The sequence below is a fragment of the Streptomyces antarcticus genome (genome assembly GCF_026627255.1).
GTDB classification, from domain to species: Bacteria; Actinomycetota; Actinomycetes; order Streptomycetales; family Streptomycetaceae; genus Streptomyces; species Streptomyces antarcticus.
This window is the reverse complement of sequence record NZ_JAPNLM010000001.1, coordinates 517,774-573,518: the sequence shown is the minus strand read 5'-3', so window position 1 is coordinate 573,518 and position 55,745 is coordinate 517,774. Positions and strand designations below refer to the sequence as shown.

The 55,745-nt window shown below is 72.6% G+C and carries 53 protein-coding genes, 2 tRNA genes and 1 riboswitch (2 of these 56 only partly in view); of the genes, 34 read left to right on the top strand and 21 right to left on the bottom strand.

Translation table 11 applies throughout. The features are described from left to right. The 4 genes from OTB16_RS02615 to nudC form a co-directional block, all read left to right on the top strand. Positions 1-38, top strand: the end of a protein-coding gene (locus OTB16_RS02615; RefSeq protein WP_267718082.1) for an ATP-dependent helicase. The gene continues 3,424 nt to the left of window position 1, outside the view; the window shows 38 of its 3,462 coding nt (coding positions 3,425-3,462); the start codon falls outside the window, past its left edge; its stop codon occupies positions 36-38. 79 nt (positions 39-117) lie between these two features. After that, positions 118-3,594 carry a UvrD-helicase domain-containing protein gene (locus OTB16_RS02610; RefSeq protein WP_267718080.1) on the top strand — a complete coding sequence of 1,159 codons (3,477 nt, stop codon included), beginning with the start codon at positions 118-120 and terminating at the stop codon, positions 3,592-3,594. Between the two features lie 10 nt (positions 3,595-3,604). Further along, the gene (locus OTB16_RS02605) at positions 3,605-5,011 is read left to right on the top strand and encodes a dipeptidase (protein WP_267718078.1); all 1,407 of its coding nucleotides are present in this window, start codon (positions 3,605-3,607) and stop codon (positions 5,009-5,011) included. A 70-nt stretch (positions 5,012-5,081) separates the two neighbouring features. Continuing rightward, positions 5,082-6,038 carry an NAD(+) diphosphatase gene (nudC, locus tag OTB16_RS02600; RefSeq protein ID WP_267718077.1) on the top strand — a complete coding sequence of 319 codons (957 nt, stop codon included), beginning with the start codon at positions 5,082-5,084 and terminating at the stop codon, positions 6,036-6,038. Between the two features lie 102 nt (positions 6,039-6,140). On the opposite strand, the gene OTB16_RS02595 is transcribed toward nudC, so the two are convergent. Then, entirely contained in the window at positions 6,141-6,401 is a 261-nt protein-coding gene (locus tag OTB16_RS02595) for a mycoredoxin (protein WP_267718075.1), read from the bottom strand. Positions 6,402-6,500: 99 nt separating this feature from the next. Here OTB16_RS02595 and OTB16_RS02590 point away from each other — a divergent pair, with 99 nt between their 5' ends. From OTB16_RS02590 to OTB16_RS02570, 5 genes are all read left to right on the top strand, one after another. Then, complete coding sequence (locus tag OTB16_RS02590; protein ID WP_267718073.1) at positions 6,501-8,726, top strand: ATP-dependent DNA helicase UvrD2; 2,226 nt, start codon at positions 6,501-6,503, stop codon at positions 8,724-8,726. A 178-nt stretch (positions 8,727-8,904) separates the two neighbouring features. Continuing rightward, a complete protein-coding gene (locus OTB16_RS02585) occupies positions 8,905-9,216 on the top strand; it encodes a hypothetical protein (RefSeq protein WP_267718390.1) in 312 nt (103 codons plus the stop codon). A 189-nt stretch (positions 9,217-9,405) separates the two neighbouring features. Further along, positions 9,406-9,777, top strand: coding sequence for a WhiB family transcriptional regulator (locus tag OTB16_RS02580; RefSeq protein ID WP_267718071.1), 372 nt, complete (start codon positions 9,406-9,408; stop codon positions 9,775-9,777). Beyond that, positions 9,774-10,103, top strand: a complete 330-nt coding sequence (locus OTB16_RS02575) for a hypothetical protein (protein WP_267718069.1) — start codon at positions 9,774-9,776, stop codon at positions 10,101-10,103. Before OTB16_RS02580 ends, OTB16_RS02575 begins: the two co-directional genes overlap by 4 nt. A gap of 107 nt (positions 10,104-10,210) precedes the next feature. Next, a complete protein-coding gene (locus tag OTB16_RS02570) occupies positions 10,211-10,417 on the top strand; it encodes a hypothetical protein (RefSeq protein WP_267718067.1) in 207 nt (68 codons plus the stop codon). A gap of 33 nt (positions 10,418-10,450) precedes the next feature. On the opposite strand, the gene OTB16_RS02565 is transcribed toward OTB16_RS02570, so the two are convergent. Both OTB16_RS02565 and OTB16_RS02560 read right to left on the bottom strand, forming a co-directional pair. Beyond that, on the bottom strand, positions 10,451-11,782 hold the full coding sequence (locus OTB16_RS02565) for an ABC1 kinase family protein (protein WP_267718065.1): 1,332 nt from the start codon (positions 11,780-11,782) through the stop codon (positions 10,451-10,453). Positions 11,783-11,856: 74 nt separating this feature from the next. Then, positions 11,857-12,999, bottom strand: coding sequence for a ThiF family adenylyltransferase (locus OTB16_RS02560; RefSeq protein ID WP_267718063.1), 1,143 nt, complete (start codon positions 12,997-12,999; stop codon positions 11,857-11,859). Positions 13,000-13,209: 210 nt separating this feature from the next. Between OTB16_RS02560 and OTB16_RS02555 the strand changes: the two genes are divergently transcribed. From OTB16_RS02555 to OTB16_RS02540, 4 genes are all read left to right on the top strand, one after another. After that, positions 13,210-13,749 (top strand): M48 metallopeptidase family protein, encoded by a 540-nt coding sequence (locus OTB16_RS02555; protein ID WP_267718062.1) that lies wholly within the window; start codon positions 13,210-13,212, stop codon positions 13,747-13,749. A 128-nt stretch (positions 13,750-13,877) separates the two neighbouring features. Then, positions 13,878-15,515, top strand: coding sequence for a TerD family protein (locus tag OTB16_RS02550; protein ID WP_267718060.1), 1,638 nt, complete (start codon positions 13,878-13,880; stop codon positions 15,513-15,515). Positions 15,516-15,535: 20 nt separating this feature from the next. Beyond that, a complete protein-coding gene (locus OTB16_RS02545; protein WP_267718389.1) occupies positions 15,536-16,216 on the top strand; it encodes an AIM24 family protein in 681 nt (226 codons plus the stop codon). Positions 16,217-16,233: 17 nt separating this feature from the next. Further along, entirely contained in the window at positions 16,234-16,989 is a 756-nt protein-coding gene (locus OTB16_RS02540) for an AIM24 family protein (protein WP_267718058.1), read from the top strand. A gap of 85 nt (positions 16,990-17,074) precedes the next feature. Here OTB16_RS02540 and OTB16_RS02535 read toward each other — a convergent pair whose 3' ends face one another. Then, entirely contained in the window at positions 17,075-17,614 is a 540-nt protein-coding gene (locus tag OTB16_RS02535) for an NUDIX hydrolase (RefSeq protein ID WP_267718056.1), read from the bottom strand. Next, entirely contained in the window at positions 17,611-19,098 is a 1,488-nt protein-coding gene (locus OTB16_RS02530) for a zinc-dependent metalloprotease (RefSeq protein ID WP_267718054.1), read from the bottom strand. The genes OTB16_RS02535 and OTB16_RS02530 overlap by 4 nt, the downstream gene beginning before the upstream one ends. Positions 19,099-19,291: 193 nt before the next feature. Here OTB16_RS02530 and OTB16_RS02525 point away from each other — a divergent pair, with 193 nt between their 5' ends. The 4 genes from OTB16_RS02525 to OTB16_RS02510 all read left to right on the top strand — a co-directional run bounded on the left by OTB16_RS02525 (position 19,292) and on the right by OTB16_RS02510 (position 22,710). Further along, a complete protein-coding gene (locus OTB16_RS02525; RefSeq protein WP_420717593.1) occupies positions 19,292-20,449 on the top strand; it encodes an SDR family oxidoreductase in 1,158 nt (385 codons plus the stop codon). A 158-nt stretch (positions 20,450-20,607) separates the two neighbouring features. Beyond that, entirely contained in the window at positions 20,608-21,069 is a 462-nt protein-coding gene (locus tag OTB16_RS02520; protein WP_267718052.1) for a molybdenum cofactor biosynthesis protein MoaE, read from the top strand. A gap of 191 nt (positions 21,070-21,260) precedes the next feature. Further along, positions 21,261-21,521: a hypothetical protein gene (locus tag OTB16_RS02515; protein ID WP_267718050.1), complete on the top strand. Its 261-nt coding sequence runs from the start codon at positions 21,261-21,263 to the stop codon at positions 21,519-21,521. A gap of 97 nt (positions 21,522-21,618) precedes the next feature. Continuing rightward, on the top strand, positions 21,619-22,710 hold the full coding sequence (locus tag OTB16_RS02510) for a YlbL family protein (protein WP_267718048.1): 1,092 nt from the start codon (positions 21,619-21,621) through the stop codon (positions 22,708-22,710). 37 nt (positions 22,711-22,747) lie between these two features. On the opposite strand, the gene OTB16_RS02505 is transcribed toward OTB16_RS02510, so the two are convergent. Then, positions 22,748-23,317 carry a PPA1309 family protein gene (locus tag OTB16_RS02505; RefSeq protein WP_267718046.1) on the bottom strand — a complete coding sequence of 190 codons (570 nt, stop codon included), beginning with the start codon at positions 23,315-23,317 and terminating at the stop codon, positions 22,748-22,750. Between the two features lie 127 nt (positions 23,318-23,444). On the opposite strand from OTB16_RS02505, the gene OTB16_RS02500 reads away from it, so the two are divergent. The 4 genes from OTB16_RS02500 (at position 23,445) to OTB16_RS02485 (ending at position 28,788) form a co-directional block, all read left to right on the top strand. After that, on the top strand, positions 23,445-26,327 hold the full coding sequence (locus tag OTB16_RS02500) for a UPF0182 family membrane protein (RefSeq protein ID WP_267718387.1): 2,883 nt from the start codon (positions 23,445-23,447) through the stop codon (positions 26,325-26,327). Positions 26,328-26,414: 87 nt separating this feature from the next. Beyond that, positions 26,415-26,488, top strand: a tRNA-Met gene (locus OTB16_RS02495). A gap of 259 nt (positions 26,489-26,747) precedes the next feature. Further along, a complete protein-coding gene (locus tag OTB16_RS02490) occupies positions 26,748-28,604 on the top strand; it encodes a tetratricopeptide repeat protein (protein WP_267718044.1) in 1,857 nt (618 codons plus the stop codon). 110 nt (positions 28,605-28,714) lie between these two features. Next, positions 28,715-28,788 (top strand) — tRNA-Met (locus OTB16_RS02485). A gap of 135 nt (positions 28,789-28,923) precedes the next feature. Here OTB16_RS02485 and OTB16_RS02480 read toward each other — a convergent pair. Then, complete coding sequence (locus OTB16_RS02480; protein WP_267718042.1) at positions 28,924-29,340, bottom strand: Fur family transcriptional regulator; 417 nt, start codon at positions 29,338-29,340, stop codon at positions 28,924-28,926. Between the two features lie 137 nt (positions 29,341-29,477). Here OTB16_RS02480 and OTB16_RS02475 point away from each other — a divergent pair, with 137 nt between their 5' ends. After that, a complete protein-coding gene (locus OTB16_RS02475) occupies positions 29,478-30,947 on the top strand; it encodes a catalase (protein WP_269288644.1) in 1,470 nt (489 codons plus the stop codon). An 80-nt stretch (positions 30,948-31,027) separates the two neighbouring features. On the opposite strand, the gene OTB16_RS02470 is transcribed toward OTB16_RS02475, so the two are convergent. Next, entirely contained in the window at positions 31,028-31,477 is a 450-nt protein-coding gene (locus OTB16_RS02470; protein ID WP_267718038.1) for a CBS domain-containing protein, read from the bottom strand. 167 nt (positions 31,478-31,644) lie between these two features. After that, a complete protein-coding gene (hisN, locus tag OTB16_RS02465; protein WP_267718036.1) occupies positions 31,645-32,448 on the bottom strand; it encodes a histidinol-phosphatase in 804 nt (267 codons plus the stop codon). A gap of 129 nt (positions 32,449-32,577) precedes the next feature. Between hisN and OTB16_RS02460 the strand changes: the two genes are divergently transcribed. Then, positions 32,578-33,117: a TetR/AcrR family transcriptional regulator gene (locus OTB16_RS02460; protein ID WP_267718034.1), complete on the top strand. Its 540-nt coding sequence runs from the start codon at positions 32,578-32,580 to the stop codon at positions 33,115-33,117. Here the strand turns inward: OTB16_RS02460 and OTB16_RS02455 are convergent. The 4 genes from OTB16_RS02455 to OTB16_RS02440 all read right to left on the bottom strand — a co-directional run bounded on the left by OTB16_RS02455 (position 33,083) and on the right by OTB16_RS02440 (position 36,790). Further along, positions 33,083-33,406 carry a DMT family transporter gene (locus OTB16_RS02455; protein WP_267718032.1) on the bottom strand — a complete coding sequence of 108 codons (324 nt, stop codon included), beginning with the start codon at positions 33,404-33,406 and terminating at the stop codon, positions 33,083-33,085. The two genes, OTB16_RS02460 and OTB16_RS02455, sit on opposite strands and share 35 nt — an antisense overlap. 146 nt (positions 33,407-33,552) lie before the next feature. Next, positions 33,553-34,563, bottom strand: a complete 1,011-nt coding sequence (gene rsgA, locus OTB16_RS02450; protein WP_267718030.1) for a ribosome small subunit-dependent GTPase A — start codon at positions 34,561-34,563, stop codon at positions 33,553-33,555. A gap of 8 nt (positions 34,564-34,571) precedes the next feature. After that, positions 34,572-36,023, bottom strand: coding sequence for a 3-phosphoshikimate 1-carboxyvinyltransferase (gene aroA, locus OTB16_RS02445; protein WP_267718028.1), 1,452 nt, complete (start codon positions 36,021-36,023; stop codon positions 34,572-34,574). Between the two features lie 53 nt (positions 36,024-36,076). Continuing rightward, positions 36,077-36,790, bottom strand: coding sequence for a M50 family metallopeptidase (locus OTB16_RS02440; protein WP_267718026.1), 714 nt, complete (start codon positions 36,788-36,790; stop codon positions 36,077-36,079). A 53-nt stretch (positions 36,791-36,843) separates the two neighbouring features. Here OTB16_RS02440 and OTB16_RS02435 point away from each other — a divergent pair, with 53 nt between their 5' ends. The 8 genes from OTB16_RS02435 (at position 36,844) to def (ending at position 44,746) form a co-directional block, all read left to right on the top strand. Next, the gene (locus OTB16_RS02435; RefSeq protein WP_267718023.1) at positions 36,844-37,659 is read left to right on the top strand and encodes an SOS response-associated peptidase; all 816 of its coding nucleotides are present in this window, start codon (positions 36,844-36,846) and stop codon (positions 37,657-37,659) included. A 27-nt stretch (positions 37,660-37,686) separates the two neighbouring features. Beyond that, the gene (locus tag OTB16_RS02430) at positions 37,687-38,337 is read left to right on the top strand and encodes an alpha/beta hydrolase family protein (protein WP_267718022.1); all 651 of its coding nucleotides are present in this window, start codon (positions 37,687-37,689) and stop codon (positions 38,335-38,337) included. A gap of 334 nt (positions 38,338-38,671) precedes the next feature. Further along, the gene (locus OTB16_RS02425) at positions 38,672-39,316 is read left to right on the top strand and encodes a sigma-70 family RNA polymerase sigma factor (RefSeq protein WP_267718386.1); all 645 of its coding nucleotides are present in this window, start codon (positions 38,672-38,674) and stop codon (positions 39,314-39,316) included. Continuing rightward, on the top strand, positions 39,313-39,618 hold the full coding sequence (gene rsrA, locus OTB16_RS02420) for a mycothiol system anti-sigma-R factor (RefSeq protein WP_267718020.1): 306 nt from the start codon (positions 39,313-39,315) through the stop codon (positions 39,616-39,618). The genes OTB16_RS02425 and rsrA overlap by 4 nt, the downstream gene beginning before the upstream one ends. A gap of 212 nt (positions 39,619-39,830) precedes the next feature. Further along, on the top strand, positions 39,831-41,486 hold the full coding sequence (locus OTB16_RS02415) for an HD-GYP domain-containing protein (RefSeq protein ID WP_267718018.1): 1,656 nt from the start codon (positions 39,831-39,833) through the stop codon (positions 41,484-41,486). 56 nt (positions 41,487-41,542) lie between these two features. After that, positions 41,543-42,916: an HD-GYP domain-containing protein gene (locus tag OTB16_RS02410; protein ID WP_420717609.1), complete on the top strand. Its 1,374-nt coding sequence runs from the start codon at positions 41,543-41,545 to the stop codon at positions 42,914-42,916. A gap of 104 nt (positions 42,917-43,020) precedes the next feature. Continuing rightward, a complete protein-coding gene (locus tag OTB16_RS02405; protein ID WP_267718013.1) occupies positions 43,021-44,028 on the top strand; it encodes a tetratricopeptide repeat protein in 1,008 nt (335 codons plus the stop codon). 82 nt (positions 44,029-44,110) lie between these two features. Then, positions 44,111-44,746, top strand: coding sequence for a peptide deformylase (gene def, locus OTB16_RS02400; protein ID WP_267718012.1), 636 nt, complete (start codon positions 44,111-44,113; stop codon positions 44,744-44,746). A gap of 131 nt (positions 44,747-44,877) precedes the next feature. Here def and OTB16_RS02395 read toward each other — a convergent pair whose 3' ends face one another. Together OTB16_RS02395 and OTB16_RS02390 are read right to left on the bottom strand one after the other, a co-directional pair. Next, complete coding sequence (locus tag OTB16_RS02395; RefSeq protein ID WP_267718010.1) at positions 44,878-45,069, bottom strand: hypothetical protein; 192 nt, start codon at positions 45,067-45,069, stop codon at positions 44,878-44,880. A 207-nt stretch (positions 45,070-45,276) separates the two neighbouring features. Further along, positions 45,277-46,245: a helix-turn-helix domain-containing protein gene (locus tag OTB16_RS02390; protein ID WP_267718008.1), complete on the bottom strand. Its 969-nt coding sequence runs from the start codon at positions 46,243-46,245 to the stop codon at positions 45,277-45,279. An 81-nt stretch (positions 46,246-46,326) separates the two neighbouring features. Here OTB16_RS02390 and OTB16_RS02385 point away from each other — a divergent pair, with 81 nt between their 5' ends. After that, the gene (locus tag OTB16_RS02385; RefSeq protein ID WP_267718006.1) at positions 46,327-46,542 is read left to right on the top strand and encodes a hypothetical protein; all 216 of its coding nucleotides are present in this window, start codon (positions 46,327-46,329) and stop codon (positions 46,540-46,542) included. A gap of 127 nt (positions 46,543-46,669) precedes the next feature. On the opposite strand, the gene OTB16_RS02380 is transcribed toward OTB16_RS02385, so the two are convergent. From OTB16_RS02380 to OTB16_RS02370, 3 genes are all read right to left on the bottom strand, one after another. Further along, positions 46,670-47,626, bottom strand: a complete 957-nt coding sequence (locus tag OTB16_RS02380) for a ribonucleotide-diphosphate reductase subunit beta (RefSeq protein WP_267718385.1) — start codon at positions 47,624-47,626, stop codon at positions 46,670-46,672. Between the two features lie 113 nt (positions 47,627-47,739). Next, positions 47,740-50,184, bottom strand: coding sequence for a ribonucleoside-diphosphate reductase subunit alpha (locus tag OTB16_RS02375; RefSeq protein ID WP_420717592.1), 2,445 nt, complete (start codon positions 50,182-50,184; stop codon positions 47,740-47,742). Positions 50,185-50,361: 177 nt separating this feature from the next. Next, positions 50,362-50,460, bottom strand: a riboswitch (adenosylcobalamin-variant (AdoCbl-variant) riboswitch). Positions 50,461-50,524: 64 nt separating this feature from the next. Next, on the bottom strand, positions 50,525-51,022 hold the full coding sequence (locus tag OTB16_RS02370; protein ID WP_267718004.1) for a GNAT family N-acetyltransferase: 498 nt from the start codon (positions 51,020-51,022) through the stop codon (positions 50,525-50,527). Between the two features lie 76 nt (positions 51,023-51,098). Here OTB16_RS02370 and OTB16_RS02365 point away from each other — a divergent pair, with 76 nt between their 5' ends. Next, entirely contained in the window at positions 51,099-51,683 is a 585-nt protein-coding gene (locus tag OTB16_RS02365; RefSeq protein ID WP_267718003.1) for a Uma2 family endonuclease, read from the top strand. A 53-nt stretch (positions 51,684-51,736) separates the two neighbouring features. Here the strand turns inward: OTB16_RS02365 and OTB16_RS02360 are convergent, their stop codons facing one another. The 3 genes from OTB16_RS02360 to OTB16_RS02350 all read right to left on the bottom strand — a co-directional run bounded on the left by OTB16_RS02360 (position 51,737) and on the right by OTB16_RS02350 (position 55,151). After that, positions 51,737-51,934, bottom strand: coding sequence for a YbdD/YjiX family protein (locus OTB16_RS02360; RefSeq protein WP_383912279.1), 198 nt, complete (start codon positions 51,932-51,934; stop codon positions 51,737-51,739). A gap of 41 nt (positions 51,935-51,975) precedes the next feature. Then, a complete protein-coding gene (locus OTB16_RS02355; RefSeq protein ID WP_267718001.1) occupies positions 51,976-54,195 on the bottom strand; it encodes a carbon starvation CstA family protein in 2,220 nt (739 codons plus the stop codon). A 191-nt stretch (positions 54,196-54,386) separates the two neighbouring features. Then, complete coding sequence (locus OTB16_RS02350; protein WP_267718382.1) at positions 54,387-55,151, bottom strand: GntR family transcriptional regulator; 765 nt, start codon at positions 55,149-55,151, stop codon at positions 54,387-54,389. 287 nt (positions 55,152-55,438) lie between these two features. On the opposite strand from OTB16_RS02350, the gene OTB16_RS02345 reads away from it, so the two are divergent. Further along, on the top strand, positions 55,439-55,745 hold the 5' end (the start) of the coding sequence (locus OTB16_RS02345) for an extracellular solute-binding protein (protein ID WP_267717999.1). The gene runs 977 nt beyond the window's last position; 307 of the gene's 1,284 nt are visible here — the first part of the coding sequence; the start codon lies at positions 55,439-55,441; its stop codon lies off the right edge, out of view.

Below are 55,745 nucleotides of genomic sequence, written 5' to 3'. Positions count from 1 at the left end.
GCAGCGCACGCCCGGAAGGCCGCCAGACGGTCGAGTGATGCCGTACGACCCCGGGCGGGGCCCTCGCCCGGGGGCCGGTCGGCGGGGAGTGTCAGCGCGGGCGGCTAGCCTTTTCACGTGTCCGCGCGCAGTGCCGTCCTCGCCGACCCCGAGCAGCTCAAGGAGCTCCTCGGCATCCCCTTCACGCCCGAACAGCTGGCGTGCGTCACCGCGCCGCCCGCCCCCCAGGTGATCGTCGCGGGCGCCGGCTCAGGCAAGACCACCGTCATGGCCGCCCGCGTGGTCTGGCTGGTGGGCACCGGGGCGGTCGCGCCCGAGCAGGTCCTCGGTCTGACGTTCACCAACAAGGCCGCCGGCGAGCTGGCCGAGCGCGTGCGCAAGGCCCTCGCGCGGGCCGGCGTCACCGACCCGGACCCCTCCCCGGCCGACGCCGACGCGGCCGGCGGCGAGCCGCGCATCTCCACGTACCACGCCTTCGCCGGCCAGCTGCTGAAGGACCACGGCCTGCGCATCGGCCTGGAGCCCAGCTCCCGCCTGCTCGCCGACGCCACCCGCTTCCAGCTCGCCGCGAAGGTGCTCCGCGAGGCCCCCGGCCCGTACCCCTCGCTGACCAGGTCCGTCCCCGACCTGGTCAGCGACCTGCTCGCGCTCGACGCCGAGCTCTCCGAGCACCTGGTCGAGCCGCCCGAGCTGCGCGCCTGGGACACCGCCCTGCTGGACACCCTGGCAGGCACGAAGCTCAGCAACGAAGACCTGCGCAAGGTGCCGGAGGCCGTGCGCGGCCGCCTCGAACTGCTGGAGCTCGTCTCCCGCTACCGCACCGCGAAGCGCTCCCGCGACCTCTTCGACTTCAGCGACCAGATAGCCCTCTCCGCACGGCTCGCCACCACCCGCCCCGAGGTGGGCGCGCTGCTGCGCGAGGAGTTCCGGGTGGTCCTGCTCGACGAGTACCAGGACACCTCCGTCGCGCAGCGGCTGCTGCTGTCCGGCCTCTTCGGCGCGGGCAGCGGGCACGCCGTGACCGCCGTCGGCGACCCCTGCCAGGCGATCTACGGCTGGCGCGGCGCCTCCGTGGCCAACCTCGACGACTTTCCCGAGCACTTCCCGCACGCAAGCGGAAGTCCCGCCACCCGGTTCTCGCTCAGTGAGAACCGGCGCAGCGGCGGCCGCCTGCTGGAGCTGGCCAACGACCTCGCCGCCCCGCTGCGCGCCATGCACGAGGGCGTCGAGGCACTGCGCCCGGCGCCGGGCGCGGAGCGCGACGGCATCGTCCGCTGCGCCCTGCTGCCGACGCACGCCGAAGAGCTGGAGTGGCTCGCCGACTCCGTCGCCCACCTGGTCCGCACCGGGACGGAGCCGCGGGAGATCGCCGTGCTGTGCCGCTCCGCCGGGGACTTCGCGCGCATCCAGGCCGTCCTGGTGGACCGGGACGTCCCCGTCGAGGTCGTCGGCCTCTCCGGACTCCTGCACCTGCCCGAGGTCGCCGACCTGGTCGCCGTCTGCGAGGTCCTCCAGGACCCCGGCGCCAACGCCTCCCTGGTCCGCCTCCTCATCGGCCCGCGCTGGCGGATCGGCCCGCGCGACCTGGCCCTGCTGGGCCGCCGGGCGCGGCTGCTGGTCGGCCGGACGTCCGGCGGACCGGACACGGACGCCGACGAGCGGCTCGCGGCCGCCGTCGAGGGCGTGGACCCCGCGGAGATCGTGTCGCTGGCCGACGCCCTCGAGACGTTCCTCGACGGTGCCGGGCAGGCCCCCGACGACCTGCCCTTCTCGGCGGAGGCCCGGGTCCGCTTCGCGCACCTCGCCCAGGAGCTGCGCGACCTGCGGCGCTCTCTCGCGGACCCGCTGATGGACGTACTGCACCGGGTGCTGACGGCGACCGGCCTGGAGGTCGAGCTGTCCGCGTCCCCGCACGCGCTGGCCGCCCGCCGACGCGAGACCCTGTCGAACTTCATGGACGTCGCCGCCGGCTTCGCCGCCCTGGATGGTGAGGCCTCGCTGCTCGCCTTCCTGGCCTTCCTGCGGACGGCCGCCCAGTACGAGAAGGGCCTGGACCACGCGCTGCCGGGCGGCGAGAACACGGTGAAGGTCCTGACGGCCCACAAGTCCAAGGGGCTGGAGTGGGACGTGGTGGTCGTCCCCGACCTGTGCGCGGGCTCCTTCCCCAAGGAGAAGCCGCCGGAGTCCTGGACCTCGTACGCCAAGGTGCTCCCGTACGCGCTGCGCGGAGACGCCCCCACCCTGCCGGGGGACCCGCCCTGGACCTCGGCCGGGCTGAAGTCGTTCAAGGCCGCCCTGAAGGAACACAAGGCCGTGGAGGAGCTCCGCCTCGGCTACGTGACCTTCACCCGCCCGCGCTCCCTCCTGCTGGCCTCCGGCCACTGGTGGGGCCCGACCCAGAAGAAGCGGCGCGGGCCGTCCGAGTTCCTGACCACGCTGTACGGGCACTGCGCCGCCGGGTTCGGGGAGATCGACGCCTGGGCCCCCGAGCCCGACGCCGACGCGCAGAACCCGGCGCTGGCCGACGAGGCCGAGGCGGACCACTCCTGGCCGCTCCCGCTGGACCGGGACTCCCTGCGGCTGCGCCGCGCGGCGGCGGCCGTGGTGGAGTCCTACCTGGCGGCCCCGCCGCCGGAGCCCGCCGGGGACGAGCCGTACCTGTGGCCGCCGGACTGCGAGGACCCCTCCCACGACGACGCCCCCTGGCCGGACACCGACCCGTACGCCCCCGAGGACCCCGCCCCGGCCGGTCCGTCCGCGCGCCCGCACCCGGAGGCCGACGACCCCTGGGCCGACGACCCCTGGGCCGCCCGGCCGGGGCCCACGGCGACCCCCGCGCCCCCGCCCGCCGCCGGGCCGGCCGGAGCGCGCCCGACTCCGGAGGATGCCCGCGCCATCGCCTCCTGGGACCGGGACCTCGACGCGCTGGAGGGCGAGCTCCGCCGTGCCCGTGCGGCCGTCCGGGACGTCGAGCTGCCCGCCGCGCTGTCCGCCAGCCAGCTGCTCCGGCTCGCGGCCGACGCGCAGGGCTTCGCCCGCGACCTCGCCCGCCCCATGCCCAAGCCGCCGCAGCCCGCCGCCCGCCTGGGCACCCGGTTCCACGCCTGGGTGGAGTCCCGGTTCGACGAGCTGCCCCTCCCGATGCTCGACGTCCTCGACCCCGCCACCGAGCTGCCCGGCTCCGACCAGGAGATCGCCGACGAGGCCGACCTCGCCTCCCTCAAGGCCGCCTTCGAGCGCAGCCCGTACGCCGACCGGCCCCCGCACCGCATGGAGGCCCCGGTCCAGATCACCCTGGCCGGCCGCGTCATCCGGGGCCGGATCGACGCCGTCTACAGGAACCCCGACGGCTCGTACGAGATCGTCGACTGGAAGACCGGCCGCACCACCGAGGCCGATCCGCTCCAGCTCGCCGTCTACCGCCTCGCCTGGGCGGAAGCCACCAGCACCCCCCTCGACCGGGTCGCCGCCGTCTTCCTCCACGTCCGCAGCGGCCGCGTGATCCGGCCCCGCGACCTCCCCGACCGGCCCCGCCTTGAGCGGATCCTCCAAGGCGAATCGGGCACGGACGGTGACCACCGGACGGACGGCTAGGCTCGTGGGCATGAGCGACAGCCCGCCGGACAGCGTCGTCCGCACGTACATCGAGACCCACCGCGCCGCCTTCCTCGACGACCTCGCCGAGTGGCTCCGCATCCCCTCCGTCTCGGCGCAGCCCGAGCACGCGGGCGACGTACGCCGCAGCGCCGAATGGCTCGCCGCGAAGCTCAAGGAGACCGGCTTCCCCGTCGCCGAGGTCTGGGAGACCCCGGGCGCCCCGGCCGTCTTCGCGCACTGGCCGAGCGAGGACCCGGACGCCCCGACCGTCCTCGTGTACGGGCACCACGACGTGCAGCCCGCGGCCCGCGCCGACGGCTGGCACACCGACCCGTTCGACCCGGTGGTCAAGGACGGCCGGATGTACGGGCGCGGCGCGGCCGACGACAAGGGGCAGGTGTTCTTCCACACCCTCGGCGTACGGGCCCACCTGGCCGCCACCGGCGCCGCCGCCCCCGCCGTGCACCTCAAGCTGATCGTGGAGGGCGAGGAGGAGTCCGGCTCCGTCCACTTCCGCGAGCTGGTCGAGGCCCGCGCCGCCGAACTCGCCGCCGACGTCGTGATCGTCTCCGACACCGGCATGTGGTCCGAGACGACCCCCACCGTCTGCACCGGCATGCGCGGCGTCGCCGACTGCGAGATCGACTTCCAGGGCCCGGACCAGGACATCCACTCCGGGGCCTTCGGCGGGGCCGTGCCCAACCCGGCCGCCGTCGCCGCCCGCGTCGTCGCCGCGCTGCACGACGAGGACGGCCGGGTCACCCTCCCCGGCTTCTACGACGGCATCGCCGAGCTGACCGAAGCGGAGCGCGAGCTGATCGCGGAGCTGCCCTTCGACGAGTCCGAGTGGCTGCGCACGGCCAAGTCGCACGCGGCCGCCGGCGAGGCCGGCTACTCCACCCTGGAACGGGTCTGGGCCCGCCCGACCGCCGAGGTCAACGGCATCGGCGGCGGCTACCAGGGCCCCGGCGGCAAGACGATCGTGCCCGCCTCCGCCCACCTGAAGCTGTCGTTCCGCCTGGTGTCCGGGCAGGACCCGTACGAGGTCGAGACGACCTTCGAGCGCTGGCTCGAGGAGCGGGTCCCGGCCGGGATCCGCTACTCCGTCACCTTCGGCGCCCCCACCCGCCCGTGCCTGACCCCGCTGGACCACCCGGCGCTGCGGTCGGTCGTACGGGCCATGGGCCGCGCCTTCGGCCAGAAGGTCCGCTTCACCCGCGAGGGCGGCTCCGGGCCCGCCGCGGACCTCCAGGACGTCCTGGGCGCCCCGGTCCTCTTCCTCGGCATCTCGGTGCCCTCGGACGGCTGGCACTCCCCGAACGAGAAGGTCGAGCTGGACCTCCTCCTCAAGGGCGTGGAGACCACCGCCTACCTCTGGGCCGACCTGGCCGCCACCCACCGCACACCCGCCTGAGGCCCGCGGTCCGGCGCCGGCACACCTGCCGCCCGGAGCACCACCCCGCCGAGCCTGCCATGCCCTACCAATGGGGGAGTTGGAAGTACCTGTGAGCACCCGTACCGAGCCCGAGCGCCCGATCTCGCTCGCCGCGCCCAGCGGCGTCGACCGCGCGGCGCACCACCGCCTGGACGAGGCGTGGCTCGCCGCCGCCTGGAGCCACCCGAACACCCGCGTCTTCGTGGTATCCGGCGGCCAGGTCCTGATCGACGACACCCCCGACGGCGGCACCGCGATCGTGATGACCCCGGCCTTCGAGGCCCCGGTCACCGAGACCCACCGCTACTTCCTGGGCACCGACGAGGACGGCGTACGGTACTTCGCGCTGCAGAAGGACTCGCTGCCGGGCCGCATCGACCAGTCGGCCCGACCGGCCGGACTGCGCGAGGCCGGGCTGCTGCTGTCCCCGCGCGACGCCGGCCTGATGGTGCACGCGGTGGCGCTGGAGAACTGGCAGCGGATGCACCGGTTCTGTTCCCGCTGCGGCGAGCGCACGGTGGTCGCGGCCGCCGGACACATCCGCCGCTGCCCGGGCTGCGGCGCCGAGCACTACCCGCGCACCGACCCGGCCGTGATCATGCTGGTCACGGACGCGCACGACCGCGCGCTGCTCGGCCGCCAGGTGCACTGGCCCGAGGGCCGCTTCTCGACGCTGGCCGGCTTCGTGGAGCCGGGCGAGTCGATCGAGCAGTCCGTCGTCCGCGAGGTGTGGGAGGAGGCGGGCGTCAAGGTCGGCGACGTCGCCTACGTGGCCAGCCAGCCGTGGCCCTTCCCGTACAGCCTGATGCTGGGCTTCACGGCCCGCGCCACCACGTCCGAGATCACGGTGGACGGCGAGGAGATCCAGGAGGCCCGCTGGTTCTCGCGCGCGGACCTGCGCGAGGCGATCGAGAAGGGCGAGGTCCTGCCCCCGTCCGGCGTCTCCATCGCGGCGCGCCTCGTCGAGCTCTGGTACGGCGAGCCGCTGCCGCGGCCGATCGCGTAGCCGCGGCGCACGTTGCGGCTCCGTAACGTTCTTCACAGCAGGATCGTCACGGCAGAAGGCCCCCGCCTCGGCGGGGGCCTCTCTGGTGGGTGCGGGGGGCGCTCAGACGGCCAGGGCCTGCTTGACCTGGGCCAGGCTCGGGTTCGTCATGACGGACTCCTTGCCGGCGGAGGACTTCACGAGCACGGTGGGAACCGTCTGGTTACCGCCGTTGGCCTTCTCCACGAACGCGGCGGACTCCGGGTCGAGCTCGATGTTGATCTCGTTGTACGCGATGCCCTCACGGTCCATCTGGCTCTTCAGCCGGCGGCAGTAGCCGCACCAGGTCGTGCTGTACATCGTGACGGTGCCCGTCTCCTGCATGCTGCGCTCTCCTTCGTGCGGCCCCGGCGGTCCGAAGCTCCGAGTCTCCGAGTAACTCGAACGTACGCGACCGCCGGGCCATTCCCGTAAGTACGACGGATGCGGGCGGCCTGTGGACAGCCTTCCCGTCCGCCCCACCGGACCTGGCAGCATGGCGGGGTGACATCAGCAACGCACTCCCCGTCCTTCCCCGCCGCCGCCGACCCGGCCGACGCGGTCCTCCTGGGCCTCGACCCGGAGCAGCGCGAGGTCGCGACGACCCTGCGCGGGCCGGTGTGCGTGCTGGCCGGCGCAGGCACCGGCAAGACCCGCGCGATCACCCACCGCATCGCCTACGGCGTCCACTCCGGCCAGCTCATGCCGGCCAGCGTGCTGGCCGTCACCTTCACCAACCGCGCCGCCGGCGAGATGCGCGGCCGGCTCCGCGGCCTCGGTGCGGGCGGGGTCCAGGCCCGTACCTTCCACTCCGCCGCCCTGCGCCAGCTCCACTACTTCTGGCCCAAGGCGATCGGCGGAGACATGCCCCGGCTGCTGGAACGCAAGGTCCAGTTCGTCGCCGAGGCCGGAGCGCGCTGCCGGGTCCGGCTCGACCGGAACGAGCTGCGCGACGTCACCGGTGAGATCGAGTGGGCCAAGGTCACCCAGACCGTCCCCGCCGACTATCCGGCCGCCGTCCTGAAGTCCGGCCGCGAAGCCCCCCGGGACACGGCCGAGACAGCCCAGATCTACGCGATGTACGAACAGCTCAAGCGCGACCGCGGCATGATCGACTTCGAGGACGTGCTGCTGCTCACGGTCGCCATCCTCCAGGACCGCCACGACATCGCCGAACAGATCCGCGCGCAGTACCAGCACTTCGTCGTGGACGAGTACCAGGACGTCAGCCCGCTCCAGCAGCGGCTGCTCGAGCTGTGGCTCGGCGAGCGCGACAGCCTGTGCGTGGTCGGCGACGCCAGCCAGACGATCTACTCCTTCACCGGCGCCACCCCCGACCACCTGCTGAACTTCCGCACCCGCTACCCGCAGGCCACCGTGGTCAAGCTGGTCCGCGACTACCGCTCCACCCCCCAGGTCGTGCACCTCGCCAACGGGCTGCTGAACCAGGCCAAGGGCCGCGCCGCCGAGCACCGCCTCGAGCTCGTCTCCCAGCGGGAGGCCGGCCCCGACCCGGTCTACGCCGAGTACCCCGACGAGCCCGCCGAGGCCGAGGGCGTCGCCCGCCGCGTCCGGGACCTGGTGGCGGCGGGAGTACCGGCCGGCGAGATCGCCGTGCTCTACCGCATCAACGCCCAGTCCGAGGTCTACGAGCAGGCCCTCGCCGACGCCGGGGTCCCCTACCAGCTGCGCGGAGCCGAGCGCTTCTTCGAGCGCAACGAGGTCCAGAAGGCGATCCTCGCCCTGCGCGGAGCCGCCCGCTCCGGTGGGAACGACCCGCTGCTCGACGACGTCGTCGAGCTCGGCTCCCAGGTCAGGGCCGTGCTCAGCTCCACCGGCTGGACCGCTGAGCCGCCCGCCGGCTCCGGTGCCGTGCGCGACCAGTGGGAATCGCTGGCCGCGCTGGTGCGCCTCGCGGAGGACTTCGCCCGCGCCCGGGCCGGCGCCACCCTGGCCGACCTGACGGTCGAGCTGGACGAGCGCAAGGCCGCCCAGCACGCCCCGACCGTCCAGGGTGTGACCCTCGCTTCGCTGCACGCGGCGAAGGGCCTCGAATGGGACGCCGTGTTCCTCGTCGGCCTCACCGACGGCATGCTGCCGATCACGTACGCGAAGACCGACGAGCAGGTCGAGGAGGAGCGCCGGCTGCTCTACGTCGGCGTCACCCGGGCCCGGCACCACCTGAACCTCTCGTGGGCCCTCTCCCGCGCTCCGGGCGGACGGGCCTCCAGGCGTCCCAGCCGCTTCCTGAACGGCCTGCGGCCCGGCTCCGCGGCCCCGGGAGCCGGGACGGCCGCCGCGGCCGAGCGGAGCCCCCGCAAGCGCGGCCGCCGCGGCCCGGTGCTGTGCCGGGTCTGCGGCAGGACGCTGACCGAGGCCGGCGAGCTGAAACTGACGCGCTGCGATGGCTGTCCCTCCGACATGGACGAAGGGCTCTACGAGCGGCTGCGGGACTGGCGCGCGGGCCAGTCGAAGGAGCAGGGCCTGCCCGCGTACTGCGTCTTCACGGACAGGACGCTGATGGCGATCGCGGAGGCCGCGCCGTCCGAGGGCGGAGAGCTCTCGATGATCTCCGGTGTCGGCGCCCGCAAGCTCGACCGGTACGGAGCCGATGTCCTGGCCATCTGCGCAGGTCAAGAGCCCGGCGCCGAGAAAGCTGACGACGCGTAGAAACTCGTCGGAAAAATAGTTTGCACATGCCCAGCGAAGCCCCATAGGTTCTTAGCAACGGAAACGGTGGCTTCTCCGAAGCCCCTGATCCGTGCTGTACTTATCCGAATACGTATGGGACGGGCCCCCGGGCCGGTCCCCGAGACGCCGAGAGGAGGCGAGACCAGTGGCCAGCTTCATGACCTTCACCAAAATGACCGATCGCTCGGTCGACGCTTCCTGCCTGCTCGGTTCCGTCTCGCTCCTGGGTACCGGTCTGTCCGCGGTTTCCGCCGGCAGCCCCGCCGCCCTGCTGGCGACCCTTCCGGTCAGTGAGCGCAATGAGCGACCGATCAAGGCACTGGCGGCAGTAAGGGAAGCCCAGGCACATGGCGCCTATGGGTTTGCCGCCGCGGCCGGTGCCGGATCCAAGACGAAGCAGACGACGAAGCAGCAGCACCACCTGATGTGGGCCTTCCGTGGGCTCGAACCCTGGAGTGATCCAGCCTGACGTGTGTCAGGCCGGCGCCTTCAGGGCCGCGGAACCCCACCCGGGATCCGCGGCCCTTCTGTTTGTCCCCGAACGGGGACGACGGAGCGAAGGGGCCTCGGGACTGGCAGAACCAGTCGGTGTGAGGGCAACCCAGCCGAACCCGGCCGACCGGCCGGAACTAGCCACCAAGACGAGGAAAAAACCACCGTGCAACTCGAAGCGCACGCCCCGTCCGTACCGCAGACCCAAACGATCTCCCCGCCCGCAGTCCCGAAGGACCACGCCTTGACTCCGCTCACCGCGCTGACCGCGCTCGACGACGCCATCGAGAACCTCGGCGTACCCGTTCCGTGCCGCACCTTCGACCCCGAGGTCTTCTTCGCCGAGTCCCCGGCCGACGTCGAGTACGCGAAGTCCCTCTGCCGTACCTGCCCGCTGGTCGAGGCCTGCCTCGCCGGGGCGTCCGAGCGCCGCGAGCCCTGGGGTGTCTGGGGAGGCGAGCTCTTCGTCCAGGGCGTCGTCGTCGCCCGCAAGCGTCCCCGTGGCCGTCCCCGCAAGAACCCGGTTGTCGCGGCATGACCGCCCACGGAACCATCGACCGCCCCCTCACGCACGACCCCCTGAAGCAGGCCCTCATGACCCCCCACACCACGAGCGAGCAGCCGCACGGCGCCGCCCACGCAGACTTCATCACCGCAGGCGCGATGACCTCGCGTCAGAACAGGACCCGCGAAATGCAACTCATCCCAGAAGCCCTGGCCCGTGCCCATATGGACGACCGCATGCGTGAGGCCGACGCCGAGCGTCACGCCCTGCGCCTGGTCGCCGCCCGCCGCATGCAGCGCCGCGCCGAGCGCGTCTCGCTGCGCGCCCGGCGCGCGCTGGCCATGGCCGTCATGAACTGACGGCCGGTACGGAGCTGAACCACGTCCCGGGGGACCGGTCCGAACGGGCCGGTCCCCCCGGTGCGTTGCGTACCGCCCACCGCCCCGTACGGGGATATCGTCCGGAGGTGGACCAGCCGACCCCCCGCCCCGCCCCGTCGGGACCCGAGGCCCAGCCCGTCGTCTGCGCGAGCTGCGGTGCCCGGTCCCCGGACGGCGCCCCGCCGACCTGGACCTGCTCCGTGGAGAACGGCGCCAGGCTCTACTTCTGCGACGACTGCGCCCGGGCCAACCTCAGAGCGATCGAGGGCACGCTCGACTCCCCCTGGTGGTGACCGGCCCGCCGCCGCGCGGCCCCCGTCACCGCGTCACCCGGCGGCGGAGGGGAACCCCGGCAGCCAGGAGTCCAGTTCGTCCCGAAGCCGCACGGTCGCGCCCAGCTGGCACAGCACCCCGATGGTGCTCAGCGTCACCCGGTGGATCAGCAGGTAGGACGGCGGCAGGTTGATCTGCCGGCCCAACTGGTGCGCGGGGGAACGCGGGTCGGCTATCCGAGCCGCCTGGCCGCGCAGCCACGGCCGGGTGAAGGTGAACTCCTCGGCCTCGGCGGGCTCGATGATCGGCTTGAGGTACGCCAGCAGCGCTTCGGGGTCCAGTTCGATGGACTCCTTCACGAACCCCTCCGCCCGCAGGTGGCCGTAGACCCCCTCGGCGTCGCCGTCCAGGGTCATCCGCAGCGACCTGCCGATGGGCTTGGGCCACCCGCCGGGCAGCCGGTCCACCGTGCCGAAGTCCAGCACGCCCAGCCGTGTCCGCCCGTCCGGGTCCGTGATCAGCCTGAAGTTGCCCGGGTGCGGGTCCGCGTGGAGCAGCCCGGTGCGCGCGGGACCGGAGAAGAGGAACCGGGCCAGCAGCTGACCGGCGCGGTCACGCTCCTCCCGGCTGCCGTCGGCTATCACCTCCGACAGCGGGGTACCCTCCATCCACTCGGTCACCAGCACCTGGTCACCCTGGTGCACGACGTCCGGCACGACCACGTCCGGATCGTCCTCGAAGGCGTCCGCGTGGGTGCGCTGGGCCTCGGCCTCGAGCTCGTAGTCCAGCTCCTCGGAGACCCGGTCGCGCAGTTCCTTGATCAGCGGCTTGATGTCCATGCCCGGTATCAGCGGACCCAGCAGCCCCGCGAAACGGCCCAGCTGCTTCAGGTCCGAGAGCAGCGCCTCGCCCGCCCCCGGGTACTGCACCTTGACCGCCACCTGCCGGCCGTCGTGCCACACCGCCCGGTGGACCTGCCCGATCGAGGCCGCCGCTGCCGGCTTGTCCTCGAACTCCTCGAACAGCTCCCGCCAGTCCTCGCCCAGCCGCTGCGCCAGCACCTGGTGCACCGTCGCCGCGGGCAGCGGCGGGGCCGCCTCCTGGAGCTTGGTCAGCGCCGCCCGGTAGGGCCCGGCGACCTCCTCGGGAAGGGCCGACTCGAAGACCGACAGGGCCTGGCCGAACTTCATCGCCCCGCCCTTCAGCTCCCCGAGCGTCTTGAAGAGCTGCTCGGCGGTCCGCTGCTGGAGCTCGCGCGCCACGATCTCCGCGGACTTGCCGCCGATCCGCTTGCCCAGCCCCCACGTGGCCCGTCCCGCGAAGCCGAGCGGCAGCGCGGCCAGCTTGACGGTACGGGTGACCGCCTTCCGGGGAAGATCAGACATGCGCCCCTCCAGTTCCCAGACAGCTGCGCCGCAAGCGGCGGTTCGCGAAGACCTCTCGGACCCAAGGCATCCTGTCATGGCCCTTCCGACCGGCCTGCCCCCGATCCTCCTCCCGTCCGCTCGAGCACGGCCGGACGGCTGGCGGCCGCGCCGCACGGGCAGTCGGAACGAGGGCCGACCCCGGAACGCTCCCAGTGGAGGCCCGGGAGGGCCGCCTCCCAGCGGGCGCCCGTGGAGGCGGGCAGCTCCCCGTCGAGGAAGGACAGGGCGTGGGCCGCGGCCAGGCCGGCGGTCGCCGTCGACAGCCCCAGGTCGCAGGCGGCCGTCGCGCGCCGCCGGTGGGCGGAACGCCACTGGACCAGCATCCTCGGCCAGGCCCCGTCCCGCTCCACCCGCTCGCGCTCCATGCAGCCCGCGCACGCCGTGGCCCCCGGCAGCACCAGCGGGCCCACCAGCCCGGTGCCCTCCAGCACCCCCGCGTACAAGTGCGGGACGCCCGCGGCGACCCAGCCGGCCGCGGTCTCCGGATCGGGGGCCCACGCCTGCAGCCCGTCCCGCGGGGCGACGACCACCAGGGACAGGCCCGGCTCCGGACCCTCCCGCTCCCCGGCCCGCGGCGCCCGCCCCGGGGCGGCCTCGCGCACCAGCCGGCCCGCGGCCTCGGCTCGCGGCCGGCCCACGCTTCCCGCCCCGAGCCCGCCCGGCGCCACGTCCGCCGGTTCCACCCGGCCCCCGTCGAGCACTTCGACGCGGCCCACGCCCGCGCCCGCCAGGACCGCGGCGATCACGGCACCCACCCGGCCGCTCCCGCGCACCTGGACCCGTACCTCCCGGCGCGCGGCCACGCCCCGCAGGTCCCCGCCCGGTTGGCGCCGCACCAGCGACAACGAGCCCAGATCGGGTCCCAGCCGCTCCAGCGCCTCCGGTCGGCCGCGCACGGCCTGGGCCCGCGGGCCGCCCGCCGTGGCGTCGTCGAGCAGCCCGGCCCCCGCCAGCCGCCGGACCAGCTCGTCGGCGCAGCCGTCCGGCAGCCCCATCCCCGCCGCCTCGGCCCGCAGCAGGTCCATCCCCCGGGTCCCGTCGATCCGGTCGATGAGCGAACCGGTCGCCGTGTCCACGGGGCCGAAGACCACCGCGTGCGCGGGAGTCACCCCGAACTGCACCGTCCGCAGATCCCGCCACGCCCGCGCCAGCGCCGGCTTCACCTTCGGATACATCTCCGCCCCTCGATTCGCCATCGCACTCACTTCCCGTACGACACCCACCGTGCCCGCCCGCCGCAATCCGTGCGGAAGTTTGTCCACAGGCTGGGGGTATCAGGCATATGAGAGGGAAATAGGAGTGTTCCGGCCGCCGCCCGCGAATCGATCCTGTTCGAACGCCGGACGTGCGGGACTTCCACGACGGCCAACGGGTACCGTCGTGCCGTGTCCGCCGATCCACCGCAGCGCGCCGTCGAAGTCCGCCGGAGCGCGCGCCGCCGCAGGACCGTATCCGCCTACCGCGAGGGTGACCGTACGGTCGTCCTCATCCCTGCCCGGATGTCCGAGGCCGAGGAGCGGCGCTGGGTGGGCGTCATGCTCGACAAGCTGGCCGCCCAGGAGGGCCGGCGCGTCCTCGGGGACGCCGAGCTGACCGCACGTGCCGAGCGCTTGTCCGAGCAGTACTTCGGCGGCCGCGCCCGCCCCAGCACCGTCCGCTGGGTCACCAACCAGAACACCCGCTGGGGCTCCTGCACCCCGTCCGAGGGCAGCATCCGGCTCTCGCACCGCCTCCAGGGGATGCCGGAGTACGTCGTCGACTACGTCCTCCTGCACGAGCTGGCGCACCTCCTCGTGCCCGGCCACGGCCCCCGCTTCTGGGAGCTGCTGGAGGCGTACCCCCGCACCGAGCGGGCCCGGGGCTACCTGGAGGGAGTGGTCGCCGCCGAGCGCCTCCCGACGGTCCCCGCCGACGCCGAGGACTGACCTGGACCCGTCCGGGACGTCACGCACGGTGATATGTACCGGGTCGGTACCGACTTGGCCGGATGTCCGTCGTTGCCGTTAGCCTGAGCGGCACGCATTCACAGTCGGGATGGGGGACGGTCGTACGTATGGCCAGGGAATTCCAACGCGGCCACAAGGCCAAGATCAGTGATTTGACGGCGGGCACCGACCTGTACGTGGGCGTCCAGATCTCCGGACCCGGACTCGCCTTCGACATCAGCTGCTTCGGCCTCGACGCGAACGAACAGCTTTCGGACGACCGCTACTTCGTCTTCTTCAACCAGCCGAAGTCGCCGGAGGAGTCCATCCAGCAGCTGGGCGCCCAGGCCGGTGACAGCGAATCCTTCCGGGTGACGCTGGACCGCGTTCCGGCCTCGATCCACAAGCTGTCCTTCACCGCCACCATCGACGGCGCCGGACAGATGTCGCAGATCGGCCCCGGCTACATCCGCGTCGTGGCCGGCGGCGAAGAGGTCGTCCGGTACGCGTTCACGGGCGCCGAGTTCACCACCGAGCGCGCCGTGATGCTCGGCGACTTCTACCTCAAGGACGTGTGGCGCTTCGCCGCCGTCGGCCAAGGCTTCGACGGCGGGCTCGACGCGCTCTTGCGGAACTTCGGCGGCGAGGTCGCCGAGGAGGCGCAGCCCGAGCAGCAGGTCCCCGCCCAGGGCGGCGCCGCCCCCGGCTTCGCCCCGCCGCAGCAGGCCGCCGCCCCGGCGCCCTCCTTCGGCGCCCCGGCCCCGCAGGCCCCGCCCGCACCGGCCCCCGCGCCGTCCTTCGGCGCGCCCGCGCCCGCCGCGGCCCCCGCCCACCAGCCGCAGCCCTACCAGCAGCCCGCCGCCCCGGCCCCGGTGCACGCCGCGCCCACCATGGCCGCGCCGCTCGCCCCGCCGGCCCCCGCGCCGTACGGGCAGCCGCAGCCGCAGCCCTCGTACGGCCAGGTCCCCGGCCAGGTCCCCCCGCCGGCCCCGGCCCCCGCCCCCTACGGGCAGCAGCCGGGCTACGGCCAGCAGCCCGGGCAGGGCCAGCCCCCCGGCTACGGCCAGCAGCCCGGCCTCGCGCCACAGGCCGCGGCCGGAGCGGGAGCCGGACTCACGGCCGCGCTCCAGCCGTACAAGGAGGCCCCCACCGGCGCCCGCTGGACCCCGCAGAACCAGCAGCTCATGCGGGTCGACCTGGCGATGGGCGGCCAGGCCGTCCTCGCCCGCCAGGGCAGCATGGTGCTGTACCAGGGCAAGGTGGACTTCAGCTACAAGGGCGCGGGCTTCGCCGGCCGCATGGTCGGCAACGCCACCGGCCAGGAGATGCAGCTCATGCGCTGCACCGGACGCGGCCAGGTCTTCCTCGCCGAGAACGGCGCCCACCTGCACGCCATCGAGCTCCAGGGCGACGCGATCTGCGTCTCCGCCGAGGCGGTCCTCGCCTTCGACGAGTCGCTCCAGCACGAGGTCCGCAGGATCGAGGGCCACGGCATCCCCGGCGGCGCCCTGTTCACCATGCAGTTCCAGGGCACCGGCACGGTGATCGTCAAGACGCACGGCGTCCCGGTGGTCCTGCCCGTCACCCCGACCACGTTCGCGGACAGCAACGCCATCGTCGCCTGGTCCGCGGCCTCGCAGGTCATCCTTTCCAGCCAGGTCCGGCTCCGGCGCAACGCCTACCCCGGTCACAGCGGGGAGACCGTGAACCTCCAGTTCCGCGGCGCTCCCGGCAACTTCATCGTCGTCCAGCCGTACGAGGTCTGAGGGAGCCCGACATGAACGCAATGAACCAGCAGCTCGCGGGCTACGCCCCGACCCCCGTCACGGCCCGCATGGAGAACCACGGCCGGGCCATGCTCAAGGTCGCCATGCAGAGCGGCCAGGACCTCTTCGCGCGCACCGGCTCGATGGTGGCGTACGAGGGCTTCGTCCAGTACGAGCCCAACCCGCCGGCCGTGCGCCAGATGGCCTCGCAGTGGCTCACCGGCGAGAGCGCCCCGCTGATGAAGTGCACCGGCGACGGCCTGCTCTACCTCGCCGACTACGGCGCGGACGTCGTCGTCATCAACCTCGACAACGACGCGCTGTCCGTCAACGGCAGCAACCTGCTCGCCTTCGACGCCCACCTCCAGTGGGGCGTCGAACGGGTCAAGGGCATGGCGAAGTTCGCCGGCCAGGGCCTGTTCAACGTGCAGGTCTCCGGCACCGGCTGGGTCGCCATCACCTCCCGCGGCACACCGATCGTGGTCGACTGCGGCCGCGGCGACGACGAGACGTACGTGGACCCCGACGCGCTCGTCGCCTGGTCCCCGAACCTCAAGGTCAAGGGGAAGCGCAGCTTCAAGGCCTCGTCGATGATCGGCCGGGGCAGCGGGGAGGCCTACCAGATGGCCTTCTCCGGTCAGGGCATCGTCGTCGTACAGCCCAGCGAGGACAGCACCGACCGGCTCCGGGCCCGGGGCTGAGGGGGAGCGGACACATCATGCAGAGCGCACTTTTCGCCCACGCCGAGGCGCAGTCCCAGGAGCGGTACGCGGTCCAGAACCCGCAGCTGCTGCGGGTCTCGCTGACCGGCACCGACGACGTCCTGGCCCGCAAGGGTGCGATGGTCGCCTACCAGGGCATCATCGACTTCGACGGCGAGTACCAGAGCACCACCCAGCGGGGCGCGCGGGCCCGCACCGGCGAGGGCCTCGACCTCATGCGCTGCTCCGGGCAGGGCACCGTCTACCTCGCCAACCTGGCCCAGTACGTCCACGTCGTGGACGTGGACCAGGAGGGCCTCACCGTCGACAGCAGCTACGTGCTCGCCCTGGACTCCACCCTGCACACCGAGGCCATCGCGGTGGACAGCCAGTACGGGATCTCCGGGTCCGGCAAGTACCAGCTCAACATCACCGGCCGCGGCAAGGTCGCCCTGATGACCTCCGGCCAGCCGCTGATGATGCAGGTCACGCCGGACAAGTACGTCAACGCCGACGCGGACGCCATCGTCGCCTGGTCCACCTCGCTGCGGGTCCAGATGCAGGCCCAGACCCACTCCACCGGAGTCTGGCGGCGCCGCGGCAACACCGGCGAGGGCTGGGAGCTCAGCTTCCTCGGCACCGGCTTCGCGCTGGTACAGCCCAGCGAGGTGCTGCCGCCGCAGAACGCCCAGCTCGGACAGGGCGCCGCCGCGCAGTTCGGCATGGGTCAGCAGGGCGCGCACGCGCAGAACCAGAACAACGCCTGGAACTAGAACCAGGCCCCGGCGGTCCCGGCTACGACGGCGAAGGGGCGGTCCCGCGCGGGACCGCCCCTTCGCCGCACCCCGGGCGGGGTGCTCAGCGGCCCGGGCCGCCGAGTCGTGCCAGGGTCGCCTCCAGCAGCAGCACGACCGAGGTGTCGGCCACCGCCGCCACCTCCGCGTACGGGAACCAGCGCAGGTCCAGCGACTCCTCGCTGATCTCCGCCACCGCACCGGCCGGGGCCAGCGCCGCGTACTGCACGTCCAGGTGCCAGTGGCACGGGGCCGGGATCGGGTGCCGGTCCAGGCGCACCGGGCCGCCGGGCAGCAGCGTCAGCCCGGAGGCGATGCCCGACTCCTCCACGGCCTCGCGCAGCGCCGCGTCCGCCAGGGTGGCGTCACCGGGCTCGCAGTGGCCGCCCATCTGGAGCCACATGCCCAGCTTCTTGTGCAGGGTCAGCAGGACGCGTCCGCGCTCCGGGTCGACCACCAGCGCGCTGCCCGTGAGGTGACCGGCCGTGCAGGGCTTGTAGACCCCGTCCGGGTGGGCGGCCAGGTGCTCCAGGTACACATCGCGCAGGTCGGGCTGGTCCTCGTACCGCTTCAGTACGAGGACCGCGTCGTCGTGGAGGCTCACTTCTTCTCTTCGCCCCCGGTCTCGTCCCCGCCGTCGGCCCGGCCGGTCTCGTCCCCGCCGTCGGCCTCGCCGGCCCGGTCGGCCCCGGCCGCGCCCTTGCCGCGCTTCTCGGCCGCCTCGCCGAGCATCTTGTCGATCTCGGAGAAGTCCAGCTGCTCGCGGTGCACGAAGCCGTCCGGGTCGTCCAGGTCGGAAGCCGTCGGCAGCATGTCGGGGTGCTCCCACAGGCCGTCCCGACCGTCCACGCCCCGCGCGTCGGTCAGCGAGGCCCACAGCCGCGAGGCGTCGCGCAGCCGGCGCGGACGCAGCTCCAGACCGATCAGCGTCGCGAAGGTCTGCTCCGCCGGGCCGCCCGAGGCGCGCCGCCGGCGCATGGTCTCGCGCATGGCGTCCGCCGAGGCCAGACGGGGCTTGGCGGCCTCGTGGACCACCGCGTCGACCCAGCCCTCGACCAGCGCGAGCGCCGTCTCCAGGCGGGCCAGGGAGGCCTTCTGCTCGGGCGTGTCCTGGGGCTGGAACATGCCGCCCTGGAGCGCTTCCTGCAGCTGCTCCGGGTTCGACGGGTCGAGCTGGCCGACCACGTCCTCCAGCTTCGAGGTGTCGACCTTGATGCCGCGGGCGTAGGCCTCGACGGCGCCGAAGAGGTGCGAGCGCAGCCACGGCACGTGGGCGAAGAGCCGGGCGTGGGCCGCCTCGCGCAGCGCCAGGTACAGCCGCACCTCCTCGGATGCGACGCCCAGGTCCTTGCCGAAGCCCTCGATGTTCAGCGGCAGCAGCGCCACCCGGCCGACCGGCCCCAGGGGCAGCCCGATGTCGGTGGAGCCGACGACCTCGCCCGCGAGCGTGCCCACGGCCTGCCCGATCTGCTGGCCGAACATCGCGCCGCCCATGGAGCGCATCATGCCGAGCAGCGGGCCCGCCATGGCCTGCATCTCCTCGGGCAGGACGCCGCCCATGGCCGCGCCGACGCGCTCGGCGACCGGGTCCACGAGCTCCTTCCACACCGGGAGGGTCGCCTCGACCCACTCGGCGCGGCTCCACGCGACGGCGGTGTTCGCACCCGAGGGCAGCGAGGTCACGCCGTCCAGCCACAGGTCCGCCAGGCGCAGGGCCTCCTCGACCGCCGACTTCTCGGCGACGCCGACGCTCGTGTCCTTCACGCCGTCCGCGGTGCCCTGGGCGACGGTCTGGCGGGCGATGTCCTTGGCCATGTCCCAGTTCACGGGACCGCCCTCGTAGCTGAGCATCTGGCCGAGCTGCTGGAAGGCCGCCCCCAGGTCGTTCGGGTCCATCGAGCCGAACATCGCGGCGAACGGGTTGTCCGCCCCGCCCGGCCCGCCCACGCCGCCCGGCAGGCCCATGCCCGGGAACCCGAACGGATTCGGCGGGCCGCCCTGGCCGCCCTGATTGCCCTTCTTCTTGCCCTCGTCGCCGTCTTCCGGCTCCTCCGGCGGAAGGCCGAATCCGAATGGGGTGTCGCTCACGGGGTTTCCTCGGCTCGTAGGGCCGCCGGCGGGAGCCGACGGGCAATGGTCCGACAACACCACCCAGCGTAGACACCACACCCGCTTACGGGCTCGGTGCTCCGCCGACTCCTGGGCTGCGGCAGGATGGACATCACCTGGTGGGTATGCGTCACGGCGCGTCCCCACTGAAGACAACCGCTGGAGACGCCCGGTGAGTTCCCCAGATCCACAGGTTCGCGCGAGCGACGACGCCGACATCCGCCCCGAGCCCGGCGACAGCGCCCATGGCGTTCGCCAGCCGCGAAACCCCGCCGTGCGGGGCCCCGTGATCGCCGTGACCGGCGCCGCGTCGGGGGTCGGCGCGGCGCTGGTGGCCCGCCTGGCCGCTTCCGAGGAGGTCAAGCAGGTCGTCGCGATCGACGAACGGCGGGGGGACTGCGCGGACGCGCAGTGGCACGTCCTGGACGTACGGGACCCCGCGATCGCCGAGAAACTGCGCGGCGCGGACGTCGTGGTCCACCTCGCCCTGGACCTCGACCTGGAATCCGACCCGGCGGCCCGCACCGCGTACAACGTACGCGGCACCCAGACCGTGCTGACGGCCGCCGCGGCGGCCGGCGTGCACCGGGTCGTGCTCTGCACCTCCGCCATGGTCTACGGGGCCCTGCCGGACAACGACATCCCACTGTCGGAGGACTCCGAGCTGCGGGCCACCGCCGAGGCCACCGGCGTCGGCGACCTGCTGGAGATCGAGCGGCTCGGCCGCCGGGCACCCCGCGCGCACCCCGGCCTGAACGTCACCGTGGTCCGCCCCGCGGTCCTGGTCGGCGGTACGGACACCGCGCTGACCCGCTACTTCGAGTCCCCGCGCCTGCTCGTGGTGACCGGCTCCCGCCCCACCTGGCAGTTCTGCCACGTGGAGGACCTGGTCAGCGCGCTGGAGTACGCCGCCCTGGAGAAGGTCGAGGGCGAGCTCGCGGTGGGCTGCGAGGGCTGGCTGGAGCAGGAGGAGGTCGAGGAGCTGAGCGGCATCCGCCGCATGGAGCTCCCCTCGGCGGTAGCGCTGGGCGCGGCGGCCCGGCTGCACCGGATCGGCCTGACGCCGTCCCCGGCGGGCGACCTGGCGTACACCATGCACCCGTGGGTGGTCAGCGTCAGCGGGCTGCACGCGGCCGGCTGGCGGCCGCGCTGGACCAACGAGGAGGTGCTCGCCGAGCTCCTCCAGGAGGTCGCGGGCCGGCACACCGTCGCCGGCCGCCGCCTGGGCCGCAAGGACGCGGCGACGGCGGCCGGCGCGGCCGGAGCCACGGTGGCCCTGCTGGGCGCCGCGGCGGCGGTCCGCCGCGCCCGCAAGCGCCGCGGCATCTGACGCCCCGCCCGGGCCCGGCGCCCCGTGTCCGCCTCCCGGCCGGGGGGTGGACACCGGGCGCCACCAGCGGTTTCCTGTAGGAGACTCCCAAAGCGGGGGCCGGGCCCCGGGCGAATCGGCTATTCCGCCACGTCAGCGGCTAGGGCACGATGGACGCTATGGCACCGCACTTCGACCACCCCGGCGAGCAGGCCGCTCCGGACCCCATCCGCCTGCTCGCGATCCGTGAGACCCCGCTTTCGATCGACGAGGCATTCCAGGCCGTCGGCGACGACGCGACGGGCGGCACGACGCTGTTCGTCGGCACGGTGCGCGACCACGACAGCGGCGCGGACGTCGACTCGCTCGGCTACTCCTGCCACCCGACCGCCGAGGCCGAGATGCGCCGTGTGGCCGAACGCGTCGTGGCCAAGTACCCGGTCCGCGCCCTGGCCGCCGTCCACCGTGTGGGCGACCTCGCCGTCGGCGACCTGGCCGTCGTCGTCGCCGTGTCCTGCCCGCACCGCGGCGAGGCCTTCGAGGCCTGCCGCATGCTGATCGACGACCTCAAGCACGAGGTGCCGATCTGGAAGCACCAGACCTTCGCGGACGGCACGGAGGAGTGGGTCGGCGCCTGCTGACGCACGGCCGAGCCCGGCCCGGCGGGCGCCCGCCGGGCCGGGCCGGACCCCGGGCGGGGGACCGGCCGCGGGAGGGGGTAACGTCGCACCCGTTCGGCCGCGCAACACGCCCTCGATTTGCGTAACCCCTTTCCGGGCACGAGCGTTGAAGCCACCAACGACACGCACATCCGGGGTAGGGAGGCACGCCCATGGCGTCACTGGCGTGGTTGCTGATTCCGCTGTCCGCCGCGATCGGAGCGGCGATATGGGGCAGCTGGGCGGCACGCGACCGTACCCAAGGCGACATATCGGAACTGGCCGGCTACGCGCGGTTCCGTGAGGCCATGGGCAGGTCCGATTACGCAGGCAGTGCCGATCACGCGGGCAGGACCGAACAGGCCGGCGACGCGGATCAGGCGGATCAGGCAAGGGCGAAGGCGCGGGCCCACTCCGGTTCAGACGCCGTCTGACGCGTCCCGTGAGGATCCCCTGAGACTTCCCCGCCGGGCCCCCGTACGGCCCGGCCCCACGGGCCGCCCCACAGGCCCGTCCCGTACTGTCGGATCCATGCCACGCCGCACCGCGACGATGCTCGCCTCCACCCTCGTGCTGTTCGCGCTGCTCTGCGCAGGCGTCTTCATCAAGGTCCCCTACTCCGAGATGAGCCCGGGGCCGACGGTGAACACGCTGGGGGACTCGCACGGCGAGCCCGTCCTCAACATCTCGGGGCGCAAGACGTACCCGACCAGCGGTCACCTCAACATGACGACGGTCCGCGTCACGAGCGCGGACTTCAACATGAACCTGCTGGAAGCGGTGTACGGCTGGCTGGCCGACGACAACATCGTCGTGCCGCACGAGAACCTCTACCCCGACGGCAAGACGAACGAGCAGTCCACCCAGGAGAACGCCGAGGAGTTCACGCAGTCGCAGCAGAGCGCCAAGGTGGCCGCCCTGAAGCAGCTCGGCATCCCGGTCACCGCCCGTGTGATCGTCTCCTCCGTCGTCAAGGGCAGTCCCTCCGAGGGCCGGCTGCACGCCGGAGACGTCGTCAAGGCCGTCGACGGCACCCCCGTGACGGCCCCCGGGGACGTGGCCAAGCTCGTCACCAAGCACAAGCCCGGAGAGGCCGTCGAGTTCACCGTCGTGCCCGCCGCCGAGGCGGCCGAGGCGGCGAAGGCGAACCGCGAGCCCACCGGATCCGCCAAGGTCACCGTCACCGCGGGCAAGGCGGAGGACGACGGCCACGCGATCGTCGGCATCCGGGCCGGCACCGATCACACGCTGCCGTTCTCCATCGACATCAAGCTCGCCGACGTCGGCGGTCCGAGCGCCGGCCTGATGTTCGCCCTCGGCATCGTCGACAAGCTGACGCCCGAGGACCTGACCGGCGGGAAGTTCATCGCCGGCACCGGCACCATCGACGACGCGGGCAAGGTCGGCCCGATCGGCGGCATCCAGATGAAGACCATCGGCGCCCGCCAGGCCGGCGCCCGGTTCTTCCTGACGCCCGCCGACAACTGCGCCGCCGCGGCCCTCGAGGTCCCCGACGGGCTGACGCTGGTCAAGGTCTCCACCATCGGCGACGCCACCGCTGCCCTGGAGAAGATCGGCAAGGGGGACACGGCCGGGCTGACGCGCTGCGACGCCACGCCCTGACCGGGTCCCCGCCCGCCCGCTACGGGAGGGCCGCCCGCTACGAGAAGGTCGCGGCCAGCGCCTCGGCCAGCCCGGGCACCAGGCCCCCGCCGGTGAGCACCTCGGTCGAGGAGTCCTTCTCCCGCAGCCGTACGGCCGACTCGCGGGTGCCGTCGCGCAGCACGGCCACCGTGAGGCGGACCTCCTGGCGCTCCGGGTGACCGGCGACCCACCGGGAGAGCTGCTTGTCGTTCAGCCCCTCCGGTACGGACGCCTCCGCCGACGGCGGCAGCATCAGCCGCTCCACCGTCAGGGCGCAGCCGACGACCGCGTCCGGCCAGGCGATGGTGCCGAGGAACTTGTCGAGCGGGGTCCCGGCCGGAACCTCGTCCTGCTCGATCGGGGTGAGGGAGGACTTGCCGGCGTCGTCCTGGTCGAGACCGAGCTGGCCCGCCAGGCGCGGCTCCTGCTTCTTGAGCCGGGCGGTGTCGACGAGCGCGAACAGCCGGGCGGGCCTGTCCCAGCCGAGACCGGCCGCGTACTCGTCGATCTCGAGACAGGCACGGGTCAGCGGGCCGGCCGCCATGGGAGTGCCGGGGGAAGGAGAAAGGTTGGACATGGGCAACATCCTGCCTCCTTTCCACCGGATACCGGGAACTGACTAAAGCCTCAGTAAGTTCAATGAGTGGGCTCTACGATCGGGGCCCGTTCATTACCAGACAGCGACTTTCGAGGTGCGCACCTTGGCTTTCCAGATGCCGGACCGCGGCGGAGGCCCTTCGGGGCCACGGATGAGAGTCGGCCGCCCGTCCCGGCGAGCCCGCACTCTCCTCATGACCCTGGGCGTACTGGCCGTCCTGGCCATGCTTTTCATCATGTTCGCGGGCTTCTGGACGGACTGGCTCTGGTTCCGCTCCGTGAAGTACTCCAGCGTCTTCACCACCACGCTGTGGACCAAGATCGGGCTCTTCGCCGTCTTCGGTCTGCTGATGTCGGGTGCCGTCGGATTCAACATCTGGCTGGCCCACCGGCTGCGGCCGCCGCTCAGCGCGATGTCGATGGAGCAGCAGAGCCTCGACCGCTACCGGATGAGCATCGCCCCGTTCAAGAAGTGGCTGCTGCTGGGCATCGCGGTGCTCGTCGGCCTCATCGCGGGCGCGTCGGCGGCCGGCCAGTGGAAGACCTGGCTGATGTTTGTGAACGGGGTGGCCTTCGGACAGAAGGACCCCCAGTTCAACCTGGACGTGTCGTTCTACACCTTCGACCTGCCCTGGTACCGCTTCATGCTCGGCTTCGGCTTCGCCGCAGTCGTGCTGTCGGTGATCGCCGCTGCCGTCGTGCACTACCTGTACGGCGGACTGCGCGTGACCAGCCCGGGCGCCCGGGCCACCGCCGCGGCGACCGGGCACCTGTCGGTGCTGCTCGGCCTCTTCGTGACCCTCAAGGCGGTCGCGTACTGGCTCGACCGGTACGGCCTCGCGGTGAAGTCCAGCGACTTCAAGGCCGCGGACAACTGGACCGGCCTGCGGTACGTCGACGCCAACGCCTACCTGCCGGCCAAGACGATCCTCGTCGCCATCGCCGCGATCTGCGCCGTGCTGTTCTTCGCGACGCTGTGGCGCCGCACCTGGCAGCTCCCGGTCATCGGCTTCGGCCTGATGGTGCTGTCGGCGATCCTGATCGGCGGCCTCTACCCGGCGATCGTGCAGAAGTTCCAGGTCCAGCCGAACGAGCAGGCCAAGGAATCCCCGTACGTCCAGAAGAACATCAAGGCCACGCGCGACGCCTACGGCGTCGCCGACTCCGAGGTGAAGGACTACCCCGGCGTCCCGGCCGCGGGGACGGACAAGGCCAAGCTGCGCCAGGCGGCCGACACGACCGCCAGCGTGCGCCTGCTCGACCCGAACATCGTCTCGCCGGCGTTCCAGCAGCTCCAGCAGGTCAAGGGCTACTACGCCTTCCCGTCCACGCTCGCCGTGGACCGGTACAGCGGCCAGGACACGGTGATCGGCCTGCGCGAGCTGAACATCGGGGGCATCCCGAAGAACAACTGGATCAACGACCACTTCAAGTACACGCACGGCTACGGCGTGGTCGCGGCCAAGGGCACCACCGTCGGTGAACAGGGTGCTCCGGACTTCACCCAGTCCGACCTGCCCTCCAAGGGCATGTTCGGCACGGACTTCGAGCAGCGCATCTACTACGGCGAGCAGACGAAGCAGTACTCGATCGTCGGCGGGCCGCAGAAGGAGCTCGACTACTCGGACGATCAGGGGGAGAAGGAGACCAGCTACACCGGCAAGTCCGGCGTCAGCCTGGAGAACCCGCTCAACCGGGCGGCGTACGCGCTCACCTTCAGCGAGCCGCAGATCCTCTACTCCGGGGCCATCGGCGACGGCTCGCGCATCCTGTACAACCGCACGCCCAAGGAGCGAGTCGAGGCCGTCGCTCCGTGGCTGACCATCGACGGAGCCCCGTACCCGGCGGTCGTCGGCGGCAAGGTCAAGTGGATCGTCGACGCGTACACGACGACCAACGGCTACCCCTACGCCTCGCGCACCACGCTGGGCCAGAGCACCGCGGACTCGCTGACCAACAGCCAGCGCGCGGTGGTGGCCCAGGAGAACCAGGTCAACTACATCCGCAACTCGGTGAAGGCCACGGTCGACGCGTACGACGGCACGGTCGACCTGTACCAGTGGGACACCGAGGACCCGGTCCTGAAGACCTGGATGAAGGCGTTCCCGGGCACGGTGAAGCCCAAGAGCGACATCTCCAAGCCGCTCATGGACCACCTGCGCTACCCGCAGGACCTCTTCAAGGTCCAGCGCGAGCTGCTGACCCGCTACCACGTCACCGACCCGCAGACCTTCCTCAGCGGCAGTGAGGCCTGGGCCGTCCCCGACGACCCGACCACCAAGGCCGGCACGGCGGTCCCGCCGTACTACCTGTCGATGAAGATGCCGGGCCAGACGGAGAAGGACCAGGTCTTCTCGCTCACGACGACGTTCACGCCGAACGAGCGGGACAACCTGAGCGCCTTCATGGCGGTCAACGCCGATCCGGGCACCCCGGACTACGGCAAGATCAGCCTGCTGAAGCTGCCGACCAGCAAGCCGGTCGACGGCCCCAAGCAGGTCCAGAGCAAGTTCCAGTCCGAACCGAAGATCGCCGAGTCCATCCGCCTCCTGCGGGGCGGCGACTCCGAGGTCGAGTACGGCAACCTGCTCACCGTCCCGCTCGACGGCGGCATGCTCTACGTCGAGCCGGTCTACGTGCGCAGCTCCGGGCTGAAGTACCCGCTGCTGCGCAAGGTGCTCGTGACCTACGGCGGCCAGACCGCCTTCGAGGACACGCTGGAGAAGGCGCTGAACGTGGTCTTCGGGGCCGAGGCCCCGACGGTTCCGGTTCCGCCGAACCAGCCCCCGGGCGAGGGCACCGTCACCCCGCCGGTCATCCAGGATCCGACGGTCAAGGCGGCCCTCGGTGACGCGCAGAAGGCCATCGAGGACGCCGAGAAGGCCAGGCAGGCCGGCGACTGGACGGCGTTCGGCAAGGCGCAGGACGACATCAAGGCGGCGCTGAAGCGGGCGATCGAGGCGGAGGCCAAGGTGCCTGCGCCGCAGCCGAGCGGCTGACCGTACGGTCCGGCCGCGCGGCGCCCCCGCGCGGCCGGACCGTCGGTACGGGACCGTCCCGCGCCCGTGGTACTGTTTGTCTACCGACGCGGGGTGGAGCAGCTCGGTAGCTCGCTGGGCTCATAACCCAGAGGTCGCAGGTTCAAATCCTGTCCCCGCTACTGAAGACGAAGGCCCGGATCCATGGGATCCGGGCCTTCGTCGCGTCCGGGGCCGCCCGCGGTTCGGGACGTGGTCCCGGATGTGGTCCGGTTCGTGGTCCGTGGGGGTGGTCCGGGTCGGACACGCGGGTCGCTGAGACGGGTGAGTTGGGGGTGGAGCGTGTTTGACTTGGCTATCTGTGGGCATGTCGACAAAACGCTGTAGTGACCTCACTGGCTGCGACATACCAGGTGTACGCGGGTAGCAGGTGATGCGACGATGGGATTTATGGGGGACAGGTCAACTCTGCTGGAGACAGGGCGGTTTGTGAGGGCGGAGGCCGAGCCGGATACGGGAGCCGGCGAGACGGTTCCCGCTGTCAACGCGCAGACCGTACTGACCGATGCGGATTTCGCGGAGGACATGTTCGCCGAGACCGACGCGGCGAGCGACGCCGAGCTCGAAGCCCGGCACCGGGTGGCCGCCGACAAGGGCGACCCCGGGGCCATGAGCGTGCTCGGCGCCCTCCTGCTGCGCCGCGGCGACCTGGACGGGGCCGAGCCCTACCTGCGCGGGGCGACCGGTGAAGGCGACCGGGCCGCCGCCAACAACCTCGGCGTGCTCCTTCACCAGCGGGGCTACCCGGAGGAGGCCGCCGGCTGGTGGCGGGTCGCCGCCGTGGCCGGATCCGCTCCGGCCGCGCACGCCCTGGGCCGCCACTTCCGCGAGCGCGGGGACGAGCCCGCCGCCGAGTACTGGATGCGCCAGGCGGCGGAGTCCGGCCACGCCCTGGGGGCGTACGGGCTGGCCGACCTGCTGGAGCACCGCGGGGACAAGGGCGTCGAGCGGTGGTTCCGGGCCGCCGCGGAGCAGGGGCACCGCGAGGCCGCGTACCGGCTGGCACGCCACCTGCGCAAGGGCGACCCCATCGAGGCCGAGCAGTGGTACCGGCAGGCCGCCGCGCGCGGGCACCGCCGGGCCGCGCTCCACCTGGGCGCGCTGCTGGAGGCGCGCGGGGAGCTCAAGGAGGCCGGGCGCTGGTACCTCACCTCCGCCAAGCAGGGGGAGGCGCGGGCCGCGTGCGCCCTCGGCTTCCTGCTGCGCGACGCCGGCGACGAGGAGAGCGCGGCCGCGTGGTGGAACCGGGCCGCGCGGGACGGCGACGGCAACGCGGCGAACGCGCTGGGCGCGCTGCACGCCGCGCGCGGGGAGACCCAGACCGCGGAGCGCTGGTACCGGTCCGCGATGGACGCGGGCGACCAGAACGGGGCGTACAACCTCGCTTTGCTGTGCGTCGCGCAGGACCGGACCGCGCAGGCCGAGCAGTGGTACCGGCGGGCCGCGTACGCGGGGCACCGCGAGGCGGCCAACGCGCTGGCCATCCTGCTGCTGCAGGGCGGCGACGCGGAGGGCGCCGAGCCGTGGTTCTCCAAGGCGGCCGAGGCGGGCAGCGTGGACGCCGCGTTCAACCTCGGCATCCTGTTCGCCAGCCGGGACGAGGACCGTACGGCCCTGAAGTGGTACGAGCGGGCCGCGTCGGCGGGGCACACCGACGCCGCGCTCCAGGTCGGGATCGCGCTGGTCCGCGACGGCGAGGAGCGGGCCGCCGAGCGGCACCTGCGGTGCGCGGCGGGCGGCGGGAGCGCGGAGGCGGCCTTCCGGCTGGCCTCGCTGCTGGAGTCGCTGGCCCCGCCGCCGGAGCCGGTGGCGCTGGGCGAGTCGGCGGGCGGCGCGGAGCGGACCGAGAGCGAGGAGTGGTACGAGCGGGCCGCCGAGCTGGGGCACCGCCGGGCGCAGGTGCGGGTCGGCATGCTCGCCGCCGCCCGCGGTGACCTGGCGGTCGCCGCGCGCTGGTACCGGGAGGCGGCCGAGGCCGGCTCCCGCAACGGGGCGTTCAACCTCGGGCTGCTGCTGGCCCGCGAGGGCAGCGAGCCCGAGGCGGCCCTGTGGTGGACCCGCGCGGCGGTCGCCGGGCACGGCCGCGCCGCGCTGCGGCTGGGCCTGCTGGCGGCCCGGCACGGGGATCTCGCGGAGGGCCAGAAGTGGTGCGTACGCGCCATGGAGCTGGGCCCGGCGGAGGTCTCGGAGCGGGCGCGCCGCTTGCGGGAGGCGCTGGCCGAGGAGCTGTCGGCCTGAGCCGCGGCAGTTTTGGCCCGCTCCCGCCCGGTGCGCGGCGGGCGCAGGGGCCCGGCCCGCCAATGGATTTGCATCTGCGGTCCGCGTCCCCGTACAGTCAGGTTTACCGACGCGGGGTGGAGCAGCTCGGTAGCTCGCTGGGCTCATAACCCAGAGGTCGCAGGTTCAAATCCTGTCCCCGCTACTGAAGGCCCGAGGCCCGGATCCCATGGATCCGGGCCTCGAGTCGTTTCCGGCCGCACACCCGGGTGGGGGCGGCCGTACGGAAAGAGGGGCCCGGAGCGTGTGCTCCGGGCCCCTCTTTGCATACGGCTCGCGGTCAGGCGCCCGCGCAGTTCGGGCAGACCCCGCGGTACGTCACCTCGACCGCCGACACCGTGAAGCCGAAGCGCTCCGTGTCCGGCAGGTCGGCCAGCGGGTCGCCCGCCGGGTGGACGTCGCGGATCGCACCGCACCGGGCGCAGACCAGGTGTTGGTGCGGCCGGTGGGCGTTGGGGTCGTACCGCTTGGCGCGGCGGTCCGTGGAGACCTCCAGGACCTCGCCGAGGGTGACGAGCTCGCCCAGGGTGTTGTAGACGGTCGCGCGGGAGATCTCGGGCAGTTTGGCCACGGCGCGCGCGTGCACCTCGTCGGCCGTCAGGTGAACGTGGTCACCGTCGAGCACCTCGGCCACGACGCGCCGCTGGGCCGTCATGCGCCAGCCGCGTCCGCGAAGTCGTTCCAGAAGGTCACTCATGAGCGCCAGCCTAACAGCGACGGAACTCGGTGTAACTCCCGAACCGGTATGGATTTGGATATCTGCTTGACTTAGACAATGTCCATTGTAGGATCGAGTACGGCTCAGGCCGAGGACGGGACATGCAGGACTCAGGAATGACGCAGGAGGCGCACGTGACGCAGGGACCGCTCACCACGGAGGCCGGGGCTCCGGTCGCCGACAACCAGAACAGCGAGACCGCCGGCGCCGGCGGCCCCGTACTGGTCCAGGACCAGCTGCTGCTGGAGAAGCTCGCGCACTTCAACCGCGAGCGCATCCCGGAGCGCGTGGTCCACGCCCGCGGCGCCGGCGCGTACGGCACCTTCACGCTGACCCGCGATGTCTCGCAGTGGACCCGGGCGGCGTTCCTGTCCGAGGTCGGCAAGGAGACCGAGACCTTCCTGCGCTTCTCCACGGTCGCCGGCAACCTCGGCTCCGCCGACGCGGTGCGCGACCCCCGCGGCTGGGCGCTGAAGTTCTACACCGAAGAGGGCAACTACGACCTCGTCGGCAACAACACCCCGGTGTTCTTCATCAGGGACGCCATCAAGTTCCCCGACTTCATCCACACCCAGAAGCGCGACCCGTACACGGGCTCGCAGGAGGCGGACAACGTCTGGGACTTCTGGGGTCTGTCGCCCGAGTCGACCCACCAGGTGACATGGCTGTTCGGCGACCGCGGCATCCCGGCGTCCTACCGCCACATGAACGGCTTCGGCTCGCACACGTTCCAGTGGAACAACGAGGCGGGCGAGGTCTTCTGGGTCAAGTACCACTTCAAGACCGACCAGGGCATCAAGAACCTCACCCAGGCCGAGGCCAACCGGCTCGCCGGCGAGGACCCCGACTCGCACCAGCGCGACCTGCGCGAGTCCATCGAGCGCGGTGACTTCCCGAGCTGGACCGTGCAGGTCCAGGTGATGCCGGCCGCCGAGGCCGCCGAGTACCGCTTCAACCCGTTCGACCTCACCAAGGTGTGGCCGCACGAGGACTACCCGCCGGTCGAGATCGGCAAGCTGGAGCTCAACCGCAACCCGGAGAACGTCTTCGCCGAGGTCGAGCAGTCGGTCTTCTCCCCGGCGCACTTCGTTCCCGGCATCGGCCCGTCCCCGGACAAGATGCTCCAGGGCCGCCTCTTCGGCTACGGCGACGCCCACCGCTACCGTGTCGGCGTCAACGCCGACCACCTGCCGGTGAACCGCCCGCACGCCACCGAGGCGCGGACGAACTCCCGCGACGGTCACCTGTACGACGGCCGCCACAAGGGTGCGAAGAACTACGAGCCCAACAGCTTCGGCGGCCCGCACCAGACGGACCGCCCGCTGTGGCAGCCCGTCCCGCTGACCGGCGGCACCGGCAACCACGCCGCGCCGGTCCACCGCGAGGACAACGACTTCGTCCAGGCGGGCAACCTGTACCGCCTGTACTCGGAGGACGAGAAGTCCCGTCTCGTGGAGAACCTGGCCGGCTTCATCGCCAAGGTCTCCCGCGACGACATCGCCGAGCGCGCGGTCAACAACTTCCGCCAGGCGGACGGCGACTTCGGCAAGCGGCTGGACGCCGCGGTCCAGGCCCTCCGCGGCTAGAACCCCGCCGCTCGCCGGAACAAGGAGGGCCGGATCCCCGACGGGGGTCCGGCCCTCCTGCCGTTCGGCCCGCCGGCTGGTCAGGCCGTTCGGCCCGCCGGTTCGGCCGGCCCGTTCAGCCCGCCGGTTCGGCCCGCCAGTTCGGCCGTGCGTCGCCGGACCGGGACCCAGCAGCGGATCACGTCGCGCACGGAGACTATGCCCACCGGGCCGCCGTGCTCCAGCACGATCAGATGCCGGAAGCCCCCGTGCACCATGGCCTCGGCGGCCTCCTGCACGGTGGCCTCCGGGGTGCAGAAGACGACGTTGTTGGTCGTGTGGGCCCCCACGGACTCGCGGTCGGGGTCGTGCCCCGCGCCGATGGAGTTGAGGATGTCGCGCTCGGTCAGGATGCCGACCCCGCTGTGCTCGGGGTCGAGGACGACGGCCGCGCCCACGCGCCGGGCGGACATCAGGCAGGCCGCCTGACGAAGGGTGTGCGCGGGTCCGAGGGTGAGGATCACGGAGCTCATAGCGTCGCGGACGAGCATGAAGAGAGCCACCTCCTGGGGTGAGTCCGCCCGCTTGGGTGGGTGCCGATTGAGAAGTCATTCACAAAGGCACAAGCGGGCGGATCCTCAGATTCCCACGGACGGGGGAGGCCGACAAGGAGGCGCGTAGCGCGCACCGTGCCCGCGCGTCCGCGCCGGAGCGGGGATCAGGCGCGCGGGCGCAGCAGCCCCAGCATCTCCTCGTGGAGCAGCCCGTTCGAGGCCGCCGCGTTCCCGCCGTGCACCCCGTCGGCCCCGTCCAGGCTGGTGAAGCGGCCGCCCGCCTCCTGGACCACCACCGCGATGGCGGCCATGTCCCACAGGTTCAGCTCCGGCTCGGCGCACAGGTCCAGCGAACCCTCGGCGACCATCATGTACGGCCAGAAGTCCCCGTAGCCGCGCGTGCGCCAGCAGGCGCGGGTCAGGTCCAGGAAGCCGGGGAGGCGGCCCTGCTCCTCCCAGCCGGTCAGCGAGGAGTACGCGAACGAGGCGTCACCCAGCCCGGCCACCTTCGAGACGCCGATCGCCGTCGTCGCGCCGAGCGCGCCGCCCGCGAACGCGCCGCCGCCCTGCGCCGCCCACCAGCGGCGGCCCAGCGCCGGCGCGGACACCACGCCGACCACCGGGCGGAACACGCCGTCGGCGTCCTCGGCCATCAAGGAGATCAGGGTGGCCCACACCGGGACCCCCCGCACGTAGTTCTTCGTGCCGTCGATCGGGTCCACGACCCAGCGGCGCGGACCGGATCCCTCCAGGCCGTACTCCTCGCCCAGGATCGCGTCGCCGGGGCGGGCGGCCGCGATTCCGGCCCGGATGATCTCCTCCGCGGCCTTGTCGGCCTCGCTCACCGGGGTCATGTCCGGCTTCGTCTCGACCACCAGGTCGAGGGCACGGAAACGCTCCATCGTGGCGGCGTCCGCCGCGTCGGCGAGGTCGAGGGCAAGGCGCAGGTCATCGTCATACTCGGACATGGCCGAACAGTATCGCGGCCGCCTCCGCGCCCGGGACGCGCCCTTGACAGGATCTGTCGCCCCGTCAACTCTGGCGGAGGGGGTCCGGCGGGAAAGCCCGTCGGGACGCCCGGAGGGGGGAGGCGACCCATGCCGGCAGCCCGGGAGTCCTTACTGGACGCGGCGGGAGCGGTGCTCTCGGCCCGGCCCTGGCCCGCCGTCACGATGGTCGAGGTGGCCGCGGCCGCCGGAGTGTCCCGCCAGACCCTCTACAACGAGTTCGGGGGCAAGGCCGGGCTGGGCCGCGCCCTGATCCGGCGGGAGGCCGACCGGTACCTCGACGGGGTGGACCGGGCCCTGTCCGCTCCGGCCGCGGACGCCGAACGGCTCGCCGCCGTCGCGGAGTGGACCGTACGGGCGGCGCGCGCGCATCCCCTCGTACGGGCCCTGCTCACCGGGGCCTGGGACCCGCGGCTGCCCGCCGCCGGGCGGGCGCCGGGGCCGGGAGAGCTGGCGCGCGCCGTGCGCGACCGGGCCGCCGGAGCGCTGGCCCCCCGGGAGGACGCCCGGCGGTGCGAGCTGGTCGTACGGCTCGCCCTGTCCTACGTGATCGCCCCCGGGGAGGAACCGGACGCGCGGGAGATGCTGCGGCTGCTCAGTGACCCGACCCGGACAGCTGGAGACCGATGACGCCCAGGATGACCAGCGAGATCGAGACGAGCTTGAGGGTGGAGACCAGGTCGCCGAGGAAGACCATGCCGTAGATCGCCGTCCCGGCCGCTCCGATGCCCGTCCACACCGCGTACGCCGGGCCGACGTCCAGCTTCTTGAGCGCCAGCGTCAGCAGGCCGAAGCTGCCGAGCGCGAAGCACGCGAAGGCGATGGTCGGCCAGAGCCGGGTGAACCCGTGGGACAGCTTGAGGCAGACCGCGAAACCGGTCTCCAGGATCCCCGCGACCACGACCAGCAGCCACGCCATGTCGAATGCCTCCCCGCCTCACGTGGCGCGGCCGGGGCCGGAGTCCGGCCCGGGGCCTGCGCGCCACTTGGTGCGCTTATGCATTTACCAGGCGTGGCCGTCCGCAAACCCCGCCGGAGTGCTGCGGCAGGCCGCCGCAGGGCCGGTCAGTCGCCGTCGCGGCGCTCGCGGGTCTCCAGGAGCCGCCGCAGCGAATACAGCCGGGCCTGGTCCGCGTGGCCGTCCTCCACCCACTTGTCGAGCGCGCAGCCCGGCTCGTGGTGGCTGCAGGCGCGCGGGCACCCCTCCGTACCGGGCACCAGGTCGGGGAAGGCCAGGATCACCCGGGACGGGTCCACGTGGTGCAGGCCGAAGGAGCGCACGCCCGGGGTGTCGATGACCCATCCGTCGCCCGAGGGCAGCGGCAGGGCCAGCGCCGAGGTGGTGGTGTGACGGCCGCGGCCGGTGACCGCGTTGACGTGCCCGGTGGCGCGCTGGCGGCCCTCGGCGACCAGCGAGTTCACCAGGGTGGTCTTGCCGACGCCCGAGTGCCCGACGAAGGCGGTGATCCGGCCGTTGAGGCGCTCGCGCACCCGCTCGGCGGCGTTGCCCGTCGCCAGCTCCTCGCGGTTGGTGACGACGTAGTTCAGGCCGAAGGTCGAGTAGATCTCCAGGATCTTGTCGGCGGACGTCAGGTCGGACTTCGTGAGCACCAGCAGGGGCTCCAGCCCCGCGTCGTACGCCGCCACCAGGCAGCGGTCGATCATGCGAGGCCGCGGCTCCGGATCGGCCAGGGCCGTGACGATCGCGAGCTGGTCGGCGTTGGCGACGACCACCCGCTCGTACGGGTCGTCGTCGTCCGCGGTGCGCCGCAGGACCGAGCGGCGCTCCTCGATCCGCACGATCCGGGCGAGGGTGTCCTTCTTGCCGGAGAGGTCACCGACGATCCAGACCCGGTCGCCGACCACCGCCGCCTTGCGGCCCAGCTCGCGGGCCTTCATCGCGTGCACGGTGCGGTCCTCGACCAGACAGGTCAGCCTGCCGCGGTCGACGGTGAGGACGAAGCCCTCCGAGGCGTCCTCGTGCTTGGGCCGGATGGTGGTCCGGGGCCGGTTGCCCTTGCGGTTGGGGCGGGACCGGATGTCGTCCTCGTCGGTGTTCTTGCCGTACCTGCGCATGACGGGCCCTACGCTCCCGCACCCGCTCCGGCCCGGGATGGGCCGCCGGGGGACGTCCTGGAGGCACCGGAGGCACCGGCACCGGAGGCACCGGCACCGGCGGTGCCGGAGGCCGCGGGCGCGCCGGGCGTCGAGGCGAGCATGTCCGCCCACATCGCAGGGAAGTCCGGCAGGGTCTTGGCGGTCGTCGCCACGTTCTCGATGAGCACCCCGTCCACCGCCAGGCCGAGCACCGCGCCCGCGGTGGCCATCCGGTGGTCGTCGTACGTGTGGAAGGTGCCGCCGTGCAGCGCGCGCGGCCGGATGTGCAGCCCGTCCGCGGTCTCGGTGACGTCGCCGCCGAGCGCGTTGATCTCCTTGGTGAGCGCGGCCAGCCGGTCCGTCTCGTGCAGGCGCAGGTGCTGGACCCCGCGCAGGACCGACTCCGAGTCGGCCAGGGCCGCCACCGCGGCGATGCCCGGGGTGAGCTCGCCGACCTCGCCCAGGTCCACGTCGATGCCGTGGATCGTGCCGGTGCCGGTGAAGACCAGGCCGTCGTCGGTCAGCTCGCAGGAGCCGCCCATCTCGGTGAAGATCCGGCGCAGCGCGTCGCCGGGCTGCGTGGTGCGTCGCGGCCAGTCCGGGATCGTGACCGTGCCGCCGGTGATCAGAGCGGCCGCCATGAAGGGCTGGGCGTTGGAGAGGTCCGGCTCCACGACCATGTCGCGGCCGAGCAGCGCGCCGGGGGAGACCCGCCACACGTTCTTCTCGCCGCCGGCCTCCGGGGTGTCCACCTGCGCGCCCGCCGCGCGCAGCATCTCCACGGTCATCCGGATGTGCGGCATCGACGGCAGGTTGGTGCCCACGTGCCGCACCTCGACGCCCTGGTTGAAGCGCGGGGCGGAGAGCAGCAGCGCGGAGACGAACTGGGAGGAGTTGGTCGCGTCGATCTCGACGACCCCGCCCTCCAGGGCCCCGCCGCCGTGGACCGTCAGCGGCAGCGCGCCCCGGCCGTCGTCGTCGATCCGGGCGCCCAGCGAGCGCAGCGCGGTGATGACCTGGCCCAGCGGACGCTCGTAGGAGCGGGGGTCGCCGTCGAAGCGGATGTCGCCCGCGGCGAGGGTGGCGACGGGCGGCAGGAAGCGCATGACCGTACCCGCGTTGCCGACGTCGACCGTGGCCGGGCCGTGCAGCGCCGCCGGGATGACCCGCCAGGCCTCGCCGCTCGCGCCGTCCCCGGCGGAGCTGGAGGACACGGTCTCCTCGATGCCCACGCCCATCGCGCGCAGGGCGTCGGACATCAGCTGGGAGTCGCGCGAACGCAGCGGACGGCGCACCCAGCCGGGCTCGGAGGCGAGGGAGGCCAGGACCAGGGCCCGGTTGGTGACCGATTTGGACCCGGGCACCGTGACGGTGGCGTGTACGGCCGCTTCGGCGAGCGGAGCGGGCCAGAGGGCGGGGAGCGCGGGGGAATCGGTCATGGCCCCCACTTTAGTGGCTCCGCCCGGCGCCGGATCTTGATCGCGACGCCGTCTCAGAGGCCGAGCAGCCAGCGGCCGCCGCCGACGAGCGAGCAGAGCGCGACGACGTGGAAGAGGACCAGCCACACCACCGGGTGGACGTGCGTGAGGCGCCCCAGCTGGTCGGCGTCGGAATCCGGTGCGCCGCCGTGGCGCCGCTTGCCCTGGAGCTCGAAGACCGGCCGCACCCCGCCCAGCAGCAGGAACCACACCACCGCGTACGCGAAGAGGGCCTGGACCTGCGCCGGCGCCAGCCAGGACACCAGCAGGAAGGTTCCGCCGGTCAGGACCACCGTCAGGGCCCCGTACGCGTTGCGGATCATCACCAGCATCACCACGAGCAGGGCGGTCGCCGCCCACAGCAGCAGCGTGATCCGGTGCGCGGACAGCAGCGCGGCCCCGCCCAGCCCGAGCAGCGAGGGCGCGGTGTACCCGGCGGCCGCGGTCAGGATCATGCCGAGGCCGGTCGGCTTGCCCCGGCTGACGGTGACGCCGCTGGTGTCGGAGTGCAGGCGTATCCCGTCCAGGCGGCGCCCCGTGAGCAACGCCAGCAGGCCGTGCCCGCCCTCGTGCGCGATGGTGACGGCGTTGCGCGAGAGCCGCCACAGCGGTCGCGGCCCCACGGCGGCCAGCGCCGCGAGCCCCGTCACGATCACCAGCCACAGGTCGGGCGCCGTCTGTATCCCCGTGAGCCGGTCCCAGAGGCCGGCCGTCGAGCTGCTGTCCATGAAGTGGCGGACTCCTTGCGGTGGTGGTCGGGCGCCATGGCAGTGTGGCAGCCATGTGCGGACGGTATGCGGCGAGTCGGAGCCCCGAGGACCTCGTGGAGGCCTTCGGCGTCGAGAAGTGGGAGCCGGAGGAGTCCCTGGAGCCCGACTGGAACGTGGCGCCGACCAAAGAGGTCCTCGTCGTCCTCGACCGTCCCGTGAGAGACGCTCCGGACCCGCGTCCGGTTCGCCAGCTCCGCGTCCTGAAGTGGGGGCTGGTGCCGTCCTGGGCCAAGAACCCCGACGGCGCCGCCCGGATGATCAACGCCCGGTCCGAAACGCTGCACGAGAAGCCGTCGTTCCGGCGGCCGTTCGCACAGCGCCGCTGCATCGTCCCCGCCGACGGCTACTACGAGTGGGTCACCGCCCACGACGAGCGGCAGCTGGAGGTCGAGGGGAAGAAGAAGCGGGCGCGCAAGCAGCCGTACTTCGTGCTGCCCGCCGACGGCTCCGTCTTCGCCATGGCCGGCCTGTACGAGTTCTGGCGCGACGCGACCCTGCCCGCCGACCACCCCCGGGCCTGGTGGGCGACCTGCTCGGTGATCACCGCCGAGGCCGAGACCGGGCCGCTGGGCGTGGCCCCCGCCGAGGGACCCGCCTCGCTCGCCGACATCCACCCCCGGATGCCGCTCATGCTCACCCCCGACCGCTGGGACGCCTGGCTGGACCCCGCCCGTACCGACGCCGACGAACTGCGGGAACTGCTGGCGCCGCCGCCGGGCGGGCTGATGCGGGCCTACCCCGTCTCCACCGCCGTCAGCAACGTCCGCAACAACGGCCCCGAGCTGCTGGACGAGCTGGCCGCGCCGGAAGAGGCGACGCTCTTCTGACCGGCGCCGACCCGGCATGATCGGCGCATGACCCCGCGTACCGAAAGCGTCGACACCCCGCCCGGCGAGGCCCGCGTCACCTGGCACACCGCCCCCGCCGCCCGCCTCGTGCTCGCCGTCGGCCACGGCGCCGGCGGCGGCATCGAGGCCCGCGACCTCCAGGCACTGGCCGCCGCCCTGCCCGCGCGCGGGATCACCGTGGCCCTGGTCGAGCAGCCCTGGCGGGTCGCCGGGAAGAAGGTGGCCGCCGCGCCCAAGGTGCTGGACGAGGGCTGGCGCGGGCTCTGGCCGGTGCTCGCACGCCCCGGACTGCCGGTGGTCGCGGGCGGCCGCAGCGCCGGGGCCCGGGTGGCCTGCCGGACCGCCGCCTCCCTCGGCGCCGCCGGGGTGCTCGCGCTGGCGTTCCCGCTGCACCCGCCCGGCCGCCCCGAGAAGTCCCGCGCCGACGAGCTGCTCGGCGCCGGCCGGCCCGTCCTCGTGGTGCAGGGCGGCCGGGACGCCTTCGGACGCCCCGGGGAGTTCCCGGCGCCGGGCGGGCAGGACCCGTACGAGCTCGTCGAGGTGCCCGGCGGCGACCACGGCTTCGCGGTCCTGAAGCGGGCGCCGACCACCCAGCGGCAGGCCCTCGACGTGATCACCGACGCGGTGGGCGGATGGCTGGAGCGGCTCGTCCCCTGACCGGCGACCCGGCACGTTCCCGCGGCGGATTCCGGGACCGGCGCGCGCACCGCCTTCCCGCGGCACGGCGGGGCGCGACACCCGCCGCCCGCCGGGGAATGCGCCGTACGGCCCTTCTGTTGTCCCGGATGTCGGTACGCACGGAAATTCGCCCGAGGAGAGGAAGCGCATGACCCAGGTCATCAGCCAGAACCACAGGCAGGCCGCTGACCTGGACTGGACGGTGCTGCCCGGGCCCAAGCGCGGCTCGCTTCGAGCGGCGGAGGGCAGGGAAGGTCGACTATTCTCCGATGCGAGCGGATCCGCTTTCGGAGCCGCCACGCTGTCGGAGGAGGTGGGTCCTGTCGCTGGGACCGACGAAGGCCACGCGGAGGAGACGACCCCGGAGCGCAACGCGCGCTTCGAGCGGGATGCCCTCGGGTACCTCGACCAGATGTACTCGGCCGCGCTGCGCATGACGCGCAACCCGGCCGACGCCGAGGACCTGGTCCAGGAGACGTACGCGAAGGCATACGCGTCCTTCCACCAGTTCCGCGAGGGCACCAACCTGAAGGCCTGGCTCTACCGCATCCTGACCAACACGTTCATCAACTCCTACCGCAAGAAGCAGCGCGAGCCCCAGCGCAGCGCCGCGGAGGAGATCGAGGACTGGCAGCTTGCGCGCGCCGAGTCGCACATGTCGACCGGACTGCGCTCCGCCGAGTCGCAGGCGCTCGACCACCTGCCCGATTCGGATGTGAAGGAAGCCCTTCAGGCCATTCCGGAGGAGTTCCGCATCGCGGTCTATCTCGCCGACGTCGAGGGCTTTGCGTACAAGGAGATCGCGGACATCATGGGTACACCCATCGGTACGGTCATGTCGCGACTGCACCGTGGCCGCCGTCAACTCCGCGGAATGTTGGAGGACTACGCCCGCGAGCGCGGGCTGGTGCCCGCCGGCGGGGGAGAGTCGAACGACCGGAAAGGCTCGGGCTCATGAGTTGCGGAGAGCCGCACGAGACGGAGTGCGCTGAGGTCCTGGACCACCTGTACGAGTTTCTCGACCACGAGATGCCCGACAGCGACTGCACGAAGTTCGAGACACACTTCGGCGAGTGCAACCCCTGCCTTGAGAAGTACGGCCTGGAGCAGGCCGTGAAGAAGCTGGTCAAGCGCTGCTGCGGGTCCGACGACGTGCCGAGCGACCTGCGCTCGAAGGTCATGGGCCGGATCGAGCTGATCCGGTCGGGCCAGGCGGTGCCGGACCACGACGTCACCGCCGACAACCCGGCCACCGGCTGATCCGGCCGTCGGCTGGTCCGGTCACCGGCTGACGCCGTTCGAACCACCGCCCCCGGAAAGGCACCTCGTTCACCCGAAGGTGCGAATCCGGGGGCGTCCGCTTGGCGCAATGCGGAAATGTGGCCCGCCGGGATCGGGGCCCGCCTAGTCTCCCCATTCGGTACTGGTTGGATTCGGTACCCGGCTTGGACGGCACAGGGGAGGAGAGCGCCATGCGGGCACTTCCGCCGGCGGCGCGCGCATACATCCTCTGCGGCGTCCTCGCGGCCCTCGCCTGCGTCACCCCCGCACTCACCGGCGCCGCCACCCCCTGGGCGGCGGTGGCCCTGCTGTCCGTGCTCTACCTCGGCTGCGAACTCGTCAGGTTCTGCCCGCTGCTGGGCGCACGGGTCCCCGACGGCATCGGCTCCTTCTTCCCCGTCCTGCTCGCCGCCGTGTTCCTGCTGCCGCCCGCGTCCGCCGCGCTCGTCGCGGTCCCCGGCGGCCTCGCCGGGACCGTGGCCGAGCGGCCCGTCCGGGTGCGCCGGGTGTGGCACTGCGCGCAGCAGGCGATGGCCGCCTGGGCCGCCGGGCAGGCGTTCGGGCTGCTGGGCGGCCCGGCCGCGCTCGGCTCGCGGGGCGCGGCCGCCGGGCCCGCGGGCTCCGCCGTCTCCTCCGGGGCCTCCGGACCGGGCGTCTGGCTCGCCGACTTCCCGTACGTACTGCTCCCCGCGGCCGCCGCCGCCGTCGTCTTCTGCCTCGTGCTCACCGCCCTCGACGGGGGCGTCCTGGTCACCGCCGAGCGCCGTCCCGCGGCCACGGCCTGGCGCGGGCCGCTCACCCGGTCCCTCGCCCCGCACTGCGTGCACGGTCTGGCCGGGCTGATGATGGCCGTCATGTGGCGCAGCCCGTACGGGCTGACGGCCGCGCTCCTGGTCCTGCTGCCGATGTACATCTCCTGCTGGGTCTTCGCCCAGTACCACCGCGAGCGCGCCGCCCACCGGGCCACCATCCGCGCCCTGGTCCAGGCCGTCGACATCAAGGACCGCTACACGCGCGGCCACAGCGAGCGGGTCGGCCAGGCCTCCGCGATGATCGCCCGCGAGCTGGGCATGGCCGAGGACCGCCTCGAAGTCGTCCGCATCGCCGGGATCCTGCACGACGTCGGCAAGCTCGGAGTCCCCACCCGGCTGCTGCGCAAGGACGGGCCGCTCACCCCCGAGGAGCGCCGGATCATCGAACTGCACCCCGAGTACGGGCACGAGATGGTGCGCGGCATCGGCTTCCTGGGGGAGGCGCGGTCCGCGATCCTGCACCACCACGAGCGGATCGACGGCTCCGGATACCCGTACGGGCTGACCGGCGACCAGATCCCGGTACTGGCCCGGGTGGTGGCGGTGGCCGACGCCTTCGACGCGATGACCTCCACCCGCTCCTACAGCCGGGCCCGCCCGGTGCCGACCGCCCTGGCCGAGCTGGAGCGCTGCGCGGGGGCGCAGTTCGACCCGGCCGTGGTGCTGGCGCTGACCGAGGCCATCGGGCGGCACGGCTGGCATCCCGTGGTCACCTCCGACGAGGACCTCCAGGTGATCGGCGCTCCCGGACCGGCGCCGACCGGCCCCGGCCCGGGCGGCGGTGCGGGCGGCGGCTCGGGCCATGGCCCGGGCGGCGGTCCTGCCGCCGGTGGGGGCGGCGCCGGTGCGGGGCTGCCGGGGCTCCCGGCCCAGGGGCGCGACGCCGCCGCCCCGGACCAGCCGGGGAACGGGGACCGGGCCGTCTTCCAGGGCGCGGGCCGGCCGTTCAAGGGCCCCGGCGGGCCGCCCGGCGGGGCCCGAGCAGGAACCTTCCGGCCCGCCGGCGACCGGCGCGGTCCGGGAGCCGGAGCGTGAAGGGGACCGCGGACCGGAGCCCCCGGCGGGGCGGGGACCGGAGCCCCCGGGGCGCGATGGGCGCTCCCCGGCGGGGCGCCGTGTGGGGCTACCGGGCGGGGGGTGCGTGGAGCGTCCGCGGGGCCGCCGCGTGGAGCGTCCGCGGGGCCGCCGCGCTCATCACCGTCGCGGCCCTCGGGCACACCCTGTGGAACGGGGTCCTGGAGCCCGGCGTGGCCCTGGCCTTCGGCACCCTCGTCACGGTCGGCGAGCTCGCCCGCCGCGACCGGCGCCCCGGCCCCCGCGCCGCCGGCCGCGCCGACGCCTTCGCCGAGTGCCCCGGGCCCGTACCGGCCGAGGACCGCCGGCCCGCCCCGCTCGGCTCCGCCGGAGCCCTCGCGTACGCCCTGCTCGGGCAGAACGCCGGGCTGCCCTCCCACCACGGGGTCCTCCAGACCGTCGCGGTGGTGGTCGCCGCCGCCCTCGTCGGCGTCGTCCCGCACATCGCCCGGGGCAGCGGCCCCGCCTTCGACCACGTGGCCCGCCGGGTCCTGACCGTCGCGTTCGCCGCCGCCTGTTTCCAGCCGCTCTACAACTCCGGCCGGCTGGAGCAGTGGCTCGGCCAGAGTCCGTACCTGGTCCTCTTCCTGCTCTTCCTGCTCTTCCTCACCGCCCTGTGCGACGCCGTACTCGCCGCGGCCCTGGCCGGGGCCCGGACCGGATGGCCGTACGGGCCGCTGCTGCGCGACGAGCTGCGCGCCCAGCGGGGCATCGGCTCGGCGATCTGCGCCACCGGGGTCGTCATGGCCCTGGGCGTGGCCGTCGCCGGGCTGTGGGCCCTGCCCGTCTTCAGCGTGCCCCTGCTGCTGACCCAGATGTCCTTCCACCGGATCACCGCGATCCGCACCACCTACCGCCAGACCATCACCTCCCTGGCCCGGGCCACCGAGATCGCCGGATACACCCGGCCGGGCCACTCCCGCCGGGTCGCCTCGCTCAGCTGCGCCGTCGGCCGGGAGCTGGGCCTGTCGGAGCGGGAGCTCACCGTGCTGGAGTACGCCGCCCTGATGCACGACATCGGCCAGCTGTCCCTGGTCGACCCGGTCCCGGACGGGGCGACCGCCGAGCTGCCCGCCGCCGAGGCCCGCCGGATCGCCGGGCTGGGCGGGGAGGTGGCCCGGCAGACCGGGGTGCCCGCCGCGGTCGCGGTGGTGGTGGAGCGGCAGGCCGATCCGTACCGGGATCAGCCGGTGGCCGCCCGGATCGTGCGCGCGGTGAACGCGTACGACGACCTGGTCGCGGGCAGTCGTCACCCGGGCGGCTCACTGGCCGCCCTGGAGCAGTTGCGGCTGGGCACCGGGCGGGACTACGAGCCGGAGGTCGTGGAGTCTCTGGCGAGGGTTCTGGCCAGGGAGGGACATGACAGAGTTGTTCCCGTCCCGCCTGGGTAACCCATGGGTAATGAGCGGCCGTCCGAGCGGGCATGGTTGGATGCCAGTAAGAGGGACCGTGAAGTGTCCGCAAGGCTGCACCGTTGGACCGGCAGGCGGGAATCGTGAGGATCTTCGGAAAGGTACGCCATCGGCCCTCCGCCTCGTGGCGGCAGGCCACCGACCGCGCGTTCACGCTGATCGGAGACGGTCGGTACGAGGACGCGGGAGCGCTGCTGACCAGAGCGGCGGACCTGGAACCGTGGCTGTCCGAGTCCTGGTTCAATCTGGCCCTGCTGCACAAGTTCCGGCACGACTGGGAGCAGGCGCGGGCCGCCGGGCTGCGCGCCGTGGCCCTGCTGGACCGCGAGGCCGGCGCCCCGGACTGGTGGAACGTCGGGATCGCGGCCACCGCGCTGCAGGACTGGCCGCTGGCCCGCAGGGCCTGGCAGGCGTACGGGCTGAAGGTGCCCGGGGACTCCCACGGCTCGGGAGCGGGCGGGAAGTCCGGCGGCGAGCCGGTTGGCATGGAGCTGGGCAGCGCCGCCGTGCGGCTGTCGCCCGAGGGCGAGGCCGAGGTGGTCTGGGGCCGCCGGCTGGACCCGGCCCGGCTGGAGGTCCTGTCGATCCCGCTGCCGTCGTCCGGGCGGCGCTGGGGCGAGGTCGTGCTCCACGACGGGGTGCCGCACGGGGAGCGGGTGACCGCGGCCGGCCCCTCGTACCCGGTCTTCGACGAGATCGAGCTGTGGGCGCCGTCGCCGGTGCCGACCTGGGTGGTGCTGCTGGAGGCGGCGACCGAGGCGGACCGTGACGCGCTGGAGCAGCTGGCGTCGGACGCGGGCTTCGCCGCCGAGGACTGGTCCTCGTCGGTGCGGCTGCTGTGCCGCACCTGCTCGGAGAGCGAGATGCCGAGCGACGAGGGCGACGGGGAGCACCTGGACCCGCACGACCACAGCGAGCCGGGACACCCCGGGCCGCTGGGGCACCGTACGGCCGGCTCCGGTTCGCTGTGGGTGCCGGAGCGGGAATGCGGGATCGCGGCGCCGGCCGGCCTGGTGCGCGGGCTGCTCGACGGCTGGGTCGCCGACAGTCCGGACAGCCGTGAGTGGCGGGATCTCGAAGAAGTCTGCTGAGCCGGGGCCGTAGGCTGTACGGGCACATCGGTGGCCATTGGCGACCATCGGTGCCAGGACTTACGGAAGGCGTACGGCGGACATGGCGCAGCAGGAGAACGAGGTCGTCGAGAACCTGAACGACGGGTACGTCGTGGACACCGAGGGCTGTGCGGAGCGCGAGCTCGCCCACCGCGAGCGTGGCACCGCCCGTCCGATCACGGTGGTCGGCAACCCGGTCCTGCACCGGGAGTGCAAGGACGTCACCGAGTTCGGCGACGAGCTGGCGCAGCTGATCGACGACATGTTCGCCAGCCAGAAGGCCGCCGAGGGCGTGGGCCTGGCCGCGAACCAGATCGGCGTCGACGCGAAGGTCTTCGTCTACGACTGCCCGGACGACGACGGCAACCGGCACACCGGTGTCGTGGTCAACCCCAAGCTCGTGGAGCTGCCGACGGGCGCACGGGTCCTCGACGACTCCAACGAGGGCTGCCTGTCGGTCCCGACGGCGTACGCCTCGCTGGCCCGCCCGGACTACGCCGAGGTCACCGGCCAGGACGCCCGGGGCAACCCGATCAAGGTGCGCGGAAGCGGTTACTTCGCGCGCTGCCTGCAGCACGAGACCGACCACCTGTACGGGTACCTGTACATCGACCGGCTCTCGAAGCGCGACCGCAAGGACGCGCTGCGGCAGATGGAAGAGGGCACCCCGCGCTACGAGACCGTTCCGAACGCCTGACCGGTACGGGCGCCGGGCTCCGGCCGCCGCGCACACGTCGACAGGGCCCCGCTCCGGGAGAGGAGCGGGGCCCTGCCGTGTGCGTCGGAGGCGGCCGGCGCGGCGCGTACGCCGCGGCGCGCGGCGGCGGGCTACTTGCCTGCCGAACCCCAGCCGCTGTCCGCGGGCTTGGCCCCCCAGCCGCTGTCGGCGGGGGCCGAACCCCAGCCACTGTCGGCGGGAGCGGCACCCCAGCCGCTGTCCGCGGACGCGGTGGCGGCCGCACCACCGACGAGCAGCGCGGCGAACGCGGCGGCGGTGAGAATGCGAGCGGTACGGGACATACAGGCCCTCCTGGGCTTGGTGAGAGGTGCGGGGCCCGGGCGCTGTGCGGGCGGTCGGGCCGGGCAATGCTCACCGTACGTCATCGACCGGCTACGAATGGGGCCGGTTTGGGTCAACTGTTCCCACGGTTTCGGCCAGTCGCATATCGGTCAACCGATCGGGGTCCGCGCGTACGGGCAGCGGGGTCCACGCCTGCGGGAGGCCGGTCAGGCCACCGCCCGGGGCCCCCGGAAGGCCCGGCGGAACGAGTTCGGGGTCGTGCCCAGGGCCCGCAGGAAGTGGTGGCGCAGCGCGGCCGCGTTGCCGAAGCCGCAGCGCCCGGCGATAGCGTCGACCGTCTCGTCGGTGGACTCCAGCAGCTCCTGGGCGAGCAGGACCCGCTGACGCAGCACCCACTGGTACGGGGTGCTCCCGGTCTCCTGGAGGAAACGGCGGGCGAACGTGCGGGGGGACAGGTGGGCACGCTCCGCGAGCTGCTCGACGCTGATCTCGTCCGCCAGGTGGCGCGCCATCCACGCGATCACCTCGCCGACCGTGTCGCAGGAGGTGCGGGGGAGCGGCCGCTGGATGTACTGGGCCTGGCCGCCGTCCCGGTGCGGGGGGACGACCATCCGGCGCGCGATGGTGTTGGCCACCTCGGCGCCCTGCTCCTGCCGTACGACGTGCAGGCACGCGTCGATCCCGGAGGCCGTGCCCGCCGAGGTGATCACCGGGCCCTCGTCCACGTACAGCACGTCGGGGTCGACCCGCGCCCGCGGGTAGCGGCGGGCCAGGGCCGGGGCGTGCATCCAGTGCGTGGTGCAGCGCCGGTCGTCGAGCAGGCCGGCCGCGCCCAGCATGAAGGCGCCGCTGCACACGCTCAGCACGCGCGCGCCGCGGTCCACGGCCCGGTGCAGGGCGTCCAGCATCGGCTGCGGGTAGTCACGGGTGGGCGCGTCGCGGTCGGCGGGGAGGCAGATCAGGTCCGCCTCCTCCAGCCGGTCGGGCCCGTGGGGGAGGGTGAGGCTGTAATGGCCGTCGCCGACGGAGAGGGGGTTGTCCTCCATCGCGCAGACGGCGAAGTCGTACGTCGGCAGGTCCATCGCGCTGCGGTCGATCCCGAAGACCTCGCAGAAGATGCCCATCTCGAACGGGGCGACCCCGTTCACCACGGCCACGGCCACGTTGTTCAGCATGACTCCAGTGTGGCAGTAATTCGTACTTCCGTGACAGTCCTGCCACTGTTCGATGTGCGCCGCGGTCGCGAGAGTGGGGTCATGAACACGTTCTTCGACTACCTCACCGTCCTCGCCATCGCGACACTGCTCGCCGGCCCGGCCCTCTACGGAGCCCTCGGCGACCACCGCACCGACCGCCAACTCCGCACCGCGCCCCGGGGACGCCCGCGGCATCCGCGGACCGTCCGGGACGCCCGCCGGGGGCCCCGCCCGGCGGCGCCTCGCATCGCCGTGCGGCACGCGCCCGGCCGTTGATCCCGGCCGTTGACCCCGGTCGGTCCGGCGCCGTGCCCACGGCAGTGCGTCCCCGCCCCCGGATCTCCCGGGAGCGGGGACGCGCTCACACCGGCCGGGCCGGACCGGAGACGCGGACTAGAAGGGACTAGAAGTCCTCGTCCAGGTCGACCGTGCCCTCGACCGCGACCTGGTAGGCCGACGGGCGGCGCTCGAAGAAGTTCGTCAGCTCCTGCACGCCCTGGAGCTCCATGAAGGAGAACGGGTTCTGCGAGCCGTACACCGGCGGGAAGCCGAGACGGACCAGGCGCTGGTCCGCGACGCACTCCAGGTACTCGCGCATCGACTCGGTGTTCATGCCCGGCAGGCCGTCGCCGCACAGGTCGCGGCCGAACTGGAGCTCCGCCTCGACGGCTTCCCGCAGCATGTCGGTGACCTGCTGCCGCAGGGCGTCGTCGAACAGCTCCGGCTCCTCCTTGCGGACCGTGTCGATGACCTCGAAAGCGAAGCTCATGTGGGCGCTCTCGTCGCGGAAGACCCAGTTCGTGCCGGTGGCCAGGCCGTGCAGCAGGCCGCGCGAGCGGAACCAGTACACGTACGCGAAGGCGCCGTAGAAGAACAGGCCCTCGATGCACGCGGCGAAGCAGATCAGGTTCAGCAGGAAGCGGCGCCGGTCGGCGGCCGTCTCCAGCCGGTCGATCTTCTCGACCGAGTCCATCCACTTGAAGCAGAACTGCGCCTTCTCGCGGATCGAGGGGATCTCCTCGACCGCGTCGAACGCGGCCGCCCGGTCGTCCGGGTTGGGCAGGTAGGTGTCGAGCAGCGTCAGGTAGAACTGGACGTGCACGGCCTCCTCGAACAGCTGGCGCGACAGGTACAGGCGCGCCTCCGGGGAGTTGATGTGCTTGTACAGCGTCAGGACGAGGTTGTTCGACACGATCGAGTCGCCCGTCGCGAAGAACGCGACCAGCCGGCCGATCATGTGCTGCTCGGAGGGCGTCAGCTTCGCCAGGTCGGCGACGTCCGAGTGGAGGTCGACCTCCTCCACCGTCCACGTGTTCTTGATCGCGTCGCGGTAGCGCTCGTAGAAGTCCGGGTAGCGCATCGGACGGAGCGTGAGCTCGAAGCCCGGGTCCAGCAGGTTCTTGGTGACAGGGGTGCCGGCACGAAGTGCCGTCGTTGAGGGGCGGTGGTCGGGTGACGGGTGGGCGGAGCTCATTACTGGCAGGCCTCGCAGGACTCGGGGTTCTCAAGGGAGCAGGCCAGCGCGTCGGCGTCGACGGCCTGCGGAAGCGGTGTGGCGGACGCCGGCACGGCGGAGGCGGGCGCGGGGACGGCCGAACCGGAGGCCGCGCGGGCGATCTTCGTCGCCGGGCGCGAGCGCAGGTAGTACGTCGTCTTCAGGCCCTGCTTCCAGGCGTACGCGTACATCGAGCTGAGCTTGCCGATGGTGGGCGTCTCCAGGAACAGGTTCAGCGACTGCGACTGGTCGAGGTACGGGGTACGGGCCGCCGCCATGTCGATCAGGCCGCGCTGCGGGATCTCCCACGCCGTGCGGTACAGCTCGCGCACCTCGGCCGGGATCCAGCCGAAGCCCTGGACGGAGCCGCTGGCCTCGCGCAGTGCCTCGCGGGTCTGGGCGTCCCACACGCCGAGCCGCTTCAGCTCGGCCACCAGGTAGGCGTTGACCTGGAGGAACTCACCGCTCAGCGTCTCGCGCTTGAAGAGGTTGGAGACCTGCGGCTCGATGCACTCGTACACGCCCGCGATGGAGGCGATCGTCGCCGTCGGGGCGATGGCGAGGAGCAGCGAGTTGCGCATGCCGGTCTTCGCGATCCGGGCGCGCAGCGCGTCCCAGCGCTCCGGCCAGTTCTGCTCGACCTCGTAGTGGTCGGGGTGCAGCACGCCGCGGGCGGTGCGGGTCTGCTCCCAGGCGGGGAGCGGGCCGTTCTTCTCGGCGAGGTCGCAGGAGGCCTCGTACGCGGCGAGCATGATCCGCTCGGAGAGCTTCGTGGACAGCGTCCGCGCCTCGGGGGAGTCGAAGGGCAGCTTCAGCCGGAAGAAGACGTCCTGGAGGCCCATGGCACCCAGACCCACCGGGCGCCAGCGGGCGTTGGAGCGGCCCGCCTGCTCGGTCGGGTAGAAGTTGATGTCCACCACGCGGTCCAGGAAGGTCACGGCGGTGCGGACGGTCTCGTCCAGGCGCTCCCAGTCGATGTCGCCGGTCTCCGCCAGGACGAAGGCGCCCAGGTTGACCGAGCCGAGGTTGCAGACGGCCGTCTCGCCGTCGTTGGTGACCTCGATGATCTCGGTGCAGAGGTTGGAGGAGTGGACGACGGTGCCCGGCTCGGCGGTCTGGTTCGCCGTGCGGTTGGAGGCGTCCTTGAAGGTCATCCAGCCCTGGCCGGTCTGTGCGAGGGTGCGCATCATCCGGCCGTACAGCTCGCGGGCGGGAATGGTCTTGCGGGCCAGGCCCGCCGCCTCGGCCTCGCGGTACGCGGCGTCGAAGTCGTCGCCCCACAGGTCCACCAGCTCGGGGACCTCGGCCGGGGAGAACAGCGACCAGTCGGCGTCGGCGTTCACGCGGCGCATGAACTCGTCCGGCACCCAGTGGGCGAGGTTCAGGTTGTGCGTGCGGCGCTGGTCCTCGCCGGTGTTGTCGCGCAGCTCCAGGAACTCCTCGATGTCCGCGTGCCAGGTCTCCAGGTAGACGGCCGCGGCGCCCTTGCGGCGGCCGCCCTGGTTCACCGCGGCGACGGAGGCGTCGAGGGTCTTCAGGAACGGGACGATGCCGTTGGAGTGGCCGTTGGTGCCGCGGATCAGCGAACCGCGGGCGCGGATGCGGGAGTACGAGAGGCCGATGCCGCCGGCGTGCTTGGAGAGGCGCGCGACCTGGTGGTAGCGGTCGTAGATCGAGTCGAGCTCGTCCAGCGGGGAGTCCAGCAGGTAGCAGGAGGACATCTGCGGGTGCCGGGTGCCGGAGTTGAAGAGCGTGGGGGAGGACGGCAGGTAGTCGAGGCGGCTCATCAGCCGGTACAGCGAGGCCACTTCCTCGACGGCCTGGACGCCGCCGATCTCACCGTCGGGCCCGGTTTCGGCGAGACCGCAGGCCACGCGCAGCATGAAGAACTGCGGGGTCTCCACGACCTGACGGGTGATCGGGTGGCGCAGCAGGTAGCGGCTGTGCAGGGTGCGCAGGCCGAAGAAGCCGAAGCGGTCGTCGGCGCCCTCGGCGAGCGCGTGCTCGACCAGCGCGTCCAGGCGGGCCGCGTGGGCCGCGACGAACGCGGCGGTGCGGTCGGCGATCAGGCCCTCGCGGTGGCCCACGGCGACGGACGCGGAGAACGAGGTGGCACCCTGGCCGGCGGCCTCCCCGGCCACGGCCAGCGTCAGCAGGCGGGCGGCGAGGCGGGAGTACGCCGGATCCTCGGAGATGAGCCCCGCGGCGGCCTCGGTGGCCAGCCCGCGCAGCTCGGCCTCGTCGGCGATGGAGCTGCGGCCGCGCAGCGCGGCGGCGGCGACCCGGCCGGGGTCGGTGTCGGGCAGGTCGGCCGTCAGTTCGGTGAGGGTACGCAGGAGTGCGGCCCCGGGACCTTCGCCAGATCCATGAAGAGCCGTGGACGGAACGGACTCGGCGCGCGGTGCGGAAGGCGCGATGGTCACGGGGGTTGCTCTCCCTCGCTCGGCCCGGTCATCGGCGGGGCGGGGTGCGAGGGGCGCATGCGGGACAGCGCACGCGTCGGCCCGGACAGGGCAGGCAGCTCGTGCACCGCATGGCGTCCACCGGCCCAACCGCGAGGCCCGGACGTGTCGGCGCCCGGTTCGGTCGAGCCGGGCGCGCTGTCGGCAGGCCCTCGGACTTGTAGGTACACCAATCGGTGCACTTCATACCGTTGCGGGACAGTTCCGGATTCGCACCGGATTCCCCTGCGGCGACAGCAGCCCTGAGCATACATGTGGGGGCGCCCCTCTGTGGAAGCCCCCACATGTTGTGTCGGCGCGGCTACAGCTTCAGCCGGTACGTCAGCAGGGTGAGGCCCTCGACCGGCGCCCAGTCCCGCTCCGGAGTGCGTTCGAAACCGAGCCGGGAGTAGATCCGGTGGGCCCCGGCCATGCTCCGCTGAGTGGAGAGGACCATCGTGGAAACCCCCTCGATCGCCCGCGCCCGGTCCAGGCAGGCCCGTACCAGCGCCTCGCCGGCGCCCTGCCCGCGGCCCTCCCGGGCCACGGCGAGCATCCGGAACTCGGCCTCGTCCGGGCCGGCGATGTCGGCGAGCGGGCTCCCGGGCTCGGCGAAGGTCACTCCGCCGAGGATCCGCCCGCCGCGCTCGGCGACGAGCACCTCGGCCAGGGCGGCCCGGCCCGCCACGTCGCGCAGGACGCTCAGGTAGGCGTCGTTCTCGATCTCGTCCAGATGCCCGTCGGCGAGGTAGGCCTGCGCCGTGATCTCGCCCAGCTCCGCGTACTCGGCGGGCAGCGCCGCCCTGATCACCATGTCCATGCGGTCGAGTGTGCAGGACGGGTACCGGTGCCCGGCGCTATCGTCGGAGGCAGACGTCGAAGGAGGCGAGCTCCACATGACCGCGATGATCGACAGGCCGCACATGCTCACCGAGGAGTTCGAAGCCGTCGCGCGGATAGCGGCTCGCGAGACGGAGGGTACGCGGCTGGAGTTCATCGACGGGGTGCTGAGGAGCAAGGCCGTGCCGGATGGCGACCACGGAATGATCATTCAGTGGCTCACGCGGATCTGCATGCAGCACCGCCCCGAACTCTGGCTGCACCCCGGGCAGGGACTCAAAGTGGAGCAGTACCGGGCCGGCCGGGCGATTCCCGACGCGGTGCTGGCACCCGCGGGCGCGTTCGCCGGACAGGGCGAGTGGGTCGCCCCCGACCCCGCGCTCATGGTCGTCGAAGTGACCTCGTGGGACTCCGACACCGATCGGCGGGACCGGATCGAGAAGCCCCGCGCCTACGCCGAGACCGGCATCCCCGTCTATCTGCTCATCGACCGGGACAAGTGCGAGATCTCCCTCCACACCGAGCCCGAGGGAGGGCGCTACTTGAACGTGCGCACGGTGCCGTACGGGATGGACGTGGGTCTTCCCGAGCCCGTCGGCATCACCCTGCGGACCGAGCCCCTCAAGGACTGGGTGCGCTGAACGGCCCGAAGGCCCCGCCGCGGGGCGCGGCGGGGCCTTCGGGGCGGGTGGGGTCAGCAGCAGCGGAAGCCGTCGCGGGGGTCCGCCTCCCGGGCGTCGGTGCGGGCCCGTTCGAAGGCCCGGCGGGTCGGGACCGCGGCGTCCGGGTCGTGGGCGCGGGCGTGCGCGACGTACCGGTCGTACGCGGCCTCGCCGGAGAACTCCCGTACGAAGTACCGGGCCCGGGCCAGCGCCCGGCGCAGCCGCTCCACGCCGCTCAGGCCCCTACCGTCGCGGCCGGGCGCCGCCGGGCTCACGCGACCGGCTCCTTCGCCCGGCCGCCGCCCGAGTCCAGGCCCGCGGCCGCGAGCTCGGCGCGCTCCCCGGCGGTCGGGACGAGCCCGGCCGGGGCGACGATCTTCGACTCGGTCCACGGGACCTCGGAGAGCTTCACGGACGCCGGGTCGGCGATCGCCTTGAAGCAGGTCCGGGCGGCGTCCAGCAGCACGACGATGATCAGGACGGCGAAGAGCACGCACAGCACGCCGTCCACCGTGGCGTTGGTGACCACGGTCTCCATCTCGCCCATGGTCTTCGCGGGCGGCAGGACCTTGTCGGCGTCGATGCCGGCCTGGTACTTGTCGCGCTGCGCGAAGAAGCCGACCTTCACGTCCTGCGAGAAGATCTTCTGGTAGCTCGCGGTGAGCGTGACGGCCACGTCCCAGGCCAGCGGCACGCCCGTCACCCAGGCCCACTTGAGCCGGCCGGACTTGACGAGGAGGGTGGTGCAGACGGCCAGGGCGACCGCCGCGAGCAGCTGGTTCGCGATGCCGAACAGCGGGAAGAGCTGGTTGATGCCGCCCAGCGGGTCCTTGACGCCGACCCACAGGAAGTAGCCCCAGCCGCCGACGACGATGGCACTGGCGAACCACACGCCGGGCTTCCAGCTGACGTCCTTGAAGGACTTGTGGACGTTGCCGAGGGTGTCCTGGAGCATGAACCGGCCGACGCGGGTGCCCGCGTCGACGGTGGTCAGGATGAACAGTGCCTCGAACATGATGGCGAAGTGGTACCAGAAGGCCTTCATGCCGGCGCCGCCGATGACGGCCGAGAAGATCTCCGACATCCCGAGTGCGAAGGTCGGCGCTCCACCCGTACGGGAGAGCAGGCTGGTCTCCTCGACGTCCTTCGCGGCCTGCGCGAGGGCCTCCGGGCTGATGGCGAAGCCGAAGTTCGTCACCGCCTGCGAGGCGGTCTCGACGGTGGTGCCGATGACGCCGGGGGGCGAGTTCACGGCGAAGAACAGGCCGGGCTCGATGATGCAGGCCGCGATCATCGCCATGATGGCGACGAAGGACTCGGTCAGCATGGCGCCGTAGCCGATGACCCGGACCTGGGTCTCCTTCTGGATCATCTTCGGGGTGGTGCCCGAGGCGACCAGCGAATGGAACCCGGACAGGGCCCCGCACGCGATGGTGATGAACACGAACGGGAACATCGAGCCGGCGAAGACCGGGCCGTCGCCGCGGGCGGCGAACTCGGTGACCGCGGGCATCTTCAGGGTGGGCATCGAGATGACCACGCCCAGCGCGAGCAGCGCGATCGTGCCGACCTTCATGAAGGTGGAGAGGTAGTCGCGGGGCGCGAGCAGCATCCACACCGGCAGGACCGAGGCGACGAAGCCGTACGCGACCATCCAGACGACGAGCGTCTCCTTCTCCAGGGTGAAGGTCCCGGCGAGGGAGGACTCGGCGACCCAGCCGCCCGCGACGATCGCGAGCAGCAGCAGCGCGACCCCTATGAGGGAGACCTCGGTGACCCGGCCCGGCCGCAGCACGCGGAGGTAGAAGCCCATGAAGAGGGCGATCGGGATGGTCATGCCGATGGAGAAGACGCCCCACGGCGAGTGGGCGAGGGCGTTGACGATGACCAGCGCCAGCACCGCCAGCAGGATGATCATGATGGCGAACACGGCGACCAGCGCGGCGGCCCCGCCGACGGGGCCGATCTCGTCCCGGGCCATCTGCCCGAGCGAGCGCCCGTCGCGGCGGGTGGAGAAGAAGAGCGTGACCATGTCCTGGACGGCGCCCGCGAAGATGACGCCCGCGACGATCCAGATCGTGCCGGGCAGGTAGCCCATCTGGGCGGCGAGCACGGGTCCGACGAGCGGGCCGGCGCCGGCCACGGCGGCGAAGTGGTGGCCGAAGAGCACGCGGCGGTCGGTCGGGTGGAAGTCGACACCGTTGTCGAGGCGTTCGGCGGGGGTGGCCCGCGTCTTGTCCACCTTCAGTACGCGGTGCGCGATGAAGCGCGCGTAGAAGCGGTAGCCGATGGCGTACGAGCCCAGTGCGGCGGCGAGCAGCCAGGCGGCCGAGATCTCCTCGCCGCGGGAGAGCGCCAGTACGCCCCAGCCGATGGCGCCGACGAGTCCGACGAGCACCCATACGGCGATGGACTTGGGAGAGGGCGAGCCCTGCGTGGTGCCCGGACTCGCCGTGTCCCGTTCTGTTCCCGTTGCATCCGATGTGGGCATGACCCTCGTCCCCTCGTCGATCATCTGCGTAAGCGCAGGGAATCTACGGGGGATTGCCCGGTGAACGTAAGACCCCGTCCGTATATCGGTACGTACGGATGTGGGACCGGACGGTTCGGCGGTCCGTGGTCCGGCGGTCCGTGGTCCGGCGGTCCGTGGTCCGGCGGTCCGGAGGACGGCCCGCCGGGCCGTCAGACCGCCGGCCGCTGGAGGCGGGCCACGAACTTGTAGCGGTCGCCGCGGTAGACGGAGCGCACCCACTCCACCGGTTCGCCGTCCGCGTCCAGGGAGTGCCGGGACAGCATGAGCATCGGCAGGCCGACGTCGGTGCCGAGCAGGCCGGCCTCGCGCGGGGTCGCGAGCGACGTCTCGATGGTCTCCTCCGCCTCGGCGAGCCGGACGTCGTACACCTCCGCGAGCGCGGTGTAGAGGGAGGTGTACTTGACCAGCGAACGGCGCAGCGCGGGGAAGCGCTTGGCGGAGAGGTGCGTGGTCTCGATGGCCATCGGCTCGCCGCTGGCCAGGCGCAGCCGCTCGATGCGCAGCACCCGTCCACCGGTGGTGATCTTGAGGAGTCCGGCGAGGGTGTCGTCGGCCGTCACGTATCCGATGTCGAGGAGCTGGGAGGTCGGTTCCAGCCCCTGGGCCCGCATGTCCTCTGTGTAGGAGGAGAGTTGGAGCGGCTGGGAGACCTTGGGCTTGGCGACGAAGGTGCCCTTGCCCTGGATGCGCTCCAGGCGGCCCTCCACCACCAGCTCCTGCAGGGCCTGCCGGACGGTCGTCCGGGAGGTGTCGAATTCGGCCGCGAGCGTGCGCTCCGGCGGTACCGGTGTGCCGGGCGGCAGGGTTTCGGTCATGTCGAGCAAGTGCCGCTTGAGTCGGTAGTACTTGGGTACACGTGCCGTGCGGGTCGCGGCCCCGCCCTCCGGCTCCGTGAGCGCCCCTTCGGTGGCCATCGCCGCCCGCCTTCCCGACTCCAGTTTCGCTGCCGTCACCGGCTCCTCCGATATGTGCGGTCACATCGTGACACGTGTGGGGGGACGGGCCTTCTCTCTGCCCAGGTGTCGGTCCGATAACGGACCGAGCACCCGCTCATTAGACCCTTGACACCCCTAAAGGTCTAGGCCAAGCTCCAGCTACTGGTCTAAACCAATATGGATCAGATCCCGGCCCCACGGGAGTACTTGGTACGTCACCGCGGTGGGCGAGGGAAGTTGCAGGCAGCATCCCTGAGGAGGGTGGCGTGAAGCGCAAGCTCATCGCGGCGGTCAGTGTCGCGGGCATGATGGTCGGAGTCGCGGCATGCGGCAACGGCGGCGACGACAAGGGTAAGACCGACGCGGCCGGCCCCAAGGAAATCACCGTATGGGTGATGGACGGCTCGGCGCCGAAGACCTGGATCGACGAGGTCAACAAGGAGTTCTCGGCCAAGCACCCCGGTGTCACGGTCAAGGTCGAAGAGCAGAAGTGGACCGGCATCCAGGAGAAGATCACCACCGCCCTCTCCGAGAACACCCCGCCCGACGTCCTTGAGCTCGGCAACACCCAGA

Coding starts and splice junctions, on each gene's coding strand:
- OTB16_RS02585 (WP_267718390.1), top strand. CDS start 8,905: ATGACCTTCACCAAAATGACCGATCGCTCGGTCGACGCTTCCTGCCTG.
- OTB16_RS02365 (WP_267718003.1), top strand. CDS start 51,099: ATGACCGCGATGATCGACAGGCCGCACATGCTCACCGAGGAGTTCGAA.
- OTB16_RS02475 (WP_269288644.1), top strand. CDS start 29,478: ATGACGCAGGAGGCGCACGTGACGCAGGGACCGCTCACCACGGAGGCC.
- OTB16_RS02505 (WP_267718046.1), bottom strand. CDS start 23,317: ATGTTGCCCATGTCCAACCTTTCTCCTTCCCCCGGCACTCCCATGGCG.
- OTB16_RS02565 (WP_267718065.1), bottom strand. CDS start 11,782: ATGTCTGATCTTCCCCGGAAGGCGGTCACCCGTACCGTCAAGCTGGCC.
- OTB16_RS02455 (WP_267718032.1), bottom strand. CDS start 33,406: ATGGCGTGGCTGCTGGTCGTGGTCGCGGGGATCCTGGAGACCGGTTTC.
- OTB16_RS02415 (WP_267718018.1), top strand. CDS start 39,831: ATGCGGGCACTTCCGCCGGCGGCGCGCGCATACATCCTCTGCGGCGTC.
- def (WP_267718012.1), top strand. CDS start 44,111: ATGGCGCAGCAGGAGAACGAGGTCGTCGAGAACCTGAACGACGGGTAC.
- OTB16_RS02500 (WP_267718387.1), top strand. CDS start 23,445: ATGCCGGACCGCGGCGGAGGCCCTTCGGGGCCACGGATGAGAGTCGGC.
- OTB16_RS02470 (WP_267718038.1), bottom strand. CDS start 31,477: ATGCTCGTCCGCGACGCTATGAGCTCCGTGATCCTCACCCTCGGACCC.
- OTB16_RS02435 (WP_267718023.1), top strand. CDS start 36,844: ATGTGCGGACGGTATGCGGCGAGTCGGAGCCCCGAGGACCTCGTGGAG.
- OTB16_RS02540 (WP_267718058.1), top strand. CDS start 16,234: ATGCAGAGCGCACTTTTCGCCCACGCCGAGGCGCAGTCCCAGGAGCGG.
- rsgA (WP_267718030.1), bottom strand. CDS start 34,563: ATGCGCAGGTACGGCAAGAACACCGACGAGGACGACATCCGGTCCCGC.
- OTB16_RS02545 (WP_267718389.1), top strand. CDS start 15,536: ATGAACCAGCAGCTCGCGGGCTACGCCCCGACCCCCGTCACGGCCCGC.
- OTB16_RS02590 (WP_267718073.1), top strand. CDS start 6,501: ATGCGGGCGGCCTGTGGACAGCCTTCCCGTCCGCCCCACCGGACCTGG.
- OTB16_RS02395 (WP_267718010.1), bottom strand. CDS start 45,069: ATGTCCCGTACCGCTCGCATTCTCACCGCCGCCGCGTTCGCCGCGCTG.
- OTB16_RS02575 (WP_267718069.1), top strand. CDS start 9,774: ATGACCGCCCACGGAACCATCGACCGCCCCCTCACGCACGACCCCCTG.
- OTB16_RS02595 (WP_267718075.1), bottom strand. CDS start 6,401: ATGCAGGAGACGGGCACCGTCACGATGTACAGCACGACCTGGTGCGGC.
- OTB16_RS02355 (WP_267718001.1), bottom strand. CDS start 54,195: ATGCCCACATCGGATGCAACGGGAACAGAACGGGACACGGCGAGTCCG.
- OTB16_RS02385 (WP_267718006.1), top strand. CDS start 46,327: ATGAACACGTTCTTCGACTACCTCACCGTCCTCGCCATCGCGACACTG.
- OTB16_RS02490 (WP_267718044.1), top strand. CDS start 26,748: ATGGGATTTATGGGGGACAGGTCAACTCTGCTGGAGACAGGGCGGTTT.
- aroA (WP_267718028.1), bottom strand. CDS start 36,023: ATGACCGATTCCCCCGCGCTCCCCGCCCTCTGGCCCGCTCCGCTCGCC.
- OTB16_RS02480 (WP_267718042.1), bottom strand. CDS start 29,340: ATGAGTGACCTTCTGGAACGACTTCGCGGACGCGGCTGGCGCATGACG.
- OTB16_RS02410 (WP_420717609.1), top strand. CDS start 41,543: ATGGGCGCTCCCCGGCGGGGCGCCGTGTGGGGCTACCGGGCGGGGGGT.
- rsrA (WP_267718020.1), top strand. CDS start 39,313: ATGAGTTGCGGAGAGCCGCACGAGACGGAGTGCGCTGAGGTCCTGGAC.
- hisN (WP_267718036.1), bottom strand. CDS start 32,448: ATGTCCGAGTATGACGATGACCTGCGCCTTGCCCTCGACCTCGCCGAC.
- OTB16_RS02510 (WP_267718048.1), top strand. CDS start 21,619: ATGCCACGCCGCACCGCGACGATGCTCGCCTCCACCCTCGTGCTGTTC.
- OTB16_RS02350 (WP_267718382.1), bottom strand. CDS start 55,151: ATGGCCACCGAAGGGGCGCTCACGGAGCCGGAGGGCGGGGCCGCGACC.
- OTB16_RS02520 (WP_267718052.1), top strand. CDS start 20,608: ATGGCACCGCACTTCGACCACCCCGGCGAGCAGGCCGCTCCGGACCCC.
- OTB16_RS02380 (WP_267718385.1), bottom strand. CDS start 47,626: ATGCGCTACCCGGACTTCTACGAGCGCTACCGCGACGCGATCAAGAAC.
- OTB16_RS02605 (WP_267718078.1), top strand. CDS start 3,605: ATGAGCGACAGCCCGCCGGACAGCGTCGTCCGCACGTACATCGAGACC.
- OTB16_RS02390 (WP_267718008.1), bottom strand. CDS start 46,245: ATGCTGAACAACGTGGCCGTGGCCGTGGTGAACGGGGTCGCCCCGTTC.
- OTB16_RS02550 (WP_267718060.1), top strand. CDS start 13,878: ATGGCCAGGGAATTCCAACGCGGCCACAAGGCCAAGATCAGTGATTTG.
- OTB16_RS02560 (WP_267718063.1), bottom strand. CDS start 12,999: ATGTATCCGAAGGTGAAGCCGGCGCTGGCGCGGGCGTGGCGGGATCTG.
- nudC (WP_267718077.1), top strand. CDS start 5,082: ATGGGGGAGTTGGAAGTACCTGTGAGCACCCGTACCGAGCCCGAGCGC.
- OTB16_RS02460 (WP_267718034.1), top strand. CDS start 32,578: ATGCCGGCAGCCCGGGAGTCCTTACTGGACGCGGCGGGAGCGGTGCTC.
- OTB16_RS02370 (WP_267718004.1), bottom strand. CDS start 51,022: ATGGACATGGTGATCAGGGCGGCGCTGCCCGCCGAGTACGCGGAGCTG.
- OTB16_RS02430 (WP_267718022.1), top strand. CDS start 37,687: ATGACCCCGCGTACCGAAAGCGTCGACACCCCGCCCGGCGAGGCCCGC.
- OTB16_RS02515 (WP_267718050.1), top strand. CDS start 21,261: ATGGCGTCACTGGCGTGGTTGCTGATTCCGCTGTCCGCCGCGATCGGA.
- OTB16_RS02440 (WP_267718026.1), bottom strand. CDS start 36,790: ATGGACAGCAGCTCGACGGCCGGCCTCTGGGACCGGCTCACGGGGATA.